General features: G+C 53.9%; 50 protein-coding genes, 1 tRNA gene and 6 pseudogenes (2 of these 57 cut by a window edge). 36 read left to right on the forward strand and 21 right to left on the reverse strand.

Features of this window, described 5'->3' with window-relative positions; genetic code table 11:
• The 9 genes and pseudogenes from PXT33_RS08890 to PXT33_RS08930 form a co-directional block, all read left to right on the forward strand.
• On the forward strand, positions 1-40 hold the 3' portion of the coding sequence (locus PXT33_RS08890; RefSeq protein ID WP_112122160.1) for a VirB6/TrbL-like conjugal transfer protein, CD1112 family. The gene continues 827 nt to the left of window position 1, outside the view; only the last 40 of its 867 coding nucleotides appear in the window; the start codon falls outside the window, past its left edge; it ends in the stop codon at positions 38-40.
• A gap of 13 nt (positions 41-53) precedes the next feature.
• Entirely contained in the window at positions 54-419 is a 366-nt protein-coding gene (locus PXT33_RS08895) for a PrgI family protein (protein ID WP_347070293.1), read from the forward strand.
• Positions 391-2,784: a VirB4-like conjugal transfer ATPase, CD1110 family gene (locus PXT33_RS08900; protein WP_347070294.1), complete on the forward strand. Its 2,394-nt coding sequence runs from the start codon at positions 391-393 to the stop codon at positions 2,782-2,784. Before PXT33_RS08895 ends, PXT33_RS08900 begins: the two co-directional genes overlap by 29 nt.
• Positions 2,781-4,514, forward strand: coding sequence for a CD1108 family mobile element protein (locus PXT33_RS08905; RefSeq protein WP_347070295.1), 1,734 nt, complete (start codon positions 2,781-2,783; stop codon positions 4,512-4,514). The genes PXT33_RS08900 and PXT33_RS08905 overlap by 4 nt, the downstream gene beginning before the upstream one ends.
• A 13-nt stretch (positions 4,515-4,527) precedes the next feature.
• The gene (locus PXT33_RS08910) at positions 4,528-4,794 is read left to right on the forward strand and encodes a DUF4315 family protein (protein ID WP_055191823.1); all 267 of its coding nucleotides are present in this window, start codon (positions 4,528-4,530) and stop codon (positions 4,792-4,794) included.
• A complete protein-coding gene (locus PXT33_RS08915) occupies positions 4,778-5,509 on the forward strand; it encodes a DUF4366 domain-containing protein (protein WP_154256817.1) in 732 nt (243 codons plus the stop codon). The genes PXT33_RS08910 and PXT33_RS08915 overlap by 17 nt, the downstream gene beginning before the upstream one ends.
• Before the next feature lie 62 nt (positions 5,510-5,571).
• Positions 5,572-5,892: pseudogene (locus tag PXT33_RS08920) on the forward strand (DNA topoisomerase III); the annotation flags it as partial.
• Between the two features lie 130 nt (positions 5,893-6,022).
• Positions 6,023-6,241, forward strand: coding sequence for a DUF6061 family protein (locus PXT33_RS08925; RefSeq protein ID WP_332376684.1), 219 nt, complete (start codon positions 6,023-6,025; stop codon positions 6,239-6,241).
• Between the two features lie 173 nt (positions 6,242-6,414).
• Complete coding sequence (locus PXT33_RS08930; protein WP_133300986.1) at positions 6,415-6,756, forward strand: hypothetical protein; 342 nt, start codon at positions 6,415-6,417, stop codon at positions 6,754-6,756.
• Between the two features lie 190 nt (positions 6,757-6,946).
• On the opposite strand, the gene PXT33_RS08935 is transcribed toward PXT33_RS08930, so the two are convergent.
• From PXT33_RS08935 to PXT33_RS08955, 5 genes are all read right to left on the reverse strand, one after another.
• Positions 6,947-7,462 (reverse strand): hypothetical protein, encoded by a 516-nt coding sequence (locus PXT33_RS08935; RefSeq protein WP_055187025.1) that lies wholly within the window; start codon positions 7,460-7,462, stop codon positions 6,947-6,949.
• 195 nt (positions 7,463-7,657) lie between these two features.
• On the reverse strand, positions 7,658-8,047 hold the full coding sequence (locus PXT33_RS08940; RefSeq protein WP_055187026.1) for a hypothetical protein: 390 nt from the start codon (positions 8,045-8,047) through the stop codon (positions 7,658-7,660).
• 31 nt (positions 8,048-8,078) lie between these two features.
• A complete protein-coding gene (locus tag PXT33_RS08945) occupies positions 8,079-8,825 on the reverse strand; it encodes a hypothetical protein (RefSeq protein WP_133300985.1) in 747 nt (248 codons plus the stop codon).
• A 265-nt stretch (positions 8,826-9,090) separates the two neighbouring features.
• Positions 9,091-9,225 (reverse strand): cyclic lactone autoinducer peptide, encoded by a 135-nt coding sequence (locus tag PXT33_RS08950; RefSeq protein WP_165852945.1) that lies wholly within the window; start codon positions 9,223-9,225, stop codon positions 9,091-9,093.
• A 68-nt stretch (positions 9,226-9,293) separates the two neighbouring features.
• Positions 9,294-9,872, reverse strand: coding sequence for an accessory gene regulator B family protein (locus PXT33_RS08955; RefSeq protein WP_097783063.1), 579 nt, complete (start codon positions 9,870-9,872; stop codon positions 9,294-9,296).
• A gap of 179 nt (positions 9,873-10,051) precedes the next feature.
• Between PXT33_RS08955 and PXT33_RS08960 the strand changes: the two genes are divergently transcribed.
• The 3 genes from PXT33_RS08960 (at position 10,052) to PXT33_RS08970 (ending at position 12,408) form a co-directional block, all read left to right on the forward strand.
• A complete protein-coding gene (locus tag PXT33_RS08960; protein WP_097783064.1) occupies positions 10,052-10,750 on the forward strand; it encodes a LytTR family DNA-binding domain-containing protein in 699 nt (232 codons plus the stop codon).
• Positions 10,747-12,015, forward strand: coding sequence for a GHKL domain-containing protein (locus tag PXT33_RS08965; RefSeq protein ID WP_332376371.1), 1,269 nt, complete (start codon positions 10,747-10,749; stop codon positions 12,013-12,015). The genes PXT33_RS08960 and PXT33_RS08965 overlap by 4 nt, the downstream gene beginning before the upstream one ends.
• A 75-nt stretch (positions 12,016-12,090) precedes the next feature.
• Entirely contained in the window at positions 12,091-12,408 is a 318-nt protein-coding gene (locus PXT33_RS08970; RefSeq protein WP_055185906.1) for a DUF3847 domain-containing protein, read from the forward strand.
• Positions 12,409-12,417: 9 nt separating this feature from the next.
• Here PXT33_RS08970 and PXT33_RS08975 read toward each other — a convergent pair whose 3' ends face one another.
• Positions 12,418-12,633 carry a hypothetical protein gene (locus tag PXT33_RS08975; protein WP_347070296.1) on the reverse strand — a complete coding sequence of 72 codons (216 nt, stop codon included), beginning with the start codon at positions 12,631-12,633 and terminating at the stop codon, positions 12,418-12,420.
• A 43-nt stretch (positions 12,634-12,676) separates the two neighbouring features.
• Here PXT33_RS08975 and mobQ point away from each other — a divergent pair.
• From mobQ to PXT33_RS09050, 16 genes and pseudogenes are all read left to right on the forward strand, one after another.
• Positions 12,677-14,261: pseudogene (gene mobQ / locus PXT33_RS08980) on the forward strand (MobQ family relaxase).
• A gap of 898 nt (positions 14,262-15,159) precedes the next feature.
• Positions 15,160-15,399 (forward strand): replication initiator protein A, encoded by a 240-nt coding sequence (locus tag PXT33_RS08985; RefSeq protein ID WP_005945119.1) that lies wholly within the window; start codon positions 15,160-15,162, stop codon positions 15,397-15,399.
• A 223-nt stretch (positions 15,400-15,622) separates the two neighbouring features.
• Positions 15,623-15,805, forward strand: a complete 183-nt coding sequence (locus tag PXT33_RS08990) for a hypothetical protein (RefSeq protein WP_005945116.1) — start codon at positions 15,623-15,625, stop codon at positions 15,803-15,805.
• A 93-nt stretch (positions 15,806-15,898) separates the two neighbouring features.
• Complete coding sequence (locus PXT33_RS08995) at positions 15,899-17,524, forward strand: recombinase family protein (RefSeq protein ID WP_242699672.1); 1,626 nt, start codon at positions 15,899-15,901, stop codon at positions 17,522-17,524.
• Positions 17,511-18,157: pseudogene (locus PXT33_RS14830) on the forward strand (DNA topoisomerase); the annotation flags it as partial. The gene PXT33_RS08995 and the pseudogene PXT33_RS14830, both read left to right, overlap by 14 nt.
• Positions 18,158-18,296: 139 nt before the next feature.
• A complete protein-coding gene (locus tag PXT33_RS14835) occupies positions 18,297-19,910 on the forward strand; it encodes a helicase C-terminal domain-containing protein (RefSeq protein ID WP_332376373.1) in 1,614 nt (537 codons plus the stop codon).
• On the forward strand, positions 19,907-20,239 hold the full coding sequence (locus PXT33_RS09005) for a plasmid mobilization protein (RefSeq protein ID WP_332376374.1): 333 nt from the start codon (positions 19,907-19,909) through the stop codon (positions 20,237-20,239). Before PXT33_RS14835 ends, PXT33_RS09005 begins: the two co-directional genes overlap by 4 nt.
• A gap of 103 nt (positions 20,240-20,342) precedes the next feature.
• Positions 20,343-20,618: a hypothetical protein gene (locus tag PXT33_RS09010; RefSeq protein ID WP_332376375.1), complete on the forward strand. Its 276-nt coding sequence runs from the start codon at positions 20,343-20,345 to the stop codon at positions 20,616-20,618.
• A 23-nt stretch (positions 20,619-20,641) separates the two neighbouring features.
• Positions 20,642-20,884 carry a hypothetical protein gene (locus PXT33_RS09015; RefSeq protein ID WP_146746953.1) on the forward strand — a complete coding sequence of 81 codons (243 nt, stop codon included), beginning with the start codon at positions 20,642-20,644 and terminating at the stop codon, positions 20,882-20,884.
• A 40-nt stretch (positions 20,885-20,924) separates the two neighbouring features.
• Positions 20,925-22,311, forward strand: a pseudogene (locus tag PXT33_RS09020) (relaxase/mobilization nuclease domain-containing protein).
• Positions 22,312-22,471: 160 nt separating this feature from the next.
• The gene (locus tag PXT33_RS09025) at positions 22,472-22,918 is read left to right on the forward strand and encodes a helix-turn-helix transcriptional regulator (RefSeq protein WP_347070297.1); all 447 of its coding nucleotides are present in this window, start codon (positions 22,472-22,474) and stop codon (positions 22,916-22,918) included.
• 15 nt (positions 22,919-22,933) lie between these two features.
• A complete protein-coding gene (locus PXT33_RS09030; RefSeq protein WP_055191375.1) occupies positions 22,934-23,452 on the forward strand; it encodes a hypothetical protein in 519 nt (172 codons plus the stop codon).
• Positions 23,453-23,633: 181 nt separating this feature from the next.
• Positions 23,634-24,068, forward strand: a pseudogene (locus tag PXT33_RS09035) (DNA methyltransferase); the annotation flags it as partial.
• Between the two features lie 194 nt (positions 24,069-24,262).
• Entirely contained in the window at positions 24,263-24,550 is a 288-nt protein-coding gene (locus tag PXT33_RS09040; RefSeq protein ID WP_332376376.1) for a hypothetical protein, read from the forward strand.
• Positions 24,551-24,569: 19 nt separating this feature from the next.
• Positions 24,570-26,075 (forward strand): DNA methylase, encoded by a 1,506-nt coding sequence (locus PXT33_RS09045; protein ID WP_215697275.1) that lies wholly within the window; start codon positions 24,570-24,572, stop codon positions 26,073-26,075.
• Positions 26,056-26,553 (forward strand): hypothetical protein, encoded by a 498-nt coding sequence (locus PXT33_RS09050; RefSeq protein WP_097839464.1) that lies wholly within the window; start codon positions 26,056-26,058, stop codon positions 26,551-26,553. Before PXT33_RS09045 ends, PXT33_RS09050 begins: the two co-directional genes overlap by 20 nt.
• A 251-nt stretch (positions 26,554-26,804) precedes the next feature.
• On the opposite strand, the pseudogene PXT33_RS09055 reads toward PXT33_RS09050, so the two are convergent.
• From PXT33_RS09055 to PXT33_RS09075, 5 genes and pseudogenes are all read right to left on the reverse strand, one after another.
• Positions 26,805-27,139: pseudogene (locus PXT33_RS09055) on the reverse strand (hypothetical protein).
• Positions 27,140-27,607: 468 nt separating this feature from the next.
• Positions 27,608-28,216: an HAD family phosphatase gene (locus tag PXT33_RS09060; RefSeq protein ID WP_302276737.1), complete on the reverse strand. Its 609-nt coding sequence runs from the start codon at positions 28,214-28,216 to the stop codon at positions 27,608-27,610.
• A 75-nt stretch (positions 28,217-28,291) separates the two neighbouring features.
• Positions 28,292-29,173 carry an aldose 1-epimerase family protein gene (locus PXT33_RS09065; protein ID WP_332376377.1) on the reverse strand — a complete coding sequence of 294 codons (882 nt, stop codon included), beginning with the start codon at positions 29,171-29,173 and terminating at the stop codon, positions 28,292-28,294.
• Positions 29,174-29,185: 12 nt separating this feature from the next.
• The gene (locus tag PXT33_RS09070) at positions 29,186-30,433 is read right to left on the reverse strand and encodes a right-handed parallel beta-helix repeat-containing protein (RefSeq protein WP_332376379.1); all 1,248 of its coding nucleotides are present in this window, start codon (positions 30,431-30,433) and stop codon (positions 29,186-29,188) included.
• Between the two features lie 20 nt (positions 30,434-30,453).
• Positions 30,454-30,654, reverse strand: a complete 201-nt coding sequence (locus PXT33_RS09075; protein WP_332376380.1) for a hypothetical protein — start codon at positions 30,652-30,654, stop codon at positions 30,454-30,456.
• 82 nt (positions 30,655-30,736) lie between these two features.
• Between PXT33_RS09075 and PXT33_RS09080 the strand changes: the two genes are divergently transcribed.
• Positions 30,737-30,865, forward strand: a complete 129-nt coding sequence (locus PXT33_RS09080) for a hypothetical protein (protein ID WP_249259247.1) — start codon at positions 30,737-30,739, stop codon at positions 30,863-30,865.
• Between the two features lie 134 nt (positions 30,866-30,999).
• Here the strand turns inward: PXT33_RS09080 and PXT33_RS09085 are convergent.
• The 4 genes from PXT33_RS09085 to PXT33_RS09100 form a co-directional block, all read right to left on the reverse strand.
• A tRNA-Pro gene (locus PXT33_RS09085) sits at positions 31,000-31,077 on the reverse strand.
• 135 nt (positions 31,078-31,212) lie between these two features.
• Positions 31,213-34,077: an excinuclease ABC subunit UvrA gene (gene uvrA, locus PXT33_RS09090; RefSeq protein ID WP_347070298.1), complete on the reverse strand. Its 2,865-nt coding sequence runs from the start codon at positions 34,075-34,077 to the stop codon at positions 31,213-31,215.
• Positions 34,064-36,121: an excinuclease ABC subunit UvrB gene (gene uvrB / locus PXT33_RS09095; RefSeq protein ID WP_097782207.1), complete on the reverse strand. Its 2,058-nt coding sequence runs from the start codon at positions 36,119-36,121 to the stop codon at positions 34,064-34,066. Before uvrB ends, uvrA begins: the two co-directional genes overlap by 14 nt.
• A gap of 111 nt (positions 36,122-36,232) precedes the next feature.
• On the reverse strand, positions 36,233-36,952 hold the full coding sequence (locus tag PXT33_RS09100; protein WP_044953632.1) for a RadC family protein: 720 nt from the start codon (positions 36,950-36,952) through the stop codon (positions 36,233-36,235).
• Between the two features lie 461 nt (positions 36,953-37,413).
• Here PXT33_RS09100 and PXT33_RS09105 point away from each other — a divergent pair, with 461 nt between their 5' ends.
• On the forward strand, positions 37,414-38,121 hold the full coding sequence (locus PXT33_RS09105) for an RNA pseudouridine synthase (RefSeq protein ID WP_347070299.1): 708 nt from the start codon (positions 37,414-37,416) through the stop codon (positions 38,119-38,121).
• Positions 38,114-38,734, forward strand: coding sequence for a CatA-like O-acetyltransferase (locus PXT33_RS09110; protein WP_332376383.1), 621 nt, complete (start codon positions 38,114-38,116; stop codon positions 38,732-38,734). The genes PXT33_RS09105 and PXT33_RS09110 overlap by 8 nt, the downstream gene beginning before the upstream one ends.
• 50 nt (positions 38,735-38,784) lie before the next feature.
• Here the strand turns inward: PXT33_RS09110 and PXT33_RS09115 are convergent, their stop codons facing one another.
• From PXT33_RS09115 to PXT33_RS09130, 4 genes are all read right to left on the reverse strand, one after another.
• A complete protein-coding gene (locus PXT33_RS09115; protein ID WP_097775441.1) occupies positions 38,785-39,189 on the reverse strand; it encodes a hypothetical protein in 405 nt (134 codons plus the stop codon).
• Between the two features lie 12 nt (positions 39,190-39,201).
• Positions 39,202-40,488: a diaminopimelate decarboxylase gene (locus tag PXT33_RS09120; protein WP_332376385.1), complete on the reverse strand. Its 1,287-nt coding sequence runs from the start codon at positions 40,486-40,488 to the stop codon at positions 39,202-39,204.
• A 272-nt stretch (positions 40,489-40,760) separates the two neighbouring features.
• Positions 40,761-42,656, reverse strand: coding sequence for a nucleoside-diphosphate sugar epimerase/dehydratase (locus PXT33_RS09125; RefSeq protein ID WP_097782240.1), 1,896 nt, complete (start codon positions 42,654-42,656; stop codon positions 40,761-40,763).
• Between the two features lie 162 nt (positions 42,657-42,818).
• A complete protein-coding gene (locus PXT33_RS09130) occupies positions 42,819-44,390 on the reverse strand; it encodes an oligosaccharide flippase family protein (RefSeq protein ID WP_332376386.1) in 1,572 nt (523 codons plus the stop codon).
• 197 nt (positions 44,391-44,587) lie between these two features.
• Between PXT33_RS09130 and PXT33_RS09135 the strand changes: the two genes are divergently transcribed.
• The 5 genes from PXT33_RS09135 to PXT33_RS09155 all read left to right on the forward strand — a co-directional run bounded on the left by PXT33_RS09135 (position 44,588) and on the right by PXT33_RS09155 (position 55,175).
• Positions 44,588-45,421 carry an Mrp/NBP35 family ATP-binding protein gene (locus PXT33_RS09135; protein WP_044953699.1) on the forward strand — a complete coding sequence of 278 codons (834 nt, stop codon included), beginning with the start codon at positions 44,588-44,590 and terminating at the stop codon, positions 45,419-45,421.
• A 427-nt stretch (positions 45,422-45,848) separates the two neighbouring features.
• Positions 45,849-47,201 carry an NADP-specific glutamate dehydrogenase gene (gdhA, locus tag PXT33_RS09140; RefSeq protein WP_120081501.1) on the forward strand — a complete coding sequence of 451 codons (1,353 nt, stop codon included), beginning with the start codon at positions 45,849-45,851 and terminating at the stop codon, positions 47,199-47,201.
• Positions 47,202-47,314: 113 nt separating this feature from the next.
• Positions 47,315-48,895, forward strand: a complete 1,581-nt coding sequence (hcp, locus tag PXT33_RS09145; protein WP_097782211.1) for a hydroxylamine reductase — start codon at positions 47,315-47,317, stop codon at positions 48,893-48,895.
• A 252-nt stretch (positions 48,896-49,147) separates the two neighbouring features.
• Positions 49,148-53,683 carry a glutamate synthase large subunit gene (gene gltB / locus PXT33_RS09150; protein ID WP_332376387.1) on the forward strand — a complete coding sequence of 1,512 codons (4,536 nt, stop codon included), beginning with the start codon at positions 49,148-49,150 and terminating at the stop codon, positions 53,681-53,683.
• Between the two features lie 13 nt (positions 53,684-53,696).
• Positions 53,697-55,175, forward strand: coding sequence for a glutamate synthase subunit beta (locus PXT33_RS09155; RefSeq protein WP_332376388.1), 1,479 nt, complete (start codon positions 53,697-53,699; stop codon positions 55,173-55,175).
• 76 nt (positions 55,176-55,251) lie between these two features.
• Here PXT33_RS09155 and PXT33_RS09160 read toward each other — a convergent pair whose 3' ends face one another.
• The gene (locus PXT33_RS09160) at positions 55,252-56,967 is read right to left on the reverse strand and encodes a PASTA domain-containing protein (RefSeq protein ID WP_332376389.1); all 1,716 of its coding nucleotides are present in this window, start codon (positions 56,965-56,967) and stop codon (positions 55,252-55,254) included.
• Between the two features lie 10 nt (positions 56,968-56,977).
• Positions 56,978-57,671: the 3' portion of a U32 family peptidase gene (locus PXT33_RS09165; RefSeq protein WP_097782215.1), read on the reverse strand. The gene runs 530 nt beyond the window's last position; 694 of the gene's 1,224 nt are visible here — the last part of the coding sequence; its start codon lies beyond the right edge, outside the window; the stop codon is at positions 56,978-56,980.

The following is a 57,671-nucleotide window of genomic DNA, read 5'->3' on the forward strand; positions in this document are numbered from 1 at the left end:
GACCAGCTCTGTGACCAAATCCGTCCTCGGAGCGCACTAAAGGAGGTGCTTTATTGGCTGCGTATATTTCTGTTCCCCGTGACCTGACAAAAGTGAAATCGAAGGTCGCATTCAATCTGACCAAACGACAGCTTGTCTGCTTTGGCACAGCGGCTCTCATTGGAGTGCCGCTGTTTTTTGTTCTACGGGATTCCGGCGGCAACACTGCCGCCACCCTCGGTATGATGGCGGTGATGCTACCGGCGTTCTTCCTTGGGATGTACGAAAAGAACGGACAGCCCATGGAAAAACTGCTGTCGTACTATGTGCAGTCCCGGTTTGTCCGTCCGAAGATTCGCCCCTACAAGACCAACAACTATTATGTGATTTTGATGAAGGGAGGCGTGACCCATGATCCCGTTTTGGAGAAAGACTGGTAAGCACAGCAAGCCGCAGTCTGCACAGAAGCGCAGGCAGAACACAAAGCCTGCTGTGCCCCGGACCGCCCAGCAGTCCATCCCCATGCAGCGGATGTTCGAGGATGGCACCTGCCGGGTGAAGCCCAACTACTACACCCGCACCATCCAGTATCAGGACATCAACTATCAGTTGGCACAGCAGGAGGATAAGACCGCGATTTTTGAGGAATGGTGCAGTTTTCTGAACTTCTTTGATTCCAGCATCAAATTTGAGCTGTCCTTTGTGAACATGGCAACCGACAGCACCGAGTTTGAGAAAAGCATCCGTATCCCGTACCAGCGAGATGGTTTCGATGATGTTCGTGCGGAGTATTCCCAGATGCTGCGCCAGCAGCTTGCCAAGGGCAATAATGGTCTGACCAAGACCAAATTCATCACCTTTGGCGTGGAGGGCGAGAGCATGGCACAGGTCAAGCCCCGGCTCGACCACATCCAAAACGATTTGCTTAACAACTTCCACCGGCTGGGGGTGCAGGCAAAGCCCCTGAACGGTGCCCAGCGGCTGAAACTCATGCACGATATGTTCAACATGGACGGTGCCAGCAAGTTTCACTTTGACTGGAAAGACCTTGTGAAAAGCGGCCTTTCGGTGAAGGATGCCATTGCACCCACCGCCTTTGCCTTCAAAAACTCCCGGACGTTCCAGATGGGCGGCATCTTTTGCGCTGCCAGCTTTCTGAGCATCACGGCTTCCGACATCAGCGACCAGCTTTTGAAGGACTTTCTGGACATGGATTCGTCCCAGATTGTCACCATGCACATTCAGAGTGTCGATCAGAACCGTGCCATCAAGACGGTCAAGCGCACCATCACCGAACTGGATCGCAGCAAGATCGAGGAACAGAAGAAGGCAATCCGTGCCGGATATGATATTGACATCATTCCGTCCGATTTGGCGACCTACGGCAGAGATGCAAAAGCCCTGCTGAAGGAATTGCAGAGCCAGAACGAGCGGATGTTCCTTGTCACATTTCTGGTGCTGAACACCGGGCGCACGGAACAGGAGCTGGAAAACAATGTTTTTCAGGCATCCAGTATTGCCCAGAAGCACAACTGCAACCTGTGCCGACTGGACTACCAACAGGAACAGGGGCTGATGAGCAGCCTGCCGCTGGCAGACTGTCAGATTGAGATTCAGCGAGGGCTGACCACCAGCAGCACTGCCATCTTTATCCCCTTTACCACACAGGAACTGTATCAGTCCGGCAAAGAAAGCCTGTATTACGGTCTGAACGCCTTGTCCAACAACCTTATCATGGTGGACCGGAAGAAGCTGAAGAACCCCAACGGCCTGATCCTCGGCACTCCGGGAAGCGGCAAAAGTTTCTCGGCAAAGCGTGAAATTGCCAATGCGTTTCTGGTGACGGACGATGATATTATCATCAACGACCCCGAAGGCGAATACTCGCCGCTGGTGAATCGTTTGAAGGGTCAGGTCATCAAAATTTCGCCCAACAGTACCCAGTTCATCAATCCCATGGACATCAATGCCAACTACTCCGAGGAAGATAACCCGCTTTCCCTGAAAGCTGACTTTATCCTTTCTCTCTGCGAACTGGTGGTTGGCGGCAAAGAAGGGCTGCTGCCGGTGGAGAAAACCGTCATCGACCGTTGTGTGCATCTGATCTACCGCAAATATTTTGCGAACCCCTGCCCGGAGAATATGCCCATCCTTGAGGACTTGTACAACGCCCTGCTTCAGCAGGACGAGAAGGAAGCCCACCACGTTGCCACCGCACTGGAAATCTATGTGAAAGGCTCCCTGAACCTGTTCAACCATCGCACTAACGTGAACGTCAATAACCGCATCGTCTGCTACGACATCAAGGAACTGGGCAAACAGATGAAAAAACTGGGAATGCTCATCGTACAGGATCAGGTGTGGGGACGTGTCACGGCAAACCACAGCAGCGGCAAGTCCACCCGATATTATATGGATGAGATGCACCTCCTCTTAAAAGAGGAACAGACTGCGGCGTATTCCGTAGAAATCTGGAAGCGTTTCCGTAAGTGGGGCGGCATCCCGACTGGATTGACGCAGAACGTCAAAGACCTTCTTTCTTCCCGTGAGGTCGAGAATATTTTTGAAAATTCAGACATGATCATCATGCTGAATCAGGCGGCAGGCGACCGGCAAATTCTCGCAAAGCAGCTCAACATCTCGCCCCATCAGCTTTCCTACGTCACCCACTCCGGCGAGGGCGAAGGGCTGCTGTTTTTCGGCAATGTCATTCTGCCGTTTGTGGACCGTTTCCCCACCGATCTGGAACTCTACCGCATTATGACCACCAAGTTGGGTGAAGTCTCGGAGGGCGCACAGAAATGAGTGAACCGAAGCTGAACATCAAAGAGGAAACGTCCGCAAAAAAGACCCGTTCTCCCCCGAAAAAAGCCAAGGTAGAGCAGACGGTGCCCAAAAAGAAAAAGCTGAAAACCGATGCGGAAAAGGCAGCAGAAAAAGCCCAGCACCTGCGGTTCGGCAAGACGGAACTGACCCCGGACGAACTGAGCCGGTTGAGCAAGGCACAGAAGCGGGAAATGTACGCCGCCCATGCCGCCCGCTCTGCGGTGCACCGGGAAGTTGACCAGTACGAGGATGAAAACGTCGGTGTGCAGGCTCTGAGCGAGGGCGAAAAAACGGCTGGAAATGTCCGGGATATTTCCAAGAGCCGCTACGCCCGTAAACTCAAGAAGAAAGCCAAGATGCAGGGCAAGAAAGGCACAAAAACCGCAAGATCTTCTGCACAGGAGCCGACTGCGCCACAAGATGCAGGCGCATCCAGCACCGGCGAGGGCGGCTCCAACTGGCTTTCACGTTGGAAACAGCGGCAAGAAATTCACAAAAGCTATTATACCGCCGCCCGGTCGGGCACGGCGGCGCAGACCGCAGGCGGCAAAGCGGCATCCAACGGCGCATCTGCCGCTCGGTCTGGCGTGGAACAGGCCGTAGAAAAAGGCAAAACTGCCGTCAGCACCGCCGTAAAAGGGCTGATGAACGCCGCCAAAGGCAACGCACACGTTCTGGTGATCGTGGGCGTTTTTCTTTTGCTCATCCTCATGGTGATGTCCGGCTTTTCTTCCTGCGGCATCCTCTTTTCTGGCGGCACACAGGTGTCCGGGCAGACCATGTACTCTGCCGAGGACAGGGACATCCGAGGTGCAGAGCAGGACTATAAGAAGCTGGAAAAGGAACTGGATAAAAAGATCAAGCGCACTCCTACCGACCACCCCGGCTACAACGAGTACCAGTACCATCTCGACCCCATCGAGCATGACCCGTGGCAGTTGACATCGTTCCTGACCACCTTGTATGACGATTACACCCGTTCGGAGGTACAGGGCAAGCTGAAGGAGACCTTCAAAAAACAGTACAAGCTGACCACATGGGTAGAGGTGCAGACCCGGTATATGACTGTGTGGGTCATGACTCCCGCAGGAATCCCAGTCCCCACGCAGGTGCCCTACGAGTACCGCATCTTCCACACCAAGCTGGTGAACCGTGGCTTGGAAGTGGTCATTCGGGAAGAACTGAATAACGACCAATGGAAACGTTACGAGATTTTCCAAGATACCTTGGGTGGTCGGCCTTATCTGTTCAACGGCGGATTGCCGCCCGGTGGTTCGGACGGCTCCGGCGCACCGGGTATTGATTATCAGATTCCGGCAGAAGCCCTGACCGACAGCGAATTTGCCGCCATCTACAAGGAAGCCCAAAAGTATGTGGGCACGCCCTATGTGTGGGGCGGTTCTACCCCGGAAACCGGGTTCGATTGCAGCGGTTATGTCTGCTGGGTCTACAACCAGAACGGCTACAATGTGGGGCGTACCACCGCCAACGGTCTGTGGAACAAGAGCCAGCACATTTCCGAAGCCGAAGCAAAGCCCGGAGATCTGGTCTTTTTCAAAGGAACCTACGACACCCCCGGCATGAGCCATACCGGGATTTATCTGGGCAATGGCATGATGGTCAGTGCCGGAGACCCCATCAAGTACGCAAACATTCACTCGTCCTACTGGGAGAAGCATCTCGCCGGGTTCGGACGGCTTTCAAAATGATTGGAGGAGTTTTATGAGCGAAAAATCGGATAAGCTACGGGCAATGCTGGAAAAAGAGAAGGAGCGCCGCATCAAACTGAATAACCGCATCGAGATTCTGGAACGGCGCATTCAGGAGGAGGATTCCGCCGAGGTCAACGAGATGGTGCGGACTGCAAAGGTCACGCCGGAACAGCTTGCTGCTCTGCTGCGGCAGTCGGCTACCGCCACCCCGAACCCGGCTGCGCTGTCTGCCGTGGGTGCAACTTTTGAGAAGGAGGTCGATGCAGATGAAGATTAAGAAACTGGGTGCGCTGCTGGTATCGGCGGCACTGTGCGCTGGCATGGCGGCTCCCGCCTTTGCCTTTGAGGGCGAAGCTGCCCCGGTGGAGCAGCCGGTTCTGCCGGAAGTCGTGGAGGAAGATGTTGTCACAGTCACGGATGAAACCGCTGGTGCCCTGACCCCGGAGGGCAACCTGACGCTGGTGGATGATTACCACACCGACTATTCCGATGGCAGCGGACAGCAGTTCATTACGCTGGTGTCGAAGTCGGGTGCAACTTTCTATCTGGTGATTGACCGCAACGCCAAGGGGCAGCAGACCGTCCACTTTATGAACCTTGTGGACGAAGCAGACCTTCTGGCTCTGATGGAGGAAGATGCTGCCGATGCTTATACCGCTGAAAAAGAAGCAGCGGCGCAGGCGGAACAGGACAAGCTGAAAGCCGAGGAAGAAGCCAAGAAAGCCGCAGAAGAAGCGGCGGCATCCGGCGAGGAACAGCCCAAGGAAAACAAGGTCACAAAAATCGCATCCGGCTTTCTGGGCGTAGTCGTGCTGATTGCGCTGGCGGCAGGCGGCGGCTTCTATGCTTTTGCGAAGCAGAAGCAGAAAAAGCAGGCAGAAAAAGAAGCCCTTGACCCCGATGCTAACTACACCGAGGACAAGGGCGACTTCGAGATTCCCACCGAGGACGAGCCGGAGGAACCCGGTGAGGAAGATACCGAACCTATCTGATTTCAAGGCGGCATTTGCCGCCTTACATATCTAAATCTGAAAAGAACAGGAGTTGATGCTTATTGTCTTATCAGCTTGTGGTCAGCGAGAAACCCTCAGTCGGGGCAGCTTACGCAAAGGTTCTCGGTGCGACCAATCGACAGGATGGTTATTGGGAGGGCAACGGTTATCTCGTCAGCTGGTGCATCGGGCATCTGGTAGAACTGGCTCCACCCAATATCTACGATGCCAAGTACGTCAAGTGGAGCATCGCAGACTTGCCCATCCTGCCGCAAAAGTGGCAGTATCTGGTGTCTGCGTCCACCAAAAAGCAGTTTGGCATCCTGCAAAAGCTGATGCACCGCCCGGATGTGGATAGCATCGTGAACAGTTGCGATGCAGGGTAGTGCGGTTAGGTGACTCAAGAGAAAGAAAAAAGAGACCTCATCTCGTCAAAAATCAAATTTCAAAATCATTAAAGGAGCTATTCAAATGAAACGAAATCAGAATTTCGACCATAATCACTCTCAAAAAATGCTTTCCTTCCGCTACAACATAGACACCAACCGAGTGGAAGCCCGGTTCACGGATGGCTCTGCCGTCGCCAACAGGATGCCCAACTGCCTCAGAACATCCTCAACCCGCTACTTTACAGTGGGGTTGACACGGAGGATTGAGTGTCATCGTTTTTTCATGGCTACCGCCGAAAATCATTGTAACGTATTTTGTGTTACAAATTGGTCAAGCGAATGATTATGATTAAAATTCTCTTACTCGCACAATAAGTCATTTGATAAACTGGTTAAAATGCCAAATAATTTCAAATCATAGTCCAACACACAACAAATGTGGTATAATAACAATATATTTAATGCTTTAACTGTGTTTGCAAAAAGGAAAAGAAGATAAGTATGGAGATTACATGGTTGAAAAATGAAGATAATGCCATTCAATACGTCTATGCCTCTGCTGTTCCCCAAAAAATACCATTAGACATTTTTAAAGAAATTGTTCAGAGCAGTAAAGAAAACTGTCTACCTGAATTTTATGTGATATCTGAACAGGGAAAGTATATCGGATATATTTTATTATTGGCCGATAAAAAAGAAGACATCCCTAAACCTTTTACATTTCTTGCATGTCATAATGGCGATACTCTGCCAAAAGAAACTCACAAAAAAATATTGGAATTTATCGGCAAACGGTGTCGTGTAAACAACTGGAATAAACTCGCTTGGTTGGCCGAACAAGAAATCCAGCAATTGTGATATCATCGTTTTTTAAGCTATCTCTCTATAAAAACTCCTTAAAGACATAAAGGCAAACTTGAATAAATAAATTTATCTAAAAGCCCCACCTACAATAGATATTCCAAATCGAAGAATCTACTGCAGGTGGGGCTTGTTCTATGTGATAAGCTATTTTGTAAAAATCAAATACGTAGATTATATGGCAGAATCATTTGGTGACACTGAAAGCTAATGTTGCGCCATCAACGACACTATACATATCGCCGTTAGCCGCAGTAGCAATTCCAGTAAACTCAACCTCCCATTTTCCTTTAGAGAGTCCATATTTTACATCTTCCGTACCGATTGTGCCGTATGCAGAAATGGCATGATCAAAGGTTCCAAAGGGTGTACCAAGTTTATTGAAATGCAGGTTACCTTCAAAGGAAACAATTACTGCACCCGGAACGGTAATCGTCCATTGGATATACCCTTCAGACAGATAATCAAGTGTACATGAACCAGCATCGCCCCAGAAGGTTTCGCGAGAAATTGGGACAAGTTTGAATGTTGCAGAGTTTACAGTTGTTCCTTTATCAATTTCGATACTAGATTTTTTGGAAGAAAGTGCTACAACGCCTGGTTCAACTGCAACAGCAGCAGGCATCAAAACTGTGTTGAAAACAACCAACGCAGCACTCGTTCCAGCCATTTTAAGGAATTCATTTCGGGTCATCTTTTTCATGTCGATTTGCTCCTTATATTTTATTGACTGTTACAAGTCACCCAGCTACAATTTGGATTCTTTTTCGCTTAATTCTGCACTGGAATCACCTCTTACAAAATTTTAGTATATTGGCATCATCGTGATCAAAAGCAATATCACTAACAGCCACCTCATCACACTATAAAGCCGCAAATTTTCAACTCAGGTGTATGCTCATCGGCAAATAAATGTGAACCATACGAATGCCGCTGTTAAACAACCTGCCAAAACCACTAAAATACAACTTGCCAACTTTGGCTCAATAGCAACTTTTTGATTTTCGCACAGCGCAAATTTCTGAAGTTCCTGAAATGTTGTTTGATTGACATTGCCGTGTATTGCTTTCCATGCAACGAAATGATTTGTAATCAGAAGATAATCTGAAACGATTCCTACAAAAACAATGGCAAAAAATGCTGCGGAAAAGAACCACATTCCATCGCATTGATTCACCGTCAGGATATCCTGAAGGCTTGCTGGCTTCAATGCCCATAAAGCCACAACATATAGCAATACTTCGCAGAAATCTCTTTGGAGTGGCCCTTTTTGCTTAAAGAATCCCATTACATGTTCTCCCTGTCCTTTGAAGTCACTATCAGCCACCAATGGCCTGATAATAATCCGTTTTAGACCGAATCAAAGAGCCATTTGACTTATATTCCTTGACAGTTTGATGATAGCAATGTGTATAGTAGCTATTGTCATAGGAAAATAGGACTTCATACGTAATAGAAGATATTGTCACTTTATAGCAGTCCGAGGACATACTCTGAAGCATCTGATCGAAAATAAACGATGCTGTAGAAGAAATAACTGCTGCTGGTGTGCTTCCCCATGCAGTTGCTAAAATACTGGCTACATCAGATGCTTTTTTGCATTTACGCAAATCACTAGCATAAACCGTATCGGTTGCACTTGTGCCAACATAGCGGTGCTTGAACTGCGACCCTGTCACCTCGCTTCCAGTGAGTGCAGGAATTTGTGCCAGCTGTCCGTTTTTGTAATTTTGCTGATCTTGATAAATTTCATAGAACAAGCTATAGTCACTTCTTGCAGTTGATGTTGTTGATTCACCAGATGCACCTACAACAACAATGTCCATCACATCATTAGGATGCACCGTACGCGTAATTCGTGTGATACCTCCATCACGAATTGTAAGCTGTTCAACAACATCTTTTCCATTCATCGAGTACGAAACAGAATAATTTGATCCTGTCAAAAGAGATTCGCTATTGCCATGATTTGTTGAATCTGCAAAGGCAATGGGCATAATGGAAGCAACACAAAGCAGCACCGCTAACACGCAGGAAATATAACGCAAATATGTTTTTGTTTTCATTTTGTTTTTTCCTTTCATGCATTCCTATAGAACAACGGACTCTCATCTGTGCATCGGAAACACCTCCGAAGTACATTGATTATCGATGCTCTCACTTTTTCAAGAGATATTTTCCAAATGCAAGGACGCCTAGAATATAGAAAAGCTGACGAACAATCAACATAATGAATGAAAGCAGCTCCAACATAATCGAACAGTTCCTTTTAGAAAATTATCAAGAAATATATCCCGTAAGAGTATCGCTATCTTACCTTTCATATGAATTTCAGTCATGCTCAAGCGATTCCGGGACATCCGGCTGATATGCCGTAAAGCCACAGGTGCTGTTCACGCTCAAGACTGCGAGAGCCATTGCCATAATGCAAGTGACCTTGCTCAAGAGCAACATAATCTTTTTCATTTCTGTTACCTCCGTTTGATATTTTTTAGAGCATTCTTCTTCTGAAAACACATGAACGCCCTCGTACCTTAGGATATCTTCGCTTGTTTCTGAAAAAACGGAATGATTGCAAAAATCACTAAAACCCATTTTGAAATGTAGTATACCGTTATACTGCGGGTGTCCGGAAGCACATTGAAAATGGCAAACAGGAAATCTATTGACGAAAGAACAGATGCGACCATCTTATAGCTTAACCGCTTCTTTTTGCCTAAAGGCTTATTCGTTGCTTCTATCGGAGAGAAAAAGATAGCGATGCCCATAAGAGCTGCTGTTGTCAGGATACGAAAAAGGTGATTGGCTGCAATTACTTTACTCAGCAAAATGCAGATAAGTGCCAGTCCGGTAAATGCCAGATAGCATCTGGTGTGCGACGTTGCATGATATCCACCAATGTAGATTCTCTGCGGGATAAACCCAATCAAAAATGAAAGTGAGTATCGAACATCACCACACACGGCAGAGACGAGGATGACAAGCAAAACACTTACAACAGACGATATGAGCAACTCGTACCCATAGACATACGCATCCGCTTTTGATTCGTCTACCACTTTTTGTTCGCAAAAAAGACGGACTAATTTCTGAGACAGCGTGCGTTCCCACATTGCAGTTGCGCCACCTTATCTTCTGATTTTTGCTTCACTGTATCATAAATTTCAACAAAATCAAGAGGTTTGGCAAAACTGGTCGTTCTGGTGACAAAAGTGGTAAGTCAGGCTACTTGTAAGGAGCCTTTGCACAGTCTATAATAGTATCAGAACATTATTTTGTGGAGGTTGTCGAAATGCTGAAGTACCACGTTGCAGTCTGCGATGATGAGAAGTCAGACCTTGATGGTATTGTTCAAAGCGTCCAGCGATACGATGTGCAAGGTTGCTTTGACATTGAAACTTACATGGACGGAAACGAACTTCTGAGCGAATTGCAAATGCAGAAGAAATCCTTCGATTTGCTGCTGCTCGACATTGAGATGCCATCCAACGGTTTTCAGCTGGCACAATCCCTGATTCAAATGGAGAAGCATCCCTTGGTGGTATTTGTCACGAAGCGGCACGAGTATGCTGTGCAGGGATATGGCATTGCATTCCGCTACCTTGTCAAACCTTTGGATCAGACGCTGTTCGCTGCGGCGATGGACGCTGTCCTTCAGGAACTGAACTCCAAACATTTCACAATCGAATACGATGGTGTCACCATGTCCTTGGAAACATCAGATATTTACTTTCTGGAAAGCCACGGACATAAAGTTCTGATCCACTGCAAGGAGCAAGACCTTACATTGAGAATGAGCATTCCTGAAGCCTTGGAGCAGCTTCCCAAACGATGCTTCGTGTCGCCACACAAAAGTTATCTTGTCAATATGGAACACATTGTTTACGCTACTGGAACCGCTGTTTTTCTTTCCAGCGGACATCAGCTACCGATCAGCAGGAGGAAGCGTCAGGAGTTCAATCAGAACTTTAACGCTTATTTGGGAAGATGATACTTTATTATTTCGTTGAGTTTGCAGGGAGCTTTGCCAACATCGCTCTGTTGCTGCTTTTTATCGGTCGGCTATTTCCTAAAAAGGAGCCCGTTTCAAAATGGTTCTATGTGTATGTTGTGCTTATGATCGCTGGCCAGTGTGCACTAAGCTTATTCCCGGACTGGGTAACGCAGCGCACGATCTATCTTTTAGTTGGCGGATTTTTCCTCGCACTGCTGTTTTACGAAGTGCGACCATGGCAGGCGGTTTTTGCAAGCGGAGATTTCTTTACGCTGATTGCTTTGGTGGAAGTGCTTGCAATGCTCCTGATCGGGCTGCGCATCCCTGATACCGATATTCTGATGCAGGCTGGGGCAGCACGGTTGGTTTATGTTGTTTTTTCAAACCTGATTCAAGTTCCACTTGTAGTCCTGATCTCACATTTTTTCAGTCGAAAGGGAAATGCTCTGCGCATCCTATGGCTGTTGCCAATTATTGCGATTCAAATCGCAAGCATCGCTGTCTGTTATGTGGCACAGTATCATGCTGCGGATGAGTATTTCCCGGATTATATGGTCGGCCTTATGGCTGTGCTTCTCCTTATAAACATCCTGATCGTGTTCTATGTGGAAGCTCTCCGGGAAAATGAACTGGAAAAATTCAAAGCCAAGTTCAATGAGCAGCAGTACAATCTTCAAATGGAATACTACCAGCAGCTCAAAGAACGTCAGGAAGAAGTCCGTTCTCTACGGCATGATGTGAAGAAATACATTCTGGCGATGCAGGCAGTTGCAGAACACGGCGATACCGAAGAACTTCACAAGATTGCACAAGCTGCCACGGATATTTTTGAGCGTTCCACAAATGTTTCTGCTGTCGGAAACCCTGTTGTTGATGCTCTTTTGAATTATTACCTACGCATCGCAGAGAAGAATAACATCAAGGTCAAACTGGATGTGACGATTCCTGAAGTTCTGACGATCTCATCGCTGTCTTTGAGCATCATCCTCGGAAATACATTTGACAATGCCATTGAAGCCTGTTGCAGTCTGCCAGCGGAACAGCGAACCATCCATTTACAGCTGCGCAAACAATATCGGAGCCTTTTCTATCGGCTGGAAAACCCATACAGTGATACTTCTCGCGGAATCCGCATCGGAGAACATCATGGTTACGGGCTAAAAAATATAAACCGTATCGTTCAGGAAAACCATGGTGACTTCTACACGAAAAAGAAAGACGGTGTATTTACGGTTCAAGTTCGCTTGAACTGCGAAAATTAAATATGTTTCCACAGCCAAATGATCAGCCTTTATACTGATTGTTTGGCTCTTTATTTTGTAAAGGAGCGTGATGCTATGACCCAGCCCAAATCCGACCTTGCCTATCTCCGCAGCGAAAAAGCCAAAGCGGAGCAGCAGCTACGCTACTACAAGCACCGTGAGAAAATTCTGGAACATCAGATACCGGAGCTGACCCGCAAAGCCCGTGTGCATCGTCTGTGTACCCGTGCCGGAATGCTGGAAAGTTTTCTGATTGCGCCGGAAGAACTCACCAACGATCAGGTGATGGAGCTGCTGAAAATTGCGTTCCGTCAACCAGAAGTTGCGCTGGCACTTGCAAAGATGATTCACGACTTGCAGGAACGCCGCAGCGTTTCAAACCCTTTAGAATAAAGGGCGCAATTATACACCGTTCCGGTGAAATTGCGGTCTTGCAGACGGCTCGATGAAATCGAAGCTGGCGTTTGTGCGCCAGCCCGATTCCATCCCAAGGAAAACTGCATTTTCCTTGCGCTGCTTTGCAGCTATCCTTTGCGGCTCCCGCCTGAGATCGAAGCGCATGGCACTCCGTTCTAAGGCGGCGAGCAAAACCGAATACAATTCCAGACCGTTCACCAAGAGCAATCTTGCTGGGCGGTCTTTTTGTTTGGGGGTGATGCCTATTCCGTGTCCGCATTTCAAAATTACCATCGTCAAGCGCAGCCAAGGGCAGTCCGCTGTTGCCGGGGCCGCTTACCAAAGCGGCGAACGGCTGTTCAGCGAGTACGACCAGAGAACGAAATTCTACAACAAGAAGAAAGAACTTGTCCACGCTGAGATCATGCTGCCATCCTATGCGCCGCCCGGATATGCAGACCGGGCGACCCTCTGGAACGCCGTAGAAGCTGTGGAGAACCAGTGGAACTCCCAGCTTGCCCGGCGCATCGTGCTGGCGTTCCCGGTGGAGGTGCCGAAAGAACGGTATCTGTCCATGATAAAGGAGTTCTGTCAGGAGCAGTTTGTTTCCAAAGGGATGATCGCTGACTTCGCCATCCACGACAAGGAGATGGAAACCCACACGCCCACATTCTGCTGACCATCCGGGCAATGGATGAACACGGCAAGTGGCTTCCAAAAGCCAGAAAGGTTTACGACCTTGACGAGAACGGCGAGCGCATCCAACTTCCTCCGGCAACTGGAAATGTCACAAGGAGAACACGGTGGACTGGAACGACCAGAAGTACGCCGAAATCTGGCGGCATAGCTGGGAAACCATCACCAACCGCTATCTGGAAGCAGCTGGCAGGCCAGAACGTGTTGCCCTGCGCTCCTTTGAGCGGCAGGGCATCCAGCAGATACCGACCGTGCATCTCGGCCCCGCTGCACACCAGATGGAAAAGCGTGGAGTAGAAACCTTTCTCGGCAATCTGAATCGTGATATTCGAGCCGCCAACAGCCTGATGCAGTCCATCCGCAGTGCCATCCGTGGGCTGCAACGCTGGATCGCAGACCTGAACGAAAAGAAGCAGCTTCTTCTGGACGCTCTGGAAAAGGCAAAGGAACCCACATTGTCCGACCTTCTGGTGGACTATTTCAATCTCCGCAACGAACAGCGCAGCGATTGGTCTGGCAAGGCAAAACTGAAATGCACAGTCCGGGACTTTGAGGAAGTCAAACAGACGGTGGACTATCTGAAAGCCCATTCCCTGAACACCATCGAGGATTTGAACCAAGCCATTGACAGCTTAAACCAGACCGCCGCCCCTCTCCGCAGGCAGTTGAAGCAGAACGAGAACCGGATGCGTTCGATTGCCCAGATCAAAGACGCTGCCGCCGTCCATGCCAAGCTGAAGCCCATCCACGATACCTTTATAAAGAAGAACTTCAAGCTGACAAAGAATGCCTATGCCAGCCAGCACAAGGAAGAACTGGACGCTTTCAATAAAGCTGTCCGCACTCTGATGAAACTGAACGGCAGCACAGCGGTAGATTTTTCGGCATTGGATGCCGAATTTTCTGCGCTGCAATCCAGCAGCGCAGAACTGCGTACCCAACTGGAAACCTTGCAGCCGGACATCTCCGCCCTGAAAAACATCCGCAAATATATCGACATGGTGCTGAATAAGCAGCAGCTTTCCGCACCGGGCGGTAAGATGCCGGAGAAGGAATCGGTGCTGAAACAGCTGGAGCAGCTTCAGCAGCTTCAGCAGAAAAAGTCCAACTACAAAACGATTTCTACCACCCCAAACCGCGAAGAATCGCTCTAAACGATCTTTCTGTCACCGATATGCCGTTGCAATCAGTGGCAGAAGTACATAATTCATTTGTTTTTTGCTGGCTTTTGGCTATTCTCGCTGGCTAGTGAGTAGAGGCGTACTTTTAAGGCAGAAATTTTCTCCAACACCCCCCATTTTAGGCCACTTTTTCTGTTAATAGTAGAAGCGCCTCTTTGAAAGCCGGTCATTTGTGACCTTTTTGTTAATTCTCAAAAAGATGGTTGTCTTTGGGCTGTTTTCGTTGCCTACCTATTGAGAGGATTTTTTCAAAAGCGGAGATTTGGTCTCAAGAATTACAATTCAATTACAAGTTTCTCACCAATGCTACGAAACAGGCGTTCTCGATGCCTACCAAGTGTAGGGCATCTTTTTCAAGACCATTCTCGGACTATTATGACGTTTTGTTTACAAAATTGCTTGCAATGCTACGAAATGGCCTTTTTCATCGGCTACCAAGTAGAAGGATGTTTTTCGTCCGTCAAAGTCCAGAAATCTTCCATATGTTCCTTGACAAGTGAATAGTTCAATCGTCCGGTACTTCACAAAAGGTACTTCTGTAACTCGCAGCCCGGTCATAACGAAGACGGGGTGGCTGAAATGCCAATGGTGCGGTGCAAGCCCGCCGCCGGACGATTCCCCACTCCTAGGGAAGTCGAGGACCAATATGGGAGACCTTAACTTATTAACGCAGTTGAGCACTTGTTTCGTGCTTTTCTGCGACTGGAGAATTGGAACCCTCCAATTCTCGTTACATACTCTTTGTTCCTGATTTCTGCTTCAGCTGGAGGTGATCAACATTTCAGAATATCTTACCACGCAAACTCCGCTGCCGCCGTTTCTCCCATACCCATGCTTCCTTTTGGAACTTGACCTGAGTCAGACTGCAAAAATGACTTATGTGTTGCTACTCGACCGTGCCACACTCTCGCAGAAAAATCTCTGGATAGATGAACGTGGATTCGTGTTTGTCATTTTTACGATTTGCTCTTTGGCTGAGCAGCTAGGGCGCAGCACTGTCAGTGTTTCCAGTGCGCTTAAGGAATTGGACGCTGCGGGATTGATTGAGCGCAGACGAACGCGGTTTTCTTCGCCCAATCACATCTTTGTGAAAATTCCAAATGTTGAATAGTTCTGCGTTTTTCACGATTCAAGAACCGCCAAAATCACGATTCTGTGATGCAGATTCTTAATGGCATCTGCAAAAGATATTTTTCCTATGCAGTATAGCAGCCTTTAAGACTGTATCGAAGAAAACTTTCACCTAACCAACGTAATAAAACAAAAAGAGAAAAACGAATAGAATCCATCCATTCCTTTCCGTATTTGCACCACATGAATGAGGAGGTCTGCCCTTGAACAAAGAAAAATCTGAGAAGAAGCCCACCACACGCAAACGTGCGCCGAGAAGTCCGAAGTCCGTGCGCCTGATCGTGGAACGCCATTATATCGGCAATGTGCCGATGAATACGCTTTTTCAGCGGCTTGTGGAAGAAGAAATTCGTAAAACTGCCGAATCGTATCTCGCCGCTGGCTAATTGGACGTTTTACTGCGGAAAAGGGCTTGCATCGTCACGCAGCATCCGCTACAATGTGATTGATGAGGTCTCTTTTCCATTATGGAGGTACACATGGAAAAGGACAAAAAAGTAACTGCTTTATACTGCCGACTGTCAAAAGATGACGGTTCAAACAGCGAAAGCCTGAGCATCCGCACTCAAAAGTCAATGCTTATGGAGTATGCCACACGCAACGGTTTCGGGAATTGCCAGTACTATGTTGATGATGGTTACAGCGGTACGAACTCTGACCGCCCTGCCTTTCAGGAACTTCTGGATGATATCCGGGAAGGAAAGGTGGCAACAGTCATTACCAAAGACCAGTCCCGACTTGGACGCAACCACATCGAAACCGGAACGTATATGGAAATCTTCTTTCCTGAACACGGTGTCCGCTATATTGCAATCAACGATGGTTATGATTCCAACGAGCAATCTCAGATGGATATTGCCCCGTTCCGAAACATCATCAATGAAATGTACGCCAAAGACACTTCCCGAAAAATCAAGAGTGCCCTTCGGACACGCAAGAAAAGCGGAAAGTATATCTCCAGCGGCGCACCGTTTGGCTACCAGAAAGACCCTGCCGACCACAATCACCTTGTGATCGACCCGAACACCGCCCCCGTTGTTGAGTATATCTATTCAATGGCAGAGGAAGGGCTGGGGCTTCACCGCATCGCCAAGCGGCTCCACGATGAAAAAGTCTTGAAGCCGTGTTACTACAAGAAAGAGATGTTTGGCCGCTTTATTGATGATGAAAAGATGTATGATTGGGACAGTGCCTATATCAGTCAGGTTCTGCACAGCCCAGTCTACGCCGGACACATCATCTACGAAGCCAAGCCCACCGTGTCCATGAAATCCAAAAAGCGGCGTTATATTCCGTTTGAAGAACGCGCTATCGTTCCGAATACACATGAAGCAATCATCCCACAAGACCGTTGGGAGAACGTGCAGCGAATCCTTTACAGCCGTTCCAGTAGTTTTATGTGCGATAAGACCGACTACGACAATATCTTCAAAGGCATCGTCCGCTGTGCAGACTGCGGCAGAACGATGTTAGTCAAGGTCGAGCACAGGCGCAAACGTAACAGTGTTCTGGATCAGACCTTTTATTGTTGCAGCACTTATCGGAAATATGGTGCGAAAGCCTGTGACTCGCATAATTTGGAAGCCCGTGTTCTGCATGAAGCTGTCTTTGCGGACATTCAGGCACACGCAAAGGCCGCTGTGAGCAATCGGGAAGCCCTTGTGAAGAAGATTGCAAATCAGATGCACCTCCGGGTGTCCTCTGACCGGGCGCAGCACAAACGGGATTTGAAGCAGTGTAAAGCACGAATCGCAGAAATCGAAGACCTGTATGCAAAACTTTATGAGGACGTATCAAAGGGACTTCTCCCGGAGAAACGTTTTCAAATGCTTGCAGATCGCTACGACAAAGAACAGGCTGAACTGACCGAAAAGATTGAGCAGTACGAGCGGGAAGGCCGTGCTGAACACGATCAGCTGGACAAGATTCAGGATTTTATTGATGAAGTCAGCAAGTACGCTGGCATCACCGAACTGAACTATAAGATTCTGCATCAGCTGATTGACAAGATTCTGGTATCCAAAGCGGAAAAGGTCGATGGCGAATACGTCCAGAAAATCCAGATTTTCTACCGCTTTATCGGCCCATTGGATGCCATCGAGTAACAAAGTCAGAAAAGTCACCTCCGAGAACTATCCTACAGACGCAGGGCGCGAGGGAGAACTGATCTTCCGCTTGGTGTACCAGCAAGCAGGCTGCAAAAAGCCCTCTTCTCGCCTATGGCTGTCCAGCATGGAGGAAAACGCTATCCGGGAGGGCTTCGCCCACCTCAAACCGTCAACTGAATACGATGCGCTGTACAATGCAGCACTCTGCCGGGAACGTGCCGACTGGATGGTCGGTATCAATGCGTCCCGGCTTTTTCGTGTCTGTACGGTCAACCGCTGGCGGTGGGGCGTGTTATGACCCCGGTGCTTGCTATGACGGTAGTGCGGGAAGCCGCCATCGCCGCCTTTGTGCCGAAAAAGTTCTACACCGTAGAACTTGAACTGACCAGCGGATGCACGGCATCCAGCCGCCGCATTCCCGAAAAATCCGTTGCCGAAAACCTGCTGGAAGCCTGCCGAAAGGAGATGGTAGCAACGATCCAGCGCATCACCCGCAAGGAAAAGTCCGAGAGTCCGCCGCCGCTGTACGACCTAACCACCCTTCAGCGGGATGCTAACCGCCTGCTGGGGTACAGCGCACAGCAGACGCTGGACTATGTGCAGAGCCTGTATGAGAAGAAACTTACCACTTTGGGCGATTTCTTTACGGACAAATCGTTTAATTTAGAAAATCCACAAAAAGTATCTTGACAAACTCGACCCCGAAGGCACCGGATACCGGGCAAGAACGAGATTTGCAAAGTTCTTCAACCTGCCGGAACTGATGTCCATGTTCAAGGAGGTTGCGGACATTAAAACATCCGACCTGCTCCATCTGCCTGTGCCCGAAGCAAAGTTTGAAACCGTGGTGGCAAAACCCTCGGAGATTCAAAAGGAAATGGTGCAGGAGCTGAGCAAACGTGCCGCCCGCATCCACTCCGGCACGGTGGATGCGTCTGTGGACAATATGCTCTGCGTCACAAACGACGGCAGAAAGATTGGCTTGGATGTGCGCCTGATGAACCCCATGCTGCCCGATGATCCCAACAGCAAATTGAACGTATGCGTTCAAAATGTGCTGAAAATCTGGGAAGATGGCAAAGACCAGAAGCTGACACAGCTTTTGTTCTGCGACCTCTCGACACCAAAGAACGATGGTAACTTCAACGTCTACGATGACATTCGCAAGAAGCTGGTTGCCGCCGGTGTGCCGGAAAACGAGATTGAGTTTATCCACAACGCAGACACCGAAGCGAAAAAGGCTGCACTGTTCTCGAAAGTGCGCTCCGGCGATGTGCGCGTCCTGCTGGGCAGCACGGCAAAAATGGGCGCAGGAACCAATGTGCAGCAGCGTCTTGTGGCGGTGCATCATCTGGATGTTGGCTGGAAGCCCAGTGACATGACCCAGCGCAATGGTCGCATCATCCGGCAGGGCAACATGAACAAGGAAGTCAAGGTGTTCAACTACGTCACCGAAGGCACATTTGATTCGTACCTCTTTCAGACCCTTGAGAATAAACAGCGATTTATCTCGCAGATTATGACCAGTAAATCCCCGGTGCGCTCCTGCGAAGATGTAGACGAACAGGCACTTTCCTATGCGGAGATCAAGGCACTTTGCGCCGGAAATCCACTCATCAAGGAAAAGATGGACTTGGACGTTCAGGTCGCCAAGCTGAAGGTGCTGAAAGCCGACCACCAGAGCCAGAAATTCCGTCTGCAAGACAAGCTGCTGACCAAATTCCCGGCAGATATTCAGGAAACGAACGCCCACATTGCCGGGCTGAAAGCCGATGCACAGCTTGCCGCCGCCCATCCGCAGGGCAAGGAGGAGTTTTGCGACATGGTCATCAAGGGCGTGACCTACGACGAGAAAAAGACCGCCGGTGAGCAGCTGGTGCTTGCCTGCTCCGAACTGCCCAACGCCGAGGAAAAAGTCATCGGCAGCTACCGGGGCTTTGAACTGTCCCTGCGTTTCGACACCTACCGCAGTGAGTATCAGGCTATTTTGAAGGGGCAGCGGAAGTACACGGTGCCTTTGGGCACCGACCCGCTGGGCAACATCACTCGTCTGGATAACTCCCTGAACAACTTCCCGGAACGCATCACCGCCGCAGAGAACGAGTTGGATACCCTGCATCAGCAGCAGGCGGCGGCGCAAATTGAGGTGGAGAAACCCTTCCCACAGGAAGAAGAACTGGCAGAGAAGTCCGCTCGTCTTGCGGAACTGAACGCCCAGTTGGACGTGGACGAAAAGAGCCACGAATCGGAACAGGAGGAGGAAGAACAGGAGAATGCCCCTCGCCGCCCCTCGGTGCTGGCAGCACTGGAAGAAAAATCGGACAAGCCGGAGCCGGTGAAGCCCTTCCGCAGTTATTACGACAAGGATGGTGATGCCCGGTGAGGGAAAAGCGGGATGAAATCATTATGCTGAGAACCACAAAGACCGAAAAGAACCGCATTTATGAAAAGATGCTGGGCATGGGCATCCGCAGCCTGAGTGCCTATATCCGCAAGATGGCGCTGGACGGCTACTGCCTGAACCTTGACCTGCCGCAACTGCGGCGCATGGCATATCTTTTGCAGATGTGCAGTAATAATCTCAACCAATATGCTAAAGCCGCCAATGAAAATAGTCGGGTCTATGCTGCCGACATGGAGGACCTGCGGCAGCGGCTGGATGAGCTGATTGACATTGGTCGGCAGATCCTTTCCCGGCTGGCAGAACTCTAAGATTTTTCCCCGCAGTTGGAGGGCTGCGGGGGTACATAGGCGGCGACACCATTGACAGGCTCATACTCTATCCATATACTGAAAGCAGAAAGGCGGTGTCAATATGAAATTCGTAGCAAGCGTTCTCCTATTTCCTGTGGTTCTCCTGAGTGCATTTCTGGTACTGATGCTGAAATGGACGCTGAACCTGTCGGCGTTTGTGCTGGCACTGCCCATGCTGTATATTTTCGGCTGCGGCCTCTATACTCTCTATTGTCAGGAGTGGCTGCAGTTTTTGATCTTGCTGGTGGCAGAGTTTGGCTGCTTTGCGCTGATCTTCATGGGGGCTTTGATCGTGGATGCGGCGGAGCGTTTTAATGGCTGGATTGCCGGATTGTGAGGGATTAGATGGACACAGATGCCATGACCGACTATTATTGGGAAAATCTGAAAGATATTCTGCAACGACAACTTGCAGACGATGATGAATATCGTGCACTGATCCAGAAAAAGATTGCCGCAGAGATTGCGTTGAAAGCTCTTATCGGCGAAGAAGCATGGAGCCTCTATCTGGAATTGGATGCAATCAGCAACGAATTGGAAAGTGTTCGGCAGGAAGCCATGTATCTGGCAGGTGCTGCCGATCACGAGAAATTATCCAAATGATATTGATGCCGCCGATGTGCGGCATTTTTTGTAGGAGGTGATGGCACTGGCAGCAACACGGTTGATTGCGCTGCACAAAAACAAAGGCATGACCGTTGCGGCCTGCCTGAAAAATCGCACGGACTATATCGAAAACCCAGACAAGACCGAGCAGGGACAGTATGTCAGCAGCTATGCCTGCAGCACCCTGACGGCAGATGAAGAGTTTATGCTCACCAAGCGGCAGTACGACCTTGTGAACGGACGCAGGCAGAAAAGCGATGTAATTGCTTATCAGATACGGCAGTCCTTCCGTCCGGGGAAATCACCGCAGAGGAGGCTAACAAGGTGGGCTACGAACTGGCCATGCGCTTTACCAAGGGCAAGCACGCCTTTGTAGTGGCAACGCACACGGACCGGCAGCACATCCACAACCATGTGATCTTCAACTCCACAGCGTTGGATGGCAGCAGGAAGTTCCGGGATTTTTCTTTTCGGCGTTGGCAGTGCAGCGGTTGAGTGACCTGATTTGCTTAGAGCATCAGCTGTCCGTCATTGAAAAGAAGCCCTATCGGGAGCGTCAAAAGCGCATTGTCTACCCGCCGAAAGAGAGCAATCGTGACCGCCTGTGCGGAATCATCGACACCATTCTTGCAGAAAAGCCGGGAGATTACGAAACTTTTCTGCAAAAGCTGGAGCGGCAGGGATATGAGGTGAAACGTGGCAAGTACACGTCGGTGAAGGGCAAGGGGCAGAAACGTTTTATCCGGTTCCGTACACTGGGCACCGGCTATGGCGAGGATGAAATCAAGGCGGTGCTGGAGGGCAAGGTGAAACACCAACCGTACCAGAAGAAGCCGCCCAAAGAGCAGCCCTTCCAGTTGCTGGTGGATATTCAGGGGAAAATGGCAGAGGGCAAAAGTGTCGGCTACAAAAAGTGGGCAGCCAAGTTCAACCTGAAAGAGATGTCCAAAACCCTGCTGTTCTTGCAGGAGCAAAAAATCGGTAGCGCAGAGGAACTGCGGGAACGTGCGACGGCGGCAACGGAACGCTATCATGCTATGGGGGATGCCATCAAAGCGGCAGAAGCGAGGTTGACCGAAATCGCCGTGCTGAAAACTCACATCATCAACTATGCCAAGACCCGTGATGTGTACGCTGCTTATCGGAAAGCCGGGTACAGCAAAACCTTTCTGGACGCTCACCGGGAGGAGATTACTCTGCACAAGGCGGCGAAAGCTGCCTTTGACGAGGCTGAGATGCAAAAGTTGCCGAAGGTTAAGGAACTGGATGCGGAGTTTGCAGAACTGCTAACCAAGAAGAAAGCCGCCTACCCGGACTACCGCAAGGCACGGAATGAGATGCAGGGACTGGTTCGGGCACAGAAAAACGTGGAACGATTTTTTGCGGAAGAAAAGCCAGCACAGGAGAACGAGCAGGCTCGATAAGAACAAATTGCCGGGAGTTGACCGTAAGAGGTCTGCTTCCGGCAATCTTTTTGTTAGTTCAATCTTTAACGGAATTGTTCATCTCTTTCGATTGTGTATGTTCATGCGTTTAACAGGTATCCTATGGAGTGTAAATAACACGATAGGATGAGGTTGCGCTATGAAAGAGCTTTTTGGACAGAGACTGCGGGAGCAGCGTATAAAGCATGGGTTGACGCTGGAACAACTTGCGGAAAAATCCGAGCTTTCCTCCAACTATATCGGCATGGTAGAGCGTGGCTTAAAGGAACCCGGCCTTGCCACCATTGTTAAACTTCTGAACGCTCTGAATATTTCCGCAGACACATTGTTGTGTGATCTGGTTCCCAGTGCATCTCATGTGACCGACGACGAGATCCGCAAGCGACTGGAAGGCTTGACCCCCATCCAGAAGAAAGCTGCCCTCGATTTGCTGGATACCTATATCAGCAATCTCCCTACCTCACAAACGAAGAATAAATCGCAAACTTTGCAAGCGCATCGGCTGAAATTTAGCCGATGCGCTTTTCTTTGCATTCCTTTCGGCTATAATCATTCTTATAGGATGTATTATTTCCTAAAGAATTGATTCGGGGGTGTCAAAATGAGAGAACCGCAGTACAGCATTTTAGCCGACATTCAGGATGCGATCGAGCGGGCAAAACAAGGGAAGTTGGCATTGTACTGGCAGCGCACCATCCAACGGGAATACCGTTGCAAAAAAGTCACCCTTGCCGAACAGCAAGCGTATGAGCAGCTGCAAAGCATTCTTTCCGAGATTTCGCAATGGAACGATGAAGAAGATCTGCGCTCCGACATGGAGGAAATTGGCGGCAGGGTCTGGTATTGCCACTACTGGGAGGAGCATTACTCCATGGTAGAGTTGACCGAGGACCGCAACGGAAAATTTAACGTTGACTACGTTTTGGACGACGCAGTGACCCCGGAGGTGCGCCGGGATGCTGCACTGTTAGCGCAAAAGGAATTTGCGGACTGTATGCAGGAATGGGGCATTTCTCTTCTGAATGCACCCGTCCCGGAACAGATGAAGTATGCTTCTCTGGCAGAAGCCGCATCTCACCTCATGCAAGTCCTCAATGACCCGGAGAGCATCACAGGGTAAAAAGCGTCCCGCCGGGACGCGCAGCCTGCATTGGAAAAATGCAGATCAAAGGGGTTTGGGGCACTCCCCAACAAGCATTTGCAGAGCAAAATAAGCAGATGTATATACGTCTGCACTGCTTGCCACAACAATGCGTCCTTTTTGTCCGCAGTTTGAAATTTTTAGATTGGAGAAAAACGCCATGCCAACCTTGGAATGGATCGGTAAAAATAAAGTCGTGAACCATCATCAGGAAGTTCCCTTCCGGGAGCTGGAGCGGCAATACAGTTTTGATGAGCAGGGGCAGCATATCGAAAACAACGGCAGTGAGAACATGATCATCCACGGCGATAATCTTGAAGCACTGAAAGCCCTGTTGCCGCAGTATGAGGGCAAGGTGAAGTGCATCTATATTGACCCGCCCTACAACACCGGCAACGAGGGCTGGTGCTACAACGATAATGTCAGCGACCCCCACATCCAGAAATGGCTGGGGGAAGTGGTGGGCAAAGAGGGCGAGGACCTGACCCGTCACGATAAGTGGCTCTGCATGATGTATCCCCGGCTGATGCTGCTTCAAAAGCTGTTGGCAGATGATGGCGTGATTTTCATCAGCATTGATGATAATGAACTCTATCGGTTTGATGAGTTTTTGAAGATTCTGGGAAAACTGTAAACAAGAAAAAGAGTGACAGTGTTTCGATTTGAAATACTGTCACTCTTTTTCGTTGTCTGAATCACAGACAAAATAGCCGTATCATCTTGAAAACAGCGTAAAGATTTATTATAATAAGATAAATAGTTGTGACTTTTGCAAAGGAGCTGTAAGGAATGAATCGGAACTGCCGCCGTAAAACAGAAAAGGTCTATGTGAAGGTGAACTCTGATTTTGATGCAACCGGCTATATGCAGCCCCGGCAGATCACATGGGGCGATGGTCGGACGTATCCCATCGAGCAGGTGCGGGACTTTCGCCCTGCAAATACCATTGCCGATATGCCCGGCGACTGTTATACTGTAATGGTAAAAGGACAGGAACGGCACCTGTTTTTCGAGCGTTCCGACTCACGGTTTCCCTCCCGGTTCGGCCGGTGGTTCGTGGAGGTGGAAACCAAATAACACAGAGGAGGGCTGAATCATGGCAGCGCAACGCACCTTTCTGGCAATCGACCTGAAAAGCTTCTATGCCTCGGTGGAGTGCGTAGACCGTCATCTCGACCCCCTGACCACCAATTTGGTGGTGGCGGACGCCTCCCGCACCGAAAAGACTATCTGCCTTGCGGTATCGCCCTCCTTAAAGGCATATAAGATACCCGGCAGAGCGCGGCTGTTTGAAGCCGTTCAGCGGGTGAAAGAGGTCAATGCTCAGCGGCTGCAAACTGCCATCCGGCAGAAAAAGGCAGTCCGGGGAGAGGATGGAAAATACCACTTTGCCAGCACCTCATTCGATGCCAACGCCCTGAACGCAGACCCTGCACTGGGGTTGAGCTACATCGTTGCGCCGCCCCGGATGCAGCGGTATCTGGATGTGTCCACCCAAATCTACAAGACCTACCTCAAATATGTGTCCCCGGCGGATATCTACCCCTACTCCATTGACGAGGTTTTCATTGATGTGACGGGCTATCTGCCCTACTACCACATGAGCGCCCACGAGCTTGCCATGACCATGGTGCGGGAGGTGCTGTACAACACCGGCATCACCGCAACGGCAGGCATCGGCACCAACCTCTACCTTGCAAAGCTGGCCATGGACATCGTGGCAAAGCACATCCCGGCGGACAAGGATGGTGTCCGCATTGCGGAGCTGGATGAGCAGTCCTACCGGTATCTGCTGTGGAACCACCGCCCCCTGACGGATTTTTGGATGACCGGTCCCGGTACCGTCAAACGGCTGGAAGCCCACGGCATCTACACCATGGGGGATTTGGCACGGTTTTCTATCCACGGAGAAGATCGTCTGTATAAGATTTTTGGCGTGGATGCGGAAATTCTCATCGACCACGCATGGGGCTATGAACCCTGCGGTATGGCTGAGATCAAAAGTTACAAGCCCAGCACCAACAGCATCAGCGAGGGACAGGTTCTGACCTGCCCCTACCCCAACAATAAAGCAAAGCTCATCGTCCGGGAGATGGCGGAGATTTTGATGTTCCGGCTCACCGAAAAGAAGCTGGTGACGGAATCCATCACCTTGGAGGTGGGCTACGACCGGGAGAACGTGGACAAGGGTGGCTATCGTGGTCTGACCCAGACCGACCGCTACGGCAGAATCATCCCCAAAGCGGCACACGGCACCGTCCGGTTCGACGCTCCTACCAATCTAGGCAGCACCATCATCAACGAAAGCGCAAAGCTGTTTGAGCGCATTACTAACCCTGCGCTGACGGTGCGGCGCATTACCATCAATGCCAACAAGGTCACGCCGGACGAGGGCATCTATCAGGTGGACTTTTTTACCGACACCAAGAAGCTGGAAAAGGAGAAAAAACTCCAGCAAGCCATGCTGGGCATCAAGAACAAGTACGGCAAAAATGCCGTACTGAAAGCCAGCAGCTACGAGGAAGGTGCCACCATGCGCCAGCGCAACGCGCAGATCGGCGGGCACAGCGCGGGAGGTTCGGATGGAAAACTACAAAAATAGCAAGATCGGACAAGAGACTGCCCAAAAGTATGGGGACATCATAGAGATGGAACGCCCCCAGACCGAAGAATCCCTTCGCAAGCATCCCCGCATGACCTTGCAGAACCGGGCAAAGATTTTCTCTCCCTTTGCAGCCTTGCGTGGTTATGATGAGCAGCTTGCCGCAGAAAAGCAGCGCACCGAGCGGGTGACCAAGCGCATTTTGACCGAGGAAGAAATGTCGGCTCTGTCCGATCGGCTGATGCAGGTCACCAAGGGCATGACCATCACAGTGCGGTATTTCAAAGAGGATACCGCCCACCCGGAGATTCCCGCAGTGGGCAACTACATCACGCTGACCGGAAAAGCGGACCGCATCGACCCAGTGTTCCGCACCTTGCAGATGGGCGAAACCGTAGTGCCCTTTGAAGATCTAGTTGAGATCAGTGGGGAAAGCATCATGGAGATTGACCAATATCTCGGCATTACAGAGGATTAAGCACAAAAAAGGCCACCAGTCGAAAAAACGGCTGGTGGTCTTGCTTACTTATGGCGTATCGTCGGCAACTGTTTGATTTTATTTCCGACCTTTTTGCGTTCCAGTGAGAACACCATGTCTGGAGTGCGTTCAAAGAAGCCTATGTCACGTTTCCAGCTTGTCCCACACTTGCAATGGAACAGCCCTGTAAACTGCTGCTTCATTTTACGTCCGCAGTTCGGACAGATTCGCTTGCTGGCTCCCATAAAAGTTTACTGGAGCTTGGCAACAATTTCATCGGCAGACATACCGCTGGCAAGCAGCTTTTTCAATACGGATTCCGCTTCGGCCTTTTTGGATTCTTCTGCGGCCTTTTTTCGGCTGCAACCTTTTTTGCCTCTGCTTTAGAAAGTTCCTTTACTGCAACCTTCAGCGCAGATTTTTTGCTTTTCAACTGCTCTTTCAGTACGCTAATGTTGTCAGATAATGCGGCAATCTCAGTTTCAATTTGTTCCTTGGCAGTAGTCTTTTCAGCAACAATAGCCGAATAGTCAACATTTGCTTTCTTGGTACGCACTGCATTCTTGCTTCCTTTTGGTCTAGCCATAATAGTCCCTCCATCTAGTATTGGAATTGAGCTAATATAAGTATATTCTTTCCGTCTCGAAATGCAATACTTTCTTAAACAATAAGAGCGGAGCCTTTTGCAAGGTTCCGCTCTTATTGCTGCTGTGATGCAGTGACAAAATGAAGGAATATTTATCTTTCAAAACCACCGATGGACTATCGCTATGAGGGTTCAGCAGCAATCCCATCAGACAGGCTTTGGAAGAAGCAAATGGGGATGGGAGAAATGCACCGTCATAGGTTGATAGCTACCCCAAGGATCACGAACAGGATTGACAGACAAATACAACTTACCCCATTTCTTCGCTTGGTAAAAGCGTCCAAAGAACACTTCGCATGTTGTTTTGCCTGTTCCAACTGGGATGCCCCCGCATAAGCAGAGAATCCAGCACAAATCAAAAGTATCAAACCAATCCAGACCATCATAATCATTTCTCCAAATGGGATATTACCATTCCACGCCCAGAGTGCACAGGCTCTCGGCAAGGGCAGGAACATCCATGTTGAACACGATGCCTGCCATATTTTCGTAGAGTGCACCCTCTACGTTGATGGGCGTATCGTCAATAAAGACGCATTCCTCCGGGCGAAGGGCGAACTTGCGCAGGAAGGTGCGGTAGATCTGCGGGTCGGGCTTTAGCAGCTTGGCCTCTGCGGAGATCAGGGCACCGTCCATCAGCTTGCTGGCCTCTGCCCGTGCCCAGTAGATGGGCTGACGGGTGGCAGCATTGGAAAGCAGGTAGAGCCGGTAGCCCTTTGCTTTCAGTGCCTGCAAAAGCTCCAGCATTCCCTCCACCGGCACAATGGGGTCGTCCCACTTTTCGATCAGCCCACGGGCTGCATCGTGCAAACGCTCCGGCAGGCGGGGCAGGATGCGCTGCTCTGCGATCTCCTCGTCGATGACGCCCCGGTCCAGCATGGTCCACTCCACCGAGCGAAATACCTCGTTGCGGATCAGCTTGCGATCCTCGCCGGTGAGGGAATAGCGGTCCATAAACAGCTCCGGGTCAAACCGAACCAGAACGTTTCCCATATCAAAAACAATATTTTTTATCACGAATATACCCTTCCTGTTTTACCAGTTGGTTTATGACTGCCACCTTATTTCACAGTTCATACAACGACCTTCTATTTATCTTTCAAATGTTGTATGTAATGTTATAGAGTAGCTTTCATTGGGAGCGATGCAAGCCGCTGCCGCATGTTCATTCCACTCGGAGGTGTCAGTCTCTGCAGCTGGGAGACTCTGCCACGGCTCAATGCAGATAAATCGCATAGGTTTCGTAGGTGCACTCCAAAGTAGCGTATACGGATATTCCGAAATATCGCAGATGATTTTTCGCTCAGAATTCTTTTCATATATTCCAATCGTTTTGGAACGGAGTCCGGCGAGACAAAAACTATCATTATCAAACAGCGTATCCGTCAGTGGAATCGCCTGCGTATTTTTCCATTGATAAAAACTTTTTCCAGAGAGCAGACCATGAGGAAGACAATCCAGAATGATTGGGCTTTCCTCTTGCTCAAACCGAATCTCATAATCCGTAGTTGTGTGGTTTTCATCAAACGGAATATTAAATCCCGGATGAAAGCCAATTCCACACCGCATATTCTCGTCGCCGCAGTTTTTCACATGGACTTCATGGTGGAGCGTATGCCCGTCAAGAGTGAAAACACTTGTGAATTCAAAATCAAACGGAAATCGCAGAGTTTTCGTTTCTTCATCTGCTCGGAACATCAGTTGAGCAGAAATTCCGTTATTCTGCTTTAAGATATGCTCCAGATCACGAATAAAACCATGCTGTCCACCGCTATAGTGCTTCCCGTTATGAACCAATTCACCATTGGCAAGTCGTCCAGCCCACGGAAACAATACTGGAGAATGACGATCCCAAATAGCAGGGTCAGCCTGCCAGATAAGCTCTTCACCTTTGCTATTTTTTACACTGACAACCTCTGCACCATGCGTATCAATTGTCACGGTCAGAAATTCATTGCTGATGATCGTTTGCATAAACTGCCTCCATTATTCTGTAACAATATCCGTATCCGATATGAACTGCTCGTCACAAGAATTTGCGACAATGGGTCGTTCAAATCCTTCAATCGTGTTTCCGCTGATAGTACAATTGTCCAAAAGATACAGGTCGATTGCTTTTCCGCCATTCACGGCTTTCAGGGTGTTGTCCTTGATGGTGACATTTTTGATGTGCTTGGGCGATTTGTTGTTTGTAGTGATTTCCAGAACGGTCGCATTGGGGTCGCTGACATCAAAGGTGTTGCCTTCGATGGTAAAGTCCGTTGTGCTTTCTGCACCTGTCGGGTCAATAAACGAACCGTAGGTGTCGGCCAGAATCCCATAACGGTCGATCTGCTCCGAGTCCGAAGTAATAGTGAAATTGTTGTTGCGAATGGTGATACGGTCATAGGCCATAAAATGGATAGCGGTATAGGCGGCGTTGTCAAAGGTGCAGTCCTCAATCACGATATCAGAGCATTTCACGCCTGCCTGCTGAGAGTGTGTTCCGATGGCCGCCATATAGTGCGGCGTGTTTTCACTGCCACCAAAATAACAGTTGCGAATCGTGACATTCGTAGAGGGAGCTTTGTTCTGCACCAGCGTATAGGGATAGCCCTTTACCGTACCGGGTTCGATTTGAAGAAGCTCGCGCGTTTTGTCGCCGCTTCCACGGAAGGACTGACCTTCAAAACGGCAGTTTTCAATCAGAACATTGTCCGAGCCAGCAACCTGAATCACGTGTCCGTTGTAGCAATCCCGGAAAGTAATATTGCGGATCGTGATATTGCTTCCGTAACCGATGCCAAGAGCGTTGATGGACTCCGCATTGGGAAGATTTTTGGGCGTTCCGGATTCATCCAGCTGACCGTTCATATCCCAGATGCCACCTTCGATGATGATATTGCTGTTGCCTTCAGCCTTATTGTGTTTATAGGGGTGATTATAGGCCATCATAGGATTTTTATCCTGGCTGCAATTCAACAGAACCGCATTGTCACTCATCTTGAAGGTCATGTTTTCTTTGAAAACAATATGACCTGCCAGCTGATATGTTCCGTCCTGCAAAAACAGCACGCCGCCATCGGGCAGTTCATCAATTGCTTTTTGAAGTGTTTCAGTGATGTCAGAAGTCGAGCTTAAATCGACTTTATATTTTTTCACGAAGTCCACTTCTTTGTTCTGGCTGCACGCGGTAAAAAGGATACAACTCAGCATCAAAAATGCCGAAGCCAAAAGTCTTTTTGTTCTTGTCATAAGAATTTTCCTTATACAAATTAAAGTTCTTCGATAAATTTCAAATGAGGGATGTGCCGCAGGGTGTCGATCATGCTGTCGTGTGGGCGGTGTTCAAGGCTGCGCACCGTAACCACAAACGCGACACTGTTGATGGAGTTTGTACCAAGATAGTCCGGCTCCATTTGTAGGTTGCTCATGCTCAATCCGGAATCACGCATAAACTCGATGAATTCACCCATGTATTCACGGCTTTCGAGTTCCACATAGATATCAATTACGCTTGTGTGTTTCCGCGTGAAATAATCCATGCAGGCGTTGGGCGTGGATATTCAGACCATCCAGAGCATCGTAGGCCATGCCGATACCGAAATGACTGAGCATTATCTCCATGTTCAGGAATCCATTCGGCAGAGTGCGATCCAGTTGTTCAGCGAGGCATTTTCGGCCTGAAAATTGGACGGAACGGCACTAATTAGACCAGATAAAATCTTTGGCATTGTGGTCAAAATTGTGGTCAAAACCAAATGAGGCCAGCTTATAAACAAAAAAATCCAACGATTTCTAACGTGAAATCGTTGGATTTATGGTCCGAGTGGCGAGAATCGAACTCACGGCCTCTTGAACCCCATTCAAGCGCGCTACCAAAACTGCGCTACACCCGGATATCGACCGCCGCTTCCCTACCGAAGCGTGGCGACATGAGATATTATACTCAGATACAGCAGTTTTGTCAACAGATTTTTACAATTTTCTTTGCTTTTTTCGTAAAAAGTCTGATTTTTGCGAAAGTACGCGCTTTATTTATTTTGCTCTTTTTCTTGCAGGAGCTTGTCTTTTTCCAAAAGCGGTTTCAGATACTGGCCGGTAAAGCTGCCCGGCACCTCTGCCACCTGTTCCGGCGTGCCTTCGGCCACGATCTCGCCGCCTGCGCTGCCGCCTTCAGGGCCAAGGTCAATGATATGGTCGGCGCACTTGATAAGATCCAGATTGTGCTCGATGACAATAACCGTGTTGCCCGCATCTACCAGCTTCTGCAGCACCTCGATCAGGCGGTGCACATCTGCAATATGCAGGCCGGTAGTAGGCTCGTCCAGAATATACACGGTCTTGCCAGTGCTGCGGCGGGCCAACTCATTGGCCAGCTTCACGCGCTGTGCTTCGCCGCCGGAAAGGGTGGTGGCGCTCTGGCCCAGTGTTACATAACCAAGACCCACGTCCAACAGGGTCTGCAGTTTGCGGGCGATCTTGGGCTGGTTGGAAAAGAATACCACTGCTTCCTCCACGGTCATGTTCAGCACATCGGAGATGGTCTTTTCCTTATACTTCACTTCCAGCGTTTCGCGGTTGTAACGCGCCCCCTTGCATACCTCGCAGGGCACATACACATCCGGCAGGAAGTGCATCTCGATCTGCAGAATACCGTTGCCCTCACAGGCTTCGCAGCGGCCGCCCTTGACATTAAAACTGAAACGCCCCGGGCCGTAACCGCGCATTTTGGCATCCTGTGTCTGGGAGAATACCGTGCGGATATCATTGAACACACCGGTATAAGTGGCCGGATTGGAGCGCGGCGTACGGCCAATGGGCTGCTGGTCGATACCGATGACCTTATCCACAAATTCCAGCCCTTCTACCCCATCGCATTTGCCTGCGCGGGAACGCGCACCGTTCAGCTCGCAGGCAAGCGTCTTATACAGAATTTCGTTGATGAGGCTGGACTTGCCGGAGCCGGAAATGCCGGTAACGCAGATAAACTCTCCCAGCGGGAATTTCACATCGATATTGCGCAGGTTATTTTCCCGTGCACCCCGCACAGTAAGGTAATTGCCGTTGCCGGTGCGGCGGGTCTGCGGTACGGCAATGCGTTTGCGGCCGGAGAGATAATCGCCGGTGATGCTGCGCTTTGCCTTGCAGATGTCCTTCACGCTGCCAGCGGCTACGATCTCACCGCCATGCACGCCTGCGCCCGGGCCTACATCCACGATATAATCCGCGCTGCGCATGGTATCTTCATCATGCTCCACCACAATGACTGTGTTGCCGAGGTCGCGGAGATTTTTCAGGGTGGCAATGAGCTTGTCGTTATCGCGCTGATGCAAGCCGATGGACGGCTCGTCCAGCACATAGAGCACGCCGGAAAGCGCACTGCCGATTTGAGTGGTCAGGCGGATGCGCTGGCTCTCGCCGCCGGAAAGAGTGCCTGCTGAGCGGGCCAGCGTGAGATAATCCAGACCCACGCTCTGCAAAAACTGCAGGCGATTCCGGATCTCCTTCATGATCTGCCCGCCGATCTGCTTCTGCTTTTCGGTCAGGTTCGGTTCGTTCTCAGCAATGAATTTCAGCTCGTCCCGGATGGACATTTCGCAGAAATCGCTGATGTTCTTATCCCCGATGGTCACAGCCAGCACCACGGGTTTCAGGCGCTTGCCGTGGCAGTCCGGGCACTCCACGCCGGACATGAAGCTGCCGATTTCTTCCTTCATCCACTCGCTGTTGGTCTCGCGGAAGCGGCGCTCAAGGTTCTCCACGATGCCCTCGAAGGTATTATAGTACACACCGCTTCCGAACTCATTCGTGCGGTGCATCTCAATTTTTTCGCCATTGGTTCCGTACAGCAACGCATTGACAGCTTCGGTGCTCATCTCTTTGACGGGCGTATCCAGCGTAAATCCGTACTTTTTGCCAAGACCCAGATAATACATTTCGGATACAGACCCCTCGGCATAGTACCAGCCGCTGGCCTTGATGGCACCCTCACGGATGGAAAGGTTCCGGTTGGGCAAGATGCGTTCCTCGTCCACCCGCATAAAGGTGCCAAGGCCGGTACACTTTTCGCAGGCTCCCAGCGGGTTATTGAAGGAGAAGAGCCGCGGCGACAGGTCGCTGATGGAAATGCCGTGCTCCGGGCAGGCAAAGTTCTGGCTGAAGGTCATACAATCGCCGCCGATCACGTCCACTTCGGCGATGCCGCCGGTAAGCGCCAGCGCGGTTTCCAGCGAATCTGCCAGACGGCCCCGGATGCCCTTGCGCATGGCAAGGCGGTCCACCACGATCTCCACCGTATGCTTGATGTTCTTTTCCAGCTTGATTTCTTCGTCCAGATCATACAGGTTGCCGTCGATCTTCACACGAGCATAGCCACCGCGGCGGGCAGCATCCAGCTCTTTCTGCTGGGTGCCTTTGCGCTGGCGCACCACAGGAGCCAGCACCTGAAACTTCGCACCTTCGTCCAGTTTGAGTACCGCGTCCACCATTTCGTCCACGGTCTGCTGGCTGATCACCCGCCCGCACACCGGGCAGTGGGGCACGCCCACGCGGGCGTACAGAAGTCGCAGATAATCGTAGATCTCCGTCACGGTGCCCACGGTGGAACGCGGGTTGTGGCTGGTGGTTTTCTGGTCGATGGAAATTGCCGGTGACAGGCCGGTAATCTCGTCCACATCGGGCTTATCCATGCGGCCCAAAAACATGCGTGCGTAGCTGGAAAGGCTTTCCACATAGCGGCGCTGGCCGTCGGCATAGATGGTGTCGAACGCAAGGCTCGACTTGCCCGAACCGGAAAGGCCGGTCATGACGATCAGCTTTTCCCTCGGGAGGGTCAGGTTAACATTTTTCAGGTTGTGCTCGCGGGCACCTTTGATGACGATCTTATCGTTTGCCAAGGTATTTTCTCCCTTTTCGTTGTGTCTGTGAATGATTCTGTTTGCGCTCCGTTTCTGCCGCAGAGTCCACCGTCGGGTTCTCGCCCCGGCGCAGTCGGTCGATCTGGTCACGCAGGAAGGCCGCGTGTTCAAACTCCAGCAGCTTCGCCGCTTCCTTCATCTCACGGGTCAGGCGCTCGATGGCGGCCTCCCGCTCCATCCTGCCCATGCGGCGAGTGTTCAGCTTAGCGTTCTCCGCTTTATCGCTGATCTCGATGCTGTCTGCAATGGCCTTGACGATGGTTTTTGGCACGATGCCATGTTCTTTATTGTAGGCCATCTGGATGGCGCGGCGGCGCTCGGTCTCGGTGATGGCGCGGTCCATGCTGTCGGTGACGACATCCGCGTACATGATGACAAGGCCCTCGGCATTGCGGGCCGCGCGGCCAATGGTCTGGATCAGGCTGGTCTCGCTGCGCAGGAAGCCCTCTTTATCCGCATCCAGAATGGCCACAAGGCTCACCTCAGGCAGGTCAAGACCCTCGCGCAGCAGGTTAATGCCCACCACAACATCAATGGAGCCAAGGCGCAGGTCCTTGATGATCTCCATGCGCTCAAAGGTATCCACCTCGTGGTGCATATACTTGACCTTGATGCCCTGTTCGGTAAGGTAGTCGGTCAGGTCTTCGGCCATTTTCTTGGTCAGCGTGGTCACGAGAACGCGCTCGTGCCGCTGGATACGGGTATTGATCTCGCCCAACAGATCCACCACCTGCCCTTCCACCGGGCGCACCGAAATGAGCGGGTCCAAAAGGCCGGTGGGCCGGATGACCTGCTGCGCCACCTGCGTGCTGTTCTGCCGCTCGTAGTCGCCGGGCGTAGCCGAAACGAAGATCATCTGGTTCAGCTTGGACTCCACTTCCTCGAACTTGAGCGGGCGGTTATCGAAGGCGGACGGCAGGCGGAAGCCGTACTCCACCAGCGTTTTTTTGCGGGCATAGTCGCCGCCGTACATGGCGCGCACCTGCGGCAGGGTAACATGGCTCTCGTCCACAAACAGCAGAAAATCATCCGGGAAATAATCCAGCAGAGTGGTGGGCATACTGCCCGGCGCACGGCCCGAAAGCACCGCCGAATAGTTCTCGATGCCTTTGCACATGCCCACCTCGTTGAGCATCTCAATGTCGTAATTGGTGCGCTGGGCAATGCGCTGCGCCTCGATCAGCTTGCCCTCGGCGGTGAACTGCTTCACCTGTGCGTCGCACTCGGCGCGGATCTTTTCCAGTGCTGCGGCCTTCTTCTCGGCGCTGACGATATAGTGGCTGGCCGGGAAGATGGCTACATGCTTGACTACATTCTGTTTGGCCCCGGTGAGAGGGTTGAACTCCGTAATGCGGTCGATCTCGTCCCCAAAAAATTCCACACGGATGGCAAGCTCGCTCATATAGGCAAGGTAGATGTCCACGATATCGCCGTGCACACGGAACTTGTTGCGCACAAAATTCACGTCGTTGCGCTCATATTGCAGAGTGACCAGCTTCTGGCACAGCTCGTCCCGCTCCATCTGCATGCCGGGGCGCAGGCTGATGACCATGCTGCGGTAGTCGATGGGGTCGCCCAGCGAGTAGATGCAGGAAACCGATGCTACAATGATCACATCCCGCCGCTCCGAAAGCGCCGCCGTGGCCGAATGGCGCAGGCGGTCGATCTCGTCGTTGATGGCGCTGTCCTTTTCAATATAGGTATCCGTGCTGGGGATATAGGCTTCCGGCTGGTAGTAATCGTAGTAGGAGACGAAATACTCCACCGCGTTGTTGGGGAAAAACGACCGGAACTCGGTGCACAGCTGGGCCGCCAGCGTTTTGTTGTGGGCCAGAACCAGCGTGGGCCGGTTGCATTTTGCAATAACATTTGCCATGGTAAAGGTCTTGCCGCTGCCGGTAACACCCAGCAGGGTCTGGCAACGGTCGCCCCGCTCCACGCCTTTCACCAGTGTTTCAATGGCCTGCGGCTGGTCGCCGGTGGGCTGGTAAGAGGATACCAGTTCAAATTTTTCGTCTGCCATCTTCCCTCTCCTCTCCGGCCCTCGCGCAAAGAACCACAATCAGTTGTATTTTACGGTTTGATTATAGCACACCAGTTTTATAATGTAAACACTTTTTTGTTGTTTCACGGATCAAGGCCAGAAAAGCGTACCTGTTTTAAAGTCATAGATCGGCAGGCGGTTTGCGTCCCGCATGGAGAAATACTCCGTATCGGTCAGGATGAAGTGATCCAGCAGATGGATGTTCACAAGGCCCAATGCCCGGGCAATATTGCCAGTGGCCTCCAGATCCTCCATGGAGGGCAAGGCCGCACCGTTGGGGTGGTTGTGGCTGAGCACCACCGTGTCGGTGCCGCCCTTGATGGCCGCAGACACCACATCCTTGATGTCCAGACTTACCCGGTCGGTGGTGCCTTCCCGCAGCCAGACCGCCGCGCGCACCCGCTTACGGCTGTCCAGACTGACCAGCATTGCACGCTCGTAATCCGACCACGCAAACTTCGCCATCAGATAGCTGCCCATCTGCTCCGTAGTTCTGATGCAGCGGGTGGTGCTGGTACGGCTGCGGCCATAGTAGCGGCTAATCTCCGGCAGCAGATGCAGCATCCGGGCTGTGGCCGGGCCTACGCCCTCCACAGTGCACAGCTCTTCCTCGCTGGCTTCCAGCACAGCGGCAAAATCGCCAAAGCGGTCGATCAGGTCGTGAGCGATGCCGTTGGTGTCCTTCTGGGCGTTGGTGAGGTACAGCACATATTCCAGCGCTTCGTGCTCGGCCAGACTGTCCAGACCGTAGTTCTGCACCCGTTCGCGCATCCGCTGGCGGTGTCCCTGATGCCGTTTGTGTTCTGCCATTGCGGTACTCTCCTTCTGATTCATTCCTTATAATAGTACCCATTTTGCGCCCGGAACTCAAGGCTTTGCGGTAAAATAGTTTTGATCCGGGGCGTTTCCGCGTTGACTTGCAGCCAAGGCTGTATTACTATAAAGGTATCTCTTGAAAATTGAGGAACATTTATGAAACAATATACCGCAACCGCCAACGACGACGGCGTTCGTCTTTCCCGCTTTGTGCAGAGCGTGACCCGCGATTTTCCCACCAGCCTTTTGTACAAGAGCTTCCGCAATAAGCGCGTGAAGGTAAACGGAAAAAAGGCCGTGCCGGAGTACCGCATTCAGGCAGGCGACCTGATCGAGCTGTACATCAACGACGAGTTTTTCCCGCCGGAAGGCGCAAAAACCGTGCAGAAAGCCGCGCCGAAAAAAAGCAGAATCAGCCCAAGGTCAATGTCATTTATGAGGACGAAAACATTGCTGTGCTGTACAAACCCACCCACCTTTTGTGCCATAGCGACCGCACCGGCGATGCAAACCTTGTGGACGCTTTTACCCAGTATCTGGCCGAAAAAGGCGAGTACGACCCCCACGGCGAGAACCGGTTCAAGCCCGGCATTTGCAACCGGCTGGACCGCGGCACCGAGGGCCTTGTGATCGCCGCCAAGAGCTACACCGCCCTGCGGGACATGAACGAGATCATCCGCACTGACCTACTCAAAAAGGAGTACTACACCATCACGGTGGGTATCCCGCAGTCCGGGCGGTTCACCGCATGGTGGGAGCACGACGAGAAGAACAACAAGGTAAGCATCCATGCACATCAGTCGCAGGACGAGCGCCGCAAGCAGATCATTACGGACGTGGACGTACTGCGCACCGCCGGGCCGTTCGCCCTGTGCAAGATCGGCCTTGTCACCGGCCGTACCCACCAGATCCGTGCACATCTGGCCTATCTGGGCCGTCCAGTTCTGGGCGACATCAAGTACGGCAACCGCAAGATGAACGAGCGCACCGGCACCAAAACGCAGGCCCTGTGCGCTGTGCGGGTCACTTTCCTTGATATTCCCGAGGAAAACACCCTGCATTATCTCTCCGGCAAGGTCGTCAAGCTGAAGGACCCGCAGATCATAAAGCAGTTCGATGCGCTGGATAAAAACAAGGCGGATGGAGAAAACGGCCATGCATAAAATCGACATGACCACGTGGCCGCGGGCAGAGCTGTTCCGGTTCTTTTCCGGAGTGTCGCAGCCATTTTACAGTGTCACCTTCCGGGTGGACGTGACGAATCTCCACGCCTACACCAAAGCCCGCGGCATTTCCTTTTATTATGCCCTCGGCTATCTCGTGACCGATGCCGTGAACAGCGTGGTGAATTTCCGCTATACCATCCGGAACGGCGAGGTCTGGCTTCTGGATAAGCGCATCCCCAGCCTGACCGACCTGAAGCCCGGCAGTGAGCAGTTCCACATCGTCACACTGCCCAAGACCGGCACGCTGGACGAGTTCTGCTGCGCCGCAAAAGCTAAGAGCGCTGCACAGCAGAGCTTTCTGGATCAGGACTGCGAGACGGACGCGCTGATCTACATTTCCACCACGCCGTGGTTTGATCTGACCAGCTGCACCAACGAGCGGGATTTTGACAAAGACGACGCCATCCCCCGCATCACATGGGGCAAGTATGTACCGGAAAACGGCCGCGAAACGCTGGGCATGAGCCTTGAGGTGAGCCACCGGTTCATCGATGGGTATCACCTGGGGCAGTTTTATCAAAAGCTTCAAAAAAGCATTGATGAATTGTAAAAAACGGCTGCTGTACTTTACCGTACAGCAGCCGTTTTTCTCTTTGTTCTTTACTTTTTGTCGGAGTCCTGCTCCGCCTTTTCCTGCGATTCCTGTTCACGGCGCAGCTCTTTGATGCGCTTTTTCTCGCTCTGGACATGGGGCCAAGGCCAGCTGAAGCCCTCATTTTCGCGGCACCATTTGACCAGCGGATAGAACGCGAAGGCCAGACCGAAGAGGTACAGCAGAGCGTACAGCAGGGCATCCAGCGTGATGAGCGCATCCAGCGCACCGATCACCGCCACCACGCAGCCTGCCTTCAAAAAGAACAGGCCGTTCTGGCGGCAGTATTCCTCAAAGTGCTCCGCTTTGACGGCACGGCGGCCCTGATCTCCCCAGACACGGGGATTTTTCATGACCGAATAGCCGTAGAATACCATCATCAGGCCAAGGGTGAGCTGAAAGCCAAAAAACATTTATGATACCTCTTAATCTTCAAACAGCGGCTTCATCAGGGGCAGGAAATCCAGCGTTGCAAAGTAATCGCGCGGCGTCTCGGCACGGCGGATCAGACGGTGGGTGCCATCCTCGCACAGCAGCACTTCGGCGCTGCGCAGCTTGCCGTTGTAGTTGTAGCCCATGGCAGAGCCGTGTGCACCGGTGTCGTGGATATAAACGATGTCGCCAATGTCGATCTTGGGCAGCATCCGGTCAATGGCAAACTTGTCGTTGTTCTCGCACAGACCGCCCACCACGTCGTACATATGGTCGCAAGGATCATTTTCCTTGCCCAGCACGGTGATGTGGTGGTAAGCGCCGTACATGGCCGGGCGCATCAGGTTGGCTGCGCAGGCATCCAGACCGATGTATTCCTTATAGATGTGCTTTTCGTGGATGGCAGTTGCCACCAGTGCGCCGTAGGGGCCGGTGGTAAAGCGGCCCATCTCAGTAAAGATGGCCACATCGCCCATGCCTGCGGGCACCAGAATTTCCTCAAACTTCTTGCGCACACCCTCGCCGATGGCCATGATATCGTTCTCGGTCTGCTCCGGGCGGTACGGGATGCCCACACCGCCGGACAGGTTGATATAACCGATGTGCACACCGGTGGCCTTCTGCACCCGGACAGCCAGCTGGAACAGGATACCTGCCAGCTCCGGGTAATACTCATCGGAAATGGTATTGGAAGCAAGGAAAGCGTGGATGCCGAAGTTCTTGGCACCCTTGGCGGCCAGCTTCTTGTAGCTTTCGATCATCTGCTCCTCGGTCATGCCGTACTTGGCATCGCCGGGCTTGTCCATGACCTGAAAGCCCTCTTCGCTCTCGCCCAGACTGAAGGTGCCGCCCGGGTTATAGCGGCAGAAGATGTTCTCCGGCACACCGGCGACACGCTCCAGAAATTCCACCATGGTGGCATCGTCCAGATTGATGTAGGAGCCCAGCTCGTAGGCCTTCTTCATATCCTCCACAGGGGTCTGGTTGGAGGAGAACATGATGTCGCTGCCGGAGAAACCGCACACCTCGCTGAGCATCAGCTCAGTCAGGGACGAGCAGTCCACGCCGCAGCCCTCCTCCTTGAGGATCTGCAGGATGACAGGGTTTGGCAGAGCCTTGACGGCAAAATACTCCTTGAAGCCTTTGTTCCAGCTGAATGCCTTGTTGATGCGGCGGGCATTTTCACGGATGCCCTTCTCATCGTAGACATGGAACGGCGTGGGCACATCCTGAATGATCTCCTGTGCCATCGCCTCGGTCAGAAACGGTTTCTTTTCCATAGTAACATCCCTCTCATTTTATATGCACGCGGCCGATCGCCGCAGTGACATCAGTAGAAACTCCTTTCGTCATCGCTGATGCGATGCCACCCATTCTCCTTTTTGTCGCTGGCGCGACATCTGTTTTTCTCTTTGTCACCTGTGGTGACATTTCTCCCCGGCGCAGGGAGAATCTGTCCCGGCCGGGGGAAGTCTTTCTCAAAGAGGGAGGCTTTGCCGCACGGACAAGCTCCCTCTTTGAGGGGGCTGTCTGCGCAGCAGACTGGGGGAGTTTACAGCTTCAGATTCTGGCGGGTGGGGGTGAAGGTCGGGATCATCTTTGCCAGCTGCTGCACCACACCCTCGTCGTTGTGCTCTGCCGCAGCGGCAAGCTCCTGCAGCTGCCCGTAGAACTCGGCCAGATCGATGCTGCGCGGCGAAGCCACAAAAATTTTATTGTGCTGGGTGCGGCGCATCTTATCCTGCTCCTCGTCCATCATCAGCTCTTCGTAGAGCTTCTCGCCCGGACGCAGACCCACGATCTTGATCTCCATATTCACGCCCGGCTCATAGCCGTAAAAGCGGATGAGCTGCTTGGCAAGATCCATGATCTTGACCGGCTCGCCCATGTCCAACACATAGATATTGCCGCTTTCGGCCAGCGCACCAGCCTGCAGCACCAGCTGGGCCGCTTCCGGAATGGTCATAAAGTAGCGCTCAATGTTGGGGTCCGTCAGGGTGACAGGCCCGCCTTTTTTGATCTGGGCCTCAAACAGCGGAATGACGCTGCCGTGGCTGCCCAGCACATTGCCAAAACGCACAGCCACACACTTCATATCCGTGTTGCCCGCAAAGGTCTGGATGAGCATTTCGCAGATGCGCTTGGTACAGCCCATCACACTGGTGGGGTTCACAGCCTTATCGGTGGAAAGCTGCACGAACCGCTCCACGTCGTGTTCGCTGGCGCTCACCAGCAGATTTTTGGTGCCCAGAACATTGTTCTTGACCGCTTCTGCAGGGCTGACCTCCATCAGCGGCACATGCTTGTGTGCTGCCGCATGGAACACCACAGTGGGATGATATGTTTCAAAAACCTCATCCAGACGCTTTTTATCGCGGATGGAGCCAATGAGCACCGTTACCGGAATATCCCGGCCGTACTTCTGCTGCAGCTCCATCAAAAGCTCATAGGCGCAGTTCTCGTAGATATCAAAAATAAGCAGCTTGCCGGGCTTGAAGCGCATCACCTGACGGCACAGTTCGCTGCCTATGGAGCCGCCGCCGCCCGTGACCAGAACGGTCTTGCCGGTGAGGTAGCCGGAGATCTGATCGGTATCCAGCGTCACTTCCTCACGGGAAAGGAAATCCGCCGGGTTCAACTCGCGGAAGGCTCCCTGCTGCGGTGTACCGCTGCCCACCAGCTGCGGGTCACTGAGCAGCTGCACCGCACAATGGGTGCTGACGCACAGATCGATGACATGGTTCAGCTTGCTGCCCTTCAGGGTAGGAATGGCGATGATGATGCTGTGGATGCCGTAGCGCTTGCACAGGTCCGGGATATCCTCCAGCGTGCCCTTCACCGGCACCCCGTGGATGGTCTGGTTGAGTTTTGTGGGATCATCGTCCACCGCCACCACCGCGTGACCATATTCCTTATTGGATTTGCACACGTTGATGGCCCATGCACCGGCTTCGCCTGCACCTACGATCATCACCGGGCGGTTGGGGTCCTTGCTGGCAGCGCCGCGCAGCTTTTCGCCCAGCGGGTGGTTCAGGAACAGCCGCCATGCCAGACGGCTGCCGCCCACCAGCAGGAAGATGAGCACCGCCGCCATACAGTTGGCGGAGTTGAACAGCACGCCGTGGATGCACAGACGGTTGACACAGTAGACGACAACGGTAGGCACAGCCACCGTTCCCGCCAGACGCATCAGGTCGCGTTCACCGGCATACTTCCACAGTACGGAGTACAGCCCGCTGAACAGAAAGCTGGCAATGTACACCGCCACGATCCATGGCAGATTTTCGTACAGAAGCTCACGGTTATGCGGCCACCAGGCAGCTTCCACTGCTCCGTCTGCCCGCAGCAGAAGCGCAAAATAAAAGCTGAATGCAACAATGGCTGCATCCAGCAGCACAAGCAGCGCCCGGCGCGCAAGCACCTGCGGCGTGTTCTTTTTATCTTTCACAAAAAAGTCCTCTTTTTGCACACGGCGTAAAACGCCGCTGTTTTTGCCGGAAGGAGCTTCCGGCGTTCTGTCCTGCCCGGCGCACCGGACAGTCCTATCTTTATATTATACTCAGAACACTGCAGAATGTCCAGAAAATTTGAATCCGCTGCCAAACTCTCTCTATTTTTTCGGTCTGCCGGGCCGGTGCGCAGCCCAGAGCGCGGCTGCTTCCTCTCCAAGGCCCAGCGGCCATGCCGCCAGCAGGAACACTCCTGTGGTAGCGCAGCCGCCTATGCCCAACGCGGCCAGCTGCAAAGGCAGCCGAGCCGCAAACCCATCCGCAAGCAGCTTCCGCAGCGCCATACCAGCCGCCGCAGCCAGCACAGCTGCCAGTGCCGGTGCACCCAGCCAGCGGCGGAATGCATGCTGCGTGCCGCTGGAAAACAGCAGATGCCCGGTGTTGGCCGCACAGGTGTACAGGCTGGAAAGCAGGATCACTGCCAAAAAGCCCTTCATGCCAAAGCGCGGCAGCAGCGCCACCACCCCGCCAATGCGCAGGATGGAATCCCACACGCTGTAGCGGAAGGCCGCCTTCTGCTCTCCTACCCCTTTCATGGCACCGTCCACCATGCTTTCCAGATACATCAGCGGCATGGCAGGAGCCAGCGTTTCCAGATAAAACCCGGCATCCGCACTTTGGTACAAAAGCTGTGCCAGCGGCCGTCCCCACACCCAGAACAGCACCCCTGCCAGCGCGGAAAAATAGCCGGTGAGCCGCAACATCCGGTCCAGAAGTGTTTTGAGCCGTTCGGTTTGGCCCAGAATGTGGGCCTGCGTGATCTCCGGCATCAGCAGCACCGAAAGACTGCCCAGCAGGCCAAATGGGAACGTAAGCAGCGGCAGAGCCATGCCTTTCAGTTCTCCGTACTGCTCCAGCGCGGCGGTGCGCCCGCCCGCGTTGATCAGATAGACCGCAAGGCAGGCGGGCACCAGCATGTTCTCCGCCGTGTGCAGGGCGCTTGCCAATACCCGCCCACCCTCCACCGGCCACAGGATCTCCCACAGACGGCGGGCAGGGTCTGCCGGGCGGACGGCTTTTTGCCCCGCAAAGGCACTGCGGGCATCCCGCCGGTAAAAGGCCAGCATGCACAGCGCCGACACCGCTTCGCTGACGGCGGTAGCTCCCAGCACCAGCATACAGCGCACGCCCACCGCAAGGCCCTCGGTGCGGGTAAGCGCCAGTGCCACCAGCGCGATGCGCACCGTCTGCTCCGTAAGCTGGCTGAACACATTGGGGGCCACATGCCGCCGGGCGATGAAAAAGCCCCGCAGGACCGACGAGACCGCCATCCATGGCATTCCCAGCGCTGAAACGCGCAAAGCACCGACGGCGCGGACATCGCCAAGCCACAACCGGGCCGCAAGATCCGCTGTCGCCAGCTGCAGTGCAGCGGCAAACATCCCCAGCACAAGTCCTGCCGCCAGCAGACGGCGCAGCATGCCGCGGGCTGCACCACGGGCGGAAGCCGGGCCGCTGAGTTCCTCGGCCATGAGCCGGGTAGCCGCCACCGAAACGCCCGCCGTTGCCAGCGTGACGAACAGTGAATACACCGCCAGCACCAGCTGGTAAAGGCCCATCCCCTCGCCGCCCAGCTCGTTTGCCAGCCAGATGCGCAGGCCCATGCCGGCCAGCCGCAGCACCACGTCTGAGCCGGTAAGCAGCGCTGCATTTTTCAAATAGCTCTGCCGCATGGCGCACCTCCTGCCGGAATGTTCCGGTTCCAGCATATGAAGCGGCGGAACAGGATATGCAAAAGCAGAGCGGCGCGGCGGGTTGTTTCCTGCGCGCTTTTATGGTATAGTAAAGGGGCGGCTTTTATATGGCCGTATTCTGTTTAAGGAGGAAGCACACGGCCAATGCCTCTGAGCCAGCCGTGCGCAAAAAGAGAATGAGCGAAGAATGTACTCATGACTGCTCCAGCTGTGGAGCAGCATGTTCTTCCCGCGATGCAGCGCCCAAGCACGATGCCCCCAACCCCAACAGCAGCGTCAAAAAAGTCATTGGCGTTGTGTCCGGCAAGGGCGGCGTTGGCAAGAGCATGACCAGCGCTCTGCTGGCCTGCGCCATGGCACGCCGTGGCTACCACTGCGGCATTCTGGATGCCGACATCACCGGCCCGTCCATTCCCAAGCTGTTCGGCATCCATGGCCGTGCCATGGCCGACGACAAGGGCTGCTGGCCCATCCAGAGCCGCATGGGCATCGATGTCATGAGCATCAACCTGCTGGTGGAAAACGAGGAGGATCCCGTTGTGTGGCGCGGCCCGGTGATCGCCGGTGCTGTCAAGCAGTTCTGGACCGATGTGGTCTGGAAGGACGTGGACTTTCTGTTCGTGGACATGCCTCCGGGAACCGGTGATGTGCCCCTGACCGTGTTCCAGAGCCTGCCAGTGGACGGCATTGTTGTGGTGGCAAGCCCGCAGGAGCTGGTGAGCATGATCGTTGCCAAGGCCGTGAACATGGCTGAGATGATGAAGGTGCCCATGCTGGGCATCGTGGAGAACATGAGCTACATCGTCTGTCCCGACTGCGGCAAGCACATCAATGTGTTCGGCGAGAGCCATGTGGATGAGGTGGCTGCAAAGCACGGCCTGCCCGTGCTGGCCAAGTGTCCCATCGATCCCCAGCTGGCTGCGCTTTCCGATGCCGGTATGATCGAGACCTACGGCGGCGAATATCTGGAAGGTGCCGCAGATGCCTGCGAAAAGCTGCTGAAGAAGTAAAAATCGTTTCTCTGCCCTGTGCCGTTTGCGTGGTGCAGGGCTTTTTGGTTGCAGAAAATATGGCTTTCTGCGCCTGCGAAATGCAGCAAAATGGAGAAAAGACGTTCTTTTCCGTATTTCTTTTGTTCTGCCAGCGCTTTAAAAAACAAGGTTCTGTGCCGTTTTTTTCTTTTATTTTTCGTTTTGTGAAGCGGTCTCAACTTTTCATCTGTTTTTTTGAAGCATTTTCTGCTTTCTCGCTATTGTCAAACCCACAGAAATGCTTTATAATAATAAAGCGGTCTGCAGCCATAAGCAGGCCGGTGTGTAAGAACGGAAATCCGGGATCGTCCCAAAGCGTTTTAGCAGCGCGTCCGCTGTGCGGCGGGCCGGGTGGTCTCGTCTTTTTCAAATTTTATAGAGTAATTGGGAAAAGGAGTATTCTACTATGCTGACAAATGAATACCTGAAGCGCGTTTACGAAGGTCTGGAAAAGCGCAATGCCAACGAGCCTGAGTTCCTGCAGGCTGTGCGTGAGGTTCTGGAGAGCATCCAGCCCGTTGTGGAGAAGCACCCTGAGTACGAGAAGGCCGCTCTGATCGAGCGTCTGGTCGAGCCGGAGCGCATCATCACCTTCCGTGTGCCTTGGGTTGACGATCAGGGCAAGGTTCAGGTGAACCGCGGCTACCGTGTGCAGTTCAACAGCGCCATCGGCCCCTACAAGGGCGGCCTGCGCTTCCATCCCTCTGTCAATCAGGGCATCCTGAAGTTCCTCGGCTTTGAGCAGACCTTCAAGAACAGCCTGACCACCCTGCCCATGGGCGGCGGCAAGGGCGGCTCTGACTTCGACCCCCACGGCAAGAGCGACATGGAAGTGATGCGCTTCTGCCAGAGCTTTATGACCGAGCTGTACCGCCACATCGGCCAGTTCGTGGACTGCCCCGCCGGTGATATCGGTGTCGGCGGCCGTGAGGTCGGCTATATGTTCGGCCAGTACAAGCGCCTGACCAACAGCTTCCAGGGCGGCATGCTCACCGGCAAGGGCCTGACCTTCGGCGGCTCTCTGGCCCGCACCGAGGCTACCGGCTACGGCCTGTGCTACTTCACTGCTGAGGCTCTGAAGTGCATGCGCAACGACAGCCTCCAGGGCAAGACCGTGGTCATCTCCGGTTCCGGCAACGTTGCGATCTACGCCTGCGAGAAGGCCACCCAGCTGGGTGCCAAGGTCGTTACCATGTCCGACTCCAACGGCTACGTCTACGATCCCAACGGCATTGATCTGGCCTACGTCAAGGATCTGAAGGAAGTGCGCCGCGGCCGCATCAAGGAGTACGCCGAGACCCACGAGGGTGTAACCTATGTTGCAGATTGCACCAAGGTCTGGACTGTCCCCTGCGACATCGCCCTGCCCTGCGCAACCCAGAACGAGATCAACAAGGAGTCCGCTGAGGCTCTGGTGAAGGGTGGCTGCACCGTCGTGTGCGAGGGTGCCAACATGCCCAGCACCCCGGAGGCCATCGAGGTCTACCTGTCCAACGGCATCCTGTACGGACCTGCAAAGGCTTCCAACGCAGGCGGCGTGGCCACCTCCGGTCTGGAGATGAGCCAGAACTCCGAGCGCCTGAGCTGGACCTTTGAAGAGGTCGATGCCAAGCTGAAGGGCATCATGGAGGGCATTTTCCATGCTTCCTACGATGCATCTGTGGCTGCCGGTTCCGAGGGCAACCTGATGGTCGGTGCAAACTGTGCCGGCTTCCTGAAGGTTGCTACCGCCATGATGGCACAGGGCATCACCTACTAAATTTCATAGCATTTTCAAAGGGCTGCGTCCGGTCGGGCGCGGCCCTTTTTTGGTATAACCCCGCCCCGCTCTGCCCACACTGGCAGTATCTTATGGCAGAAAGGGAGTTTTGTATGGACGAGCAGATGTTTTGTTTTCAGTGTGAGCAGGCGGCGGGCTGCACCGCCTGCACCGGCGCAGCGGGGGTGTGCGGCAAGTCGGCCGAGACAGCCGCCGCACAGGACCGGCTCACCGGGGCGCTCATCGCGTTTGCCGGGCAGCTCATCGCGGCGGGGCGCGGCCCGACCCCGGAACAGGCCCGGCTGCTGATGCAGGGGCTGTTCACCACCATTACCAACGTGAACTTTGACCCCGCCGCCGTGGACGCGCTGACCCGCCGGGTGCACGACGCCAGCCCCGGCACCGGCCCGGACTACGACATGCAGGCCCTCTGGCGGGAACCGGACGCCGACCGGCGCAGCCTGAAATGCTTTGTGCTGTTCAGCCTGCGGGGCATGGCCGCCTACAACTACCACGCCCGGGTGCTGGGCCGCATCGACCCGGAGCTGGACCGGTTCTTCTGTACCGCCCTGCAGGCCGTGGGCGACCCCGGCCAGACCACCGACGCCCTGTGGCAGCTGGTGCAGGCCACAGGAGAAGCCAGCTACCGCTGCATGGAGCTGCTGGACGCGGCCAACACCGGCGCGTTTGGCGATCCGGAACCGGTGCAGGTGCCCTTGACCATTGAAAAGGGGCCGTTCATCGTGATTTCCGGCCACGACCTCTACGACGCACAGCAGCTGCTGGAACAGACCGCAGGCCGGGGCGTCAACGTCTACACCCACTCGGAGATGCTGCCCGCCCACGGCTACCCGGAGCTGAAGCGCCGCTACCCCCACCTCAAGGGCAACTTTGGCACCGCATGGCAGAACCAGCAGCGGGAGTTCGAGGACATCCCCGCGCCCATCCTGTTCACCACCAACTGCATCATGCCCCTGCGCGCCAGCTACGCCGACCGGGTGTTCACCACCTCGGTGGTGGCTTACCCCGGCGTGCCCCACATCGACGAAGGGCGCGACTTTTCCCCGGTGATCGAAAAGGCGCTGGAGCTGGGCGGCTACGCGCAGGACACCCTGCTGCCCGGCCTGAACGGCGGCTCCACGGTGACCACCGGTTTTGCCCGCACCGCCGTGCTGCAGCACGCGGACGAGATCGTGCAGGCGGTGCGGGACGGTAAGCTGCGGCACTTCTTTCTGGTGGGCGGCTGCGACGGCACCCGGCCCAGCCGCCGCTACTACACCGAGTTTGCCCGCCTTACCCCGCCCGACACCATCCTGCTGACCCTGGCCTGCGGCAAGTTCCGCCTGAACGACCTGCCCCTTGGCACCGTGCCGGGCACCGGCCTGCCCCGCATCCTAGACGTGGGCCAGTGCAACGACGCCTACAGCGCCATCCGCATCGCATTGGCGCTGGCCGACGCCTTTGGCTGCGGCGTCAACGACCTGCCCCTCTCGCTGGTGCTGTGCTGGTTTGAGCAGAAGGCCGTGTGCATCCTCATCGCGCTGCTGGCGCTGGGCATCCGGAACATCCGGCTGGGGCCTACCCTGCCCCCGTTCCTCTCGCCGGTCGTTGTGGCTGCCCTGCAGCAAAAGTACGATTTAAAAGCCGTAACAACGCCGGAAAATGACCTGCAGGCCATTCTGGGCAGACATTGAGCCTGCACTGTTCTCACTATAGCTACAACTGACCGCCATACGCGGCGTTTCGCACAAGAAGTGGTGTAAAGCAGTTGTCATATTTGGTGCAGCTGTCACTTGAAGATTTTTCAGCGTTCAGTATAATAATAGTTACCGGAACAAAGGCGTTCTGCAAGGGTAAAGTATGCCCTTGCGGGGCGCTTTTTCTTTTTTGTCAAAATGCGGAGGGTGCCGCACCGGTGAGGATTTTAGATAAGGATGGGAAAGTCTATGGAAAACTTTACAGAGCAGAAAAACACCCTTGGTCTGTACGATCCACAGTTTGAGCACGATGCCTGCGGCATTGGCGCTGTGGTGGATATCAAGGGCCGCAAGAGCCATCAGACGGTGGACGATGCGCTGTCCATTGTGGAGCGGCTGGAGCACCGTGCCGGCAAGGATGCCGAGGGCAAGACCGGCGACGGTGTGGGCATTTTGCTGCAGATCAGCCACAAGTTCTTCTCCAAGGTGGCCGAAGAACTGAACATCAGCCTTGGCAACGAGCGTGAATATGGCGTGGGCATGTTCTTCTTCCCGCAGAGCGAGCATCTGCGTGCGCAGGCCATGAAGCTGTTCGAGGTGGTCACCCGCAAGGAAGGCCTCGAATTTCTGGCATGGCGCAAGGTTCCCGTGAACCCGGATGCCGTGGGCCAGAAAGCCCGCGACTGTATGCCTGCTATCTGGCAGTGCTTCATCAAAAAGCCCGCCAAGGTGAGCAAGGGCATCGATTTTGACCGCAAGCTGTACATTGTGCGCCGCGTGTTCGAGCAGGCCAGCAACGGCACTTATGTGCCCAGCCTGTCCAGCCGCACCATCGTGTACAAGGGCATGTTCCTTGTGCACGACCTGCGCCTGTTCTATACCGACCTGCAGGACGAGGATTATGAATCCGCTATCGGCATGGTGCACAGCCGCTTCTCCACCAACACCAACCCCAGCTGGATGCGCGCACACCCCAACCGCTTCATCCTGCACAACGGTGAGATCAACACCATCAAGGGCAACACGGATGCCATGCTGGCCCGTGAAGAGAGCATCTCCAGCTCCATCATGCAGGACGACATGAACAAGATCCTGCCCATCATCAACACTTCCGGCTCCGACTCCGCCATGCTGGATAACGCGCTGGAATTCATGGTGATGAACGGCATGGATCTGCCGCTGGCCGTGATGATCACCATTCCCGAGCCGTGGGAGAACAACAAGAACATCAGCCAGAAAAAGCGCGATTTCTACCAGTATTATGCCACCATGCTGGAGCCTTGGGATGGCCCCGCTGCCATCCTCTTCTCGGACGGCGACGTGATGGGCGCTGTGCTGGACCGCAACGGTCTGCGCCCCAGCCGCTATTACATCACCAAGGACGGCCGCATGATCCTGTCCTCCGAGGTGGGTGTGCTGGAATGCGAGCCGGATAATATTTTGGTCAAGGATCGTCTGCGCCCCGGCAAAATGCTGCTGGTGGACACCGTGAAGGGCGAAGTGGTGGACGACGAAAAGCTCAAGGAGTTCTACGCCAGCCGTGAGCCTTACGGCGAGTGGATCGACCGCAACCTTGTGGAGCTGGCCAGGCTGAAAATTCCCAACGTGAAGGTGGAAAGCTACACCGGCGATCAGCTCACCCGCCTGCAGAAGGTGTTCGGCTACAAGTATGAGGATGTGAACACCATGATCCTCTCCATGGCACGGGCAGGCGCAGAGCCTTCCGGCGCTATGGGCACCGACACCCCGCTTGCTGTGCTGAGCAACCAGCATCCGCCGCTGTTCAATTACTTCAAGCAGCGCTTTGCGCAGGTCACCAACCCGCCCATTGATGCCATCCGCGAAAAGGTGGTCACTTCCACCAGCGTGTATATTGGCGCACACGGCAACCTGCTGGAAGACAAGCCCGAGAACTGCAAGGTGCTCAAGGTGCACAACCCCATCCTGACCAGCACCGACCTGCTCAAGATCAAATACATGAACGTGCCCGGCTTCAAGGTAGCCACGGTGTCCATCAACTACTATAAGAACACCAGTCTGGAAAAGGCCATCGACCGTGTATTTCTGGAGGTCGACCGCGCCTACAAGGATGGTGCAAACATCATCATCCTTTCTGACCGCGATGTGGATGAATACCACGTGACCATTCCCAGCCTGCTGGCAGTTTCCGCGGTTTCGCAGTACCTGATCCGCACCAAGAAGAGCACCGCACTGGCCCTGATCCTGGAAAGTGCAGAGCCGCGCGAGGTGCACCACTTTGCCGCTCTGCTGGGCTACGGTGCCTGCGCCATCAATCCCTATCTGGCACATGAGACCATCGGCCAGCTCATCGACGAAGGCCTGCTGGACAAAGATTACTATGCAGCCGTGGAGGACTACGACAACGCCATCCTCAGCGGCATTGTGAAGATTGCCTCCAAGATGGGCATTTCCACCATCCAGAGCTACCAGAGCAGCCAGATCTTTGAGGCTGTGGGCATCTCCAAGGATGTCATCGACAAATACTTCACCGGCACGGTGAGCCGTGTGGGCGGCATTACCCTTTCGGACATTCAGGCCGATGTGGAAGCCCAGCACAACGCAGCCTTCGACCCGCTGGGTCTGGACATCAACATGGAGCTGGCCGACAGCGGCGCACACAAGTTCCGCAGCGGCAAGGAAGAACACCTGTTCAACCCCCAGACCATCCACCTGTTCCAGAAAGCCTGCTGGACGAACGACTACTCGGCTTTCAAGCAGTTCACCAGCACCGTGGACAATATGGGTGCTGACGGCGTGCATCTGCGCAGCCTGCTGGACTTCAACTATGCTCCTGACGGCGGCATCCCGCTGGAAGAGGTGGAGCCGGTAAGCTCCATCGTCAAGCGGTTCAAGGGCGCAGCCATGAGCTACGGTGCCCTGAGCAGTGAAGCCCATGAAACCATTGCCATCGCCCTGAACCGTCTGGGCGGCCGCAGCAACACCGGCGAGGGCGGCGAACCCGAAGAGCGCTACCACAGCGAGAGCAATTCCAAGATCAAGCAGGTGGCTTCCGCACGCTTTGGTGTAACGAGCAAATACCTCGTTTCTGCGGAAGAGATCCAGATCAAGCTGGCACAGGGCGCAAAGCCCGGTGAGGGCGGCAATCTGCCCGGTGCCAAGGTATATCCGTGGATTGCAAAGACCCGCCACAGCACCACCGGTGTGGGCCTGATCTCTCCCCCGCCGCACCACGATATCTACTCCATCGAGGACCTTGCAGAGCTGATCTACGACCTGAAGAACGCCAACCGCAGCGCCAACATCAATGTCAAGCTGGTCAGTGAGGCCGGCGTTGGCACCATTGCGGCCGGTGTTGCCAAGGGCGGCGCACAGGTCATTCTGGTGTCCGGCTACGACGGCGGCACCGGTGCAGCACCGCGTACTTCCATCAAGCACGCTGGCCTGCCGTGGGAGCTGGGCATCGCCGAGACCCATCAGACCCTGATCCTGAACGGCCTGCGCACCCGCGTGCGCATCGAGAGCGACTCCAAGCTGCTCTCCGGCCGCGATGTTGCCATCAGCTGTATGCTGGGCGCAGAGGAGTTCGGCTTCGGCACTACCCTGCTGATGGCCGAGGGCTGCGTGATGATGCGTGTGTGCAATCTGGATACCTGCCCCATGGGCATCTGCACCCAGAACCCGGAGCTGCGCAAGAACTTCAAGGGCAAGCCGGAATACATCATCAACTACCTCACCTTTGTGGCCGAGGAGCTGCGCGAGTACATGGCAAAGCTGGGCGTGCGCACCATCGATGAACTGGTGGGCCGCACCGACCTGCTCAAGGTCAAGCCTGCCGCACCCGGCAGCCGCGCTTCCAAGATGGATCTCGACTGCATCCTGCACAACCCTGCCATCGAGAACAGCAATGTTCACTTCGTGAAGGAGGACACCTACGACTTCCATCTGGAAAACACCCTCGATATGAAGGTGCTGATGAAGAAGTTCAAGCTCAGCAGCAAGAATGCCCAGAGCGTGACGCTGGATGTCTCCAACACCGACCGCGCCTTTGGTGCCATCTTTGGCAGCGAGATCACCCGCAAATACGGCAACAGCCTGCCGGATGATGTTTACACCGCCCACTGTGTGGGTGCAGGCGGCCAGAGCTTTGGTGCCTTCATCCCCAACGGCCTGACGCTGGACCTTGTGGGCGACTGCAACGACTACATGGGCAAGGGCCTGTCCGGCGGCAAGATCGTCGTGCGCCCGCCCAAGGGCATCACGTTCAAGCCCGAGGAGAACATTATCACCGGCAACGTGGCCCTGTATGGTGCTACCAGCGGCAAGGCGTTCATTTCCGGCGTGGCCGGTGAGCGCTTCGCCGTGCGCAACAGCGGTGCCACCGCCGTTGTGGAGGGCGTTGGCGACCACGGCTGCGAGTACATGACCGGCGGCACGGTGGTGGTTCTGGGCCAGACCGGCAAGAACTTTGCAGCCGGTATGACCGGCGGCATCGCCTACGTGCTGGACGAGAACTGGGACTTCTACCAGCGCGTGAACAAGGAGACCGTCAGCCTGGAGCCTGTGGAGCACAAGTACGATGTTGCCACCCTGAAAGAGCTGATCCGCGAACATGTGGAGGCCACCGGCTCTCCCCGCGGCAAAGAGATCCTTGACAACTTCAGCGAATTCCTGCCCAAGTTCAAGAAAGTTCTGCCCTACGATTATGACCGTATGCTGCGTGTGATCGCATCCGTTGAGGAGCGCGGTCTGGACGGCGAGCAGGCACAGATCGAAGCATTCTACACGGTGCAGAAAAAGAAGTAAGGAGGGCAGCGTTATGGGTAAGACAACTGGATTTATCGACTATACGCGCAAAACCAGCACGGATGTTCCGCCGCTGGAACGCATTGAAAACTTTAACGAATTTCACGTCTGGCTCTCCCGCGAGGAGCAGCAGACGCAGGCAGCACGCTGCATGGACTGCGGTGTTCCCTTCTGTCAGGCCGGCATGATGATCGGCGGCATGGCTTCCGGCTGCCCGCTGAATAACCTCATCCCGGAGTGGAACGACCTTGTTTATCATGGCAAGTGGGAGCTGGCCATGCATCGGCTGATGGCCACCAACCGTTTTCCGGAGTTCACCAGCCGGGTGTGCCCTGCCCTGTGTGAAGCAGCCTGCACCTGCGGCGATGTGACCGGCAGCAGCGTGACCGTGCGCGAGAACGAGCACGCCATTATCGAAACGGCTTACGCCAAGGGCTGGCTGCACGCCGCACCGCCGCCCTCCCGCACCGGCAAGAGCGTAGCCGTGGTGGGCAGCGGCCCCTCCGGCCTTTCGGTGGCCGAATACCTGAACAAGCGCGGCCACGCCGTGACTGTGTTCGAGCGTGCAGACCGCGTGGGCGGCCTGCTGATGTACGGCATCCCCAACATGAAGCTGGACAAATCCGTCATCGAGCGCCGCATCAAGATCATGCAGGCTGAGGGCGTGGAGTTCCGCACCAACATGGATGTGGGCGGGGCTGTTGCCGCCGAAGAGCTGCTGAACGGCTACGATGCCGTGGTGCTGTGCTGCGGTGCCAAGAAGGCCCGCGACCTGAATGTGCCCGGCCGCGATGCAAACGGCGTGCACTTTGCCGTGGACTACCTGACCAGCGTGACCAGAAGTCTGCTGGACAGCCAGTTCGCGGACGGCAAGGCCATCGATGCCAAGGGCAAGAATGTTCTGGTGATCGGCGGCGGTGATACCGGCAACGACTGTCAGGGCACGGCCCTGCGGCAGGGCTGCACCGATCTGGTGGCACTGGAAATGATGCCGCAGCCGCCCAAGGAGCGTGCAGCCTCCAACCCGTGGCCGGAGTGGCCCCGTGTGCAGAAGGTGGACTACGGTCAGACCGAGTGCCTTGCAAAGTTCGGCAAGGACCCGCGCGTGTACCAGACCACCGTGAAGGAATTTTTGAAGGATGATGCAGGCAATCTGACCGGTGCTATCATCTCCTACCTGAAGCCGGAGCGGAACCCCGAGACCGGCCGTACCAGCATGGTACCCACCGGTGAAGAATTTACCTACAACTGCCAGCTGGCGTTCATCGCCGCAGGCTTTACCGGCTGCGAAAGCTACGTGGCCGATGCATTTGGTGTGGAGCTGACCGCCCGCGGCAATGTGGCAGACCACAGCTTCAAGACCAACGTGGAAAAGGTGTTCGTTTGCGGCGATATGCGCCGCGGCCAGAGCCTTGTGGTGTGGGGCCTGCGCGAAGGCCGCGACTGCGCCGCCGAGGTAGACCGCTACCTGATGGGCTACACCAACCTCTAACTAAGCCATTCTCTTTCCTATCCTAAACAAGCAGAAGCGGGGGCCTTTGCAAGGCTCCCGCTTCTGCTTTTGTTTTTCAGTCTGTATTGTATTCCGGTTCCGTGGGGGTAGGATCTGTTGTTTCCGGAGGGGCCGGCTCTGTGGTGGTGGGTTCGGTAGCGGCGGGTTCCTCCGGTGTTACCGTGATCTGCACACTGGGGTCTGCCGCAATATACACGGTGATCACCGTGCCCACTTCCACCTTGGTGCCCGGCTCCTCGCTGGTACGCACCACGCAGCCGGATGCATAGGAGCCATCGTTCACCACCATAAAGCAGCTGGCCACAAGGCCCCGCGCTTCCAGTTCCTTTACCGCGCTATCCTGCGTAAAGCCGATGATATTGGGCATCTCGGCCATCTGCGGGCCTTTGCTCACCACCAGCCGTATGGTCTCCCCTGCCTTGAGCACAGTGTCCGCGCTCGGCTCCTGCTGGATGATCTGGCCCGCCGGGGCGGTATCGCTGTATTCCTCGGTGACGTAGAACAGATACATGCTGGTATATTCCCGGTTGTTCTGCACCTGCGTGTAGTCCATGCCAATAAAGTTCGGCACAAGGTTCTGCGGCACCATCACCTCGCTGCTGGCCGGTTCCGACTCCGCAGCCGACGCGGCAGGCTGGTGGATGTGCTGGCTCAGCACGCTCCACAGCGTGAGCAGAATGAGGATGGACAGCAGGATCACGATGCCCGCCAGCAGCGCTTTTAAGCTGAGCAGATGCTCCTTGCGTTCCGGCTCCGGCTGGGCTGTGCGCACCGGAGTCTCCGGCTTCATGGTGCGGGTCAGCTCGGCGGTGTATTCCTTGGAAGAAAGGGCCTGATACAGCTGCGGCACGGTCTGGATGCGCTCCATGGGCCGCAGGCGCAGGCCCAGCTGCAGCACCTGCGAGACGTACAGCGGCAGGCTGCCGTTCACCGATTTTGCGCGTGGGTTGGAGTCTGCCACCATGCGCTGCGCTGCAGGCACCGGGGCCTGCCCGCACACCATGCGGTAGAACACGGCCGCAAGGCTGTATTCATCGGTATAGCGGCCCTCGAACTCTGCGGTGGAATACTGCTCCGGGGCGGAATAGCCTTCGTACAGCTGTTCGTGCAGGCCGCTGCCCGCCGTGCGCAGGCCCACCGTGGCATAGCCTGCCAGACGGCAGCGGTTGTTTTCCATCACGCGGATGTTCTCCGGGCAGATACCGCGGTGCACCAGACCGATCTTGTGCATGGCGGCTACGCCTTCAAACACCGGCTGCAGCATGGCGCAGGCATCGTCCGGGCGGATGGTGCCGGGGTGGTTTTCCAGCCACTGATCCAGCGGGGTGCCGCCCAGATTTTCCAGAATGGCATAAACGCTGTTATTGGCTTCCACCACATCCAGCACGGCTTCCAGGCCATTGGCCGGAGTGATGCGCTGGATGGAGCGGTACAGGTCCGCAAAATCCATACGGGTGGTCTTGAACAGCACCTCACTGCCGGTCTTGGGCCGCAGGGTGCTTTCTGCCGTGCGCTCCGCCGTGAGGGTAATGGGCAGATATTCCTTGATGGTCACCCGGAAACGGCCCAGATTCTCTGCGCCGCGGTAGAGAATGCCCTCGCCGTCGATGCTCAGCATTTCCCCTGCGGTGTAGCGCCCGGCCAGCACGGTGCCCACCGGCAGGGTGCCGCCGGGGTTGCGCCCGGCAAAGCTTTTGCCGCAGTGCGGGCAGCTTTGTGCTGCTCCGGGCAGCGGCTGCAGGCAGTATGGACACAGGCGTGTTGCTTCCATTGTGGTCTCCTTATACCGTTTTGCGCCGCAGCAGGCTCATGGGCGGCAGCTCCGGCGTGGGAATGGTGTATTTTTCCATGGCATGCGGGGTGCTCTCCACCCGTTCACCGGCTTCGTTTTCGATCCACTCAGGGTTCAGCGGAATGCTGCGGCCATCCGGGCAGAGGGCTTCCAGAGTGTCGCCCAGGCTCCACTTGCCGCGCTGCTGGCAGGAGGCAACGCCGTTCTCCCAGCCGTCCACCGTGCCCACAAACTCCCACTCGCGGATGTAAGTAGCGCTGTCGGTGGCCTGTCTGGCCTGCTCGCGGCCAAAGTAGAAGCCCGGCGAGTAATGGCGGTGGCTGGTACGGGTAAGCTCCTCGTACACTTCAGCAGGCAGCTCAAAGTTGTCGTTGAGCGGGTCGGCCAGATAAGCGTCCAGCGCCCTGCGGTAGGCGGCGGTAACGCTTGCCACATAGTAGAAGGTCTTGGCACGGCCCTCGATCTTCAGGCTGTCCACACCGGCCTTGCAGATCAGATCAAGGAAAGGCGCGGTGCACATATCATTGGCGTTGAGGATGTAGCTGCCGTTCTCGTTCTCGCCGATCTCGTACAGCTGTCCCGGACGGGTCTCCTCGCTGAGATAGTATTTCCAGCGGCAGGGCTGGGCGCACTGGCCGCGGTTCGCGTCGCGGCCCGCCATGTAGTTGGAAAGCAGGCATCGG

Origin of the sequence: Faecalibacterium taiwanense (assembly GCF_036632915.2) — a bacterium.
GTDB classification, from domain to species: Bacteria; Bacillota; Clostridia; order Oscillospirales; family Ruminococcaceae; genus Faecalibacterium; species Faecalibacterium taiwanense.

Bases quoted from the DNA above. Each gene is read 5' to 3' on its own strand.
- PXT33_RS09100 (WP_044953632.1), bottom strand. From the start codon at position 36,952: ATGGCAGAACACAAACGGCATCAGGGACACCGCCAGCGGATGCGCGAA.
- PXT33_RS08985 (WP_005945119.1), top strand. From the start codon at position 15,160: ATGACTTATGTGTTGCTACTCGACCGTGCCACACTCTCGCAGAAAAAT.
- PXT33_RS08905 (WP_347070295.1), top strand. From the start codon at position 2,781: ATGAGTGAACCGAAGCTGAACATCAAAGAGGAAACGTCCGCAAAAAAG.
- PXT33_RS08935 (WP_055187025.1), bottom strand. From the start codon at position 7,462: ATGAAAAAGATGACCCGAAATGAATTCCTTAAAATGGCTGGAACGAGT.
- hcp (WP_097782211.1), top strand. From the start codon at position 47,315: ATGGACGAGCAGATGTTTTGTTTTCAGTGTGAGCAGGCGGCGGGCTGC.
- PXT33_RS08940 (WP_055187026.1), bottom strand. From the start codon at position 8,047: ATGGGATTCTTTAAGCAAAAAGGGCCACTCCAAAGAGATTTCTGCGAA.
- PXT33_RS08945 (WP_133300985.1), bottom strand. From the start codon at position 8,825: ATGAAAACAAAAACATATTTGCGTTATATTTCCTGCGTGTTAGCGGTG.
- PXT33_RS08970 (WP_055185906.1), top strand. From the start codon at position 12,091: ATGACCCAGCCCAAATCCGACCTTGCCTATCTCCGCAGCGAAAAAGCC.
- PXT33_RS08960 (WP_097783064.1), top strand. From the start codon at position 10,052: ATGCTGAAGTACCACGTTGCAGTCTGCGATGATGAGAAGTCAGACCTT.
- PXT33_RS09115 (WP_097775441.1), bottom strand. From the start codon at position 39,189: ATGTTTTTTGGCTTTCAGCTCACCCTTGGCCTGATGATGGTATTCTAC.
- PXT33_RS09135 (WP_044953699.1), top strand. From the start codon at position 44,588: ATGAGCGAAGAATGTACTCATGACTGCTCCAGCTGTGGAGCAGCATGT.
- uvrB (WP_097782207.1), bottom strand. From the start codon at position 36,121: ATGGCAGACGAAAAATTTGAACTGGTATCCTCTTACCAGCCCACCGGC.
- PXT33_RS08950 (WP_165852945.1), bottom strand. From the start codon at position 9,225: ATGAAAAAGATTATGTTGCTCTTGAGCAAGGTCACTTGCATTATGGCA.
- PXT33_RS09155 (WP_332376388.1), top strand. From the start codon at position 53,697: ATGGGTAAGACAACTGGATTTATCGACTATACGCGCAAAACCAGCACG.
- PXT33_RS09075 (WP_332376380.1), bottom strand. From the start codon at position 30,654: ATGGGTGAATTCATCGAGTTTATGCGTGATTCCGGATTGAGCATGAGC.
- PXT33_RS08995 (WP_242699672.1), top strand. From the start codon at position 15,899: ATGGAAAAGGACAAAAAAGTAACTGCTTTATACTGCCGACTGTCAAAA.
- gdhA (WP_120081501.1), top strand. From the start codon at position 45,849: ATGCTGACAAATGAATACCTGAAGCGCGTTTACGAAGGTCTGGAAAAG.
- PXT33_RS08925 (WP_332376684.1), top strand. From the start codon at position 6,023: ATGCTTTCCTTCCGCTACAACATAGACACCAACCGAGTGGAAGCCCGG.
- PXT33_RS09015 (WP_146746953.1), top strand. From the start codon at position 20,642: ATGACCGACTATTATTGGGAAAATCTGAAAGATATTCTGCAACGACAA.
- PXT33_RS09040 (WP_332376376.1), top strand. From the start codon at position 24,263: ATGAATCGGAACTGCCGCCGTAAAACAGAAAAGGTCTATGTGAAGGTG.
- PXT33_RS08955 (WP_097783063.1), bottom strand. From the start codon at position 9,872: ATGTGGGAACGCACGCTGTCTCAGAAATTAGTCCGTCTTTTTTGCGAA.
- PXT33_RS08910 (WP_055191823.1), top strand. From the start codon at position 4,528: ATGAGCGAAAAATCGGATAAGCTACGGGCAATGCTGGAAAAAGAGAAG.
- PXT33_RS09110 (WP_332376383.1), top strand. From the start codon at position 38,114: ATGCATAAAATCGACATGACCACGTGGCCGCGGGCAGAGCTGTTCCGG.
- gltB (WP_332376387.1), top strand. From the start codon at position 49,148: ATGGAAAACTTTACAGAGCAGAAAAACACCCTTGGTCTGTACGATCCA.
- PXT33_RS09120 (WP_332376385.1), bottom strand. From the start codon at position 40,488: ATGGAAAAGAAACCGTTTCTGACCGAGGCGATGGCACAGGAGATCATT.
- PXT33_RS09030 (WP_055191375.1), top strand. From the start codon at position 22,934: ATGAGAGAACCGCAGTACAGCATTTTAGCCGACATTCAGGATGCGATC.
- PXT33_RS09045 (WP_215697275.1), top strand. From the start codon at position 24,570: ATGGCAGCGCAACGCACCTTTCTGGCAATCGACCTGAAAAGCTTCTAT.
- PXT33_RS09025 (WP_347070297.1), top strand. From the start codon at position 22,472: ATGAAAGAGCTTTTTGGACAGAGACTGCGGGAGCAGCGTATAAAGCAT.
- PXT33_RS09070 (WP_332376379.1), bottom strand. From the start codon at position 30,433: ATGACAAGAACAAAAAGACTTTTGGCTTCGGCATTTTTGATGCTGAGT.
- PXT33_RS08915 (WP_154256817.1), top strand. From the start codon at position 4,778: ATGCAGATGAAGATTAAGAAACTGGGTGCGCTGCTGGTATCGGCGGCA.
- PXT33_RS08965 (WP_332376371.1), top strand. From the start codon at position 10,747: ATGATACTTTATTATTTCGTTGAGTTTGCAGGGAGCTTTGCCAACATC.
- PXT33_RS09010 (WP_332376375.1), top strand. From the start codon at position 20,343: ATGAAATTCGTAGCAAGCGTTCTCCTATTTCCTGTGGTTCTCCTGAGT.
- PXT33_RS08900 (WP_347070294.1), top strand. From the start codon at position 391: ATGATCCCGTTTTGGAGAAAGACTGGTAAGCACAGCAAGCCGCAGTCT.
- PXT33_RS09130 (WP_332376386.1), bottom strand. From the start codon at position 44,390: ATGCGGCAGAGCTATTTGAAAAATGCAGCGCTGCTTACCGGCTCAGAC.
- PXT33_RS09160 (WP_332376389.1), bottom strand. From the start codon at position 56,967: ATGGAAGCAACACGCCTGTGTCCATACTGCCTGCAGCCGCTGCCCGGA.
- PXT33_RS09065 (WP_332376377.1), bottom strand. From the start codon at position 29,173: ATGCAAACGATCATCAGCAATGAATTTCTGACCGTGACAATTGATACG.
- PXT33_RS14835 (WP_332376373.1), top strand. From the start codon at position 18,297: ATGTTCAAGGAGGTTGCGGACATTAAAACATCCGACCTGCTCCATCTG.
- PXT33_RS09050 (WP_097839464.1), top strand. From the start codon at position 26,056: ATGGAAAACTACAAAAATAGCAAGATCGGACAAGAGACTGCCCAAAAG.